The 51,975-nt window shown below is 64.1% G+C and carries 44 protein-coding genes, 1 tRNA gene, 1 pseudogene and 1 riboswitch (1 of these 47 cut by a window edge); of the genes and pseudogenes, 18 read left to right on the top strand and 28 right to left on the bottom strand.

Going from position 1 to position 51,975, the window contains the following annotated elements:
* Nucleotides 1–226: 226 nt before the first annotated feature.
* From lpdA to NOV72_RS32445, 5 genes and pseudogenes are all read right to left on the bottom strand, one after another.
* Nucleotides 227–1,966: a dihydrolipoyl dehydrogenase gene (gene lpdA, locus NOV72_RS24710; RefSeq protein ID WP_342753431.1), complete on the bottom strand. Its 1,740-nt coding sequence runs from the start codon at nucleotides 1,964–1,966 to the stop codon at nucleotides 227–229.
* 102 nt (nucleotides 1,967–2,068) lie between these two features.
* A pseudogene (locus tag NOV72_RS33090) lies at nucleotides 2,069–2,281 on the bottom strand (biotin/lipoyl-containing protein); the annotation flags it as partial.
* 75 nt (nucleotides 2,282–2,356) lie between these two features.
* Entirely contained in the window at nucleotides 2,357–3,997 is a 1,641-nt protein-coding gene (aceF, locus tag NOV72_RS24705; protein WP_106857177.1) for a dihydrolipoyllysine-residue acetyltransferase, read from the bottom strand.
* A gap of 80 nt (nucleotides 3,998–4,077) precedes the next feature.
* On the bottom strand, nucleotides 4,078–6,771 hold the full coding sequence (aceE, locus tag NOV72_RS24700; protein ID WP_106857176.1) for a pyruvate dehydrogenase (acetyl-transferring), homodimeric type: 2,694 nt from the start codon (nucleotides 6,769–6,771) through the stop codon (nucleotides 4,078–4,080).
* A 139-nt stretch (nucleotides 6,772–6,910) separates the two neighbouring features.
* On the bottom strand, nucleotides 6,911–7,054 hold the full coding sequence (locus NOV72_RS32445; RefSeq protein WP_181291154.1) for a hypothetical protein: 144 nt from the start codon (nucleotides 7,052–7,054) through the stop codon (nucleotides 6,911–6,913).
* Here NOV72_RS32445 and fixL point away from each other — a divergent pair.
* From fixL to NOV72_RS24670, 6 genes are all read left to right on the top strand, one after another.
* On the top strand, nucleotides 7,053–9,587 hold the full coding sequence (gene fixL, locus NOV72_RS24695; RefSeq protein ID WP_106857175.1) for an oxygen sensor histidine kinase FixL: 2,535 nt from the start codon (nucleotides 7,053–7,055) through the stop codon (nucleotides 9,585–9,587). The genes NOV72_RS32445 and fixL overlap by 2 nt on opposite strands.
* Complete coding sequence (gene fixJ, locus NOV72_RS24690; RefSeq protein ID WP_106857174.1) at nucleotides 9,584–10,219, top strand: oxygen response regulator transcription factor FixJ; 636 nt, start codon at nucleotides 9,584–9,586, stop codon at nucleotides 10,217–10,219. The genes fixL and fixJ overlap by 4 nt, the downstream gene beginning before the upstream one ends.
* Before the next feature lie 436 nt (nucleotides 10,220–10,655).
* Nucleotides 10,656–11,993 carry a DUF3300 domain-containing protein gene (locus NOV72_RS24685; protein ID WP_106857189.1) on the top strand — a complete coding sequence of 446 codons (1,338 nt, stop codon included), beginning with the start codon at nucleotides 10,656–10,658 and terminating at the stop codon, nucleotides 11,991–11,993.
* A gap of 59 nt (nucleotides 11,994–12,052) precedes the next feature.
* Nucleotides 12,053–12,964, top strand: coding sequence for a DUF2950 domain-containing protein (locus NOV72_RS24680; protein ID WP_245933139.1), 912 nt, complete (start codon nucleotides 12,053–12,055; stop codon nucleotides 12,962–12,964).
* Between the two features lie 203 nt (nucleotides 12,965–13,167).
* Complete coding sequence (gene folD / locus NOV72_RS24675) at nucleotides 13,168–14,022, top strand: bifunctional methylenetetrahydrofolate dehydrogenase/methenyltetrahydrofolate cyclohydrolase FolD (RefSeq protein ID WP_106857172.1); 855 nt, start codon at nucleotides 13,168–13,170, stop codon at nucleotides 14,020–14,022.
* Nucleotides 14,023–14,162: 140 nt separating this feature from the next.
* The gene (locus NOV72_RS24670; protein WP_106857188.1) at nucleotides 14,163–16,274 is read left to right on the top strand and encodes a M3 family metallopeptidase; all 2,112 of its coding nucleotides are present in this window, start codon (nucleotides 14,163–14,165) and stop codon (nucleotides 16,272–16,274) included.
* A 49-nt stretch (nucleotides 16,275–16,323) separates the two neighbouring features.
* Here the strand turns inward: NOV72_RS24670 and NOV72_RS24665 are convergent, their stop codons facing one another.
* Together NOV72_RS24665 and NOV72_RS24660 are read right to left on the bottom strand one after the other, a co-directional pair.
* On the bottom strand, nucleotides 16,324–17,601 hold the full coding sequence (locus NOV72_RS24665) for an amidohydrolase family protein (protein WP_106857171.1): 1,278 nt from the start codon (nucleotides 17,599–17,601) through the stop codon (nucleotides 16,324–16,326).
* 80 nt (nucleotides 17,602–17,681) lie between these two features.
* The gene (locus tag NOV72_RS24660; protein WP_106857170.1) at nucleotides 17,682–18,503 is read right to left on the bottom strand and encodes a nitrilase-related carbon-nitrogen hydrolase; all 822 of its coding nucleotides are present in this window, start codon (nucleotides 18,501–18,503) and stop codon (nucleotides 17,682–17,684) included.
* A 108-nt stretch (nucleotides 18,504–18,611) separates the two neighbouring features.
* Between NOV72_RS24660 and NOV72_RS24655 the strand changes: the two genes are divergently transcribed.
* Nucleotides 18,612–19,511, top strand: coding sequence for a LysR family transcriptional regulator (locus NOV72_RS24655; RefSeq protein WP_106857187.1), 900 nt, complete (start codon nucleotides 18,612–18,614; stop codon nucleotides 19,509–19,511).
* On the opposite strand, the gene NOV72_RS24650 is transcribed toward NOV72_RS24655, so the two are convergent.
* Entirely contained in the window at nucleotides 19,495–20,079 is a 585-nt protein-coding gene (locus tag NOV72_RS24650; protein ID WP_106857169.1) for a GNAT family N-acetyltransferase, read from the bottom strand. The genes NOV72_RS24655 and NOV72_RS24650 overlap by 17 nt on opposite strands.
* Before the next feature lie 866 nt (nucleotides 20,080–20,945).
* Between NOV72_RS24650 and xth the strand changes: the two genes are divergently transcribed.
* The gene (xth, locus tag NOV72_RS24645) at nucleotides 20,946–21,728 is read left to right on the top strand and encodes an exodeoxyribonuclease III (protein ID WP_106857168.1); all 783 of its coding nucleotides are present in this window, start codon (nucleotides 20,946–20,948) and stop codon (nucleotides 21,726–21,728) included.
* Between the two features lie 21 nt (nucleotides 21,729–21,749).
* Here the strand turns inward: xth and ntrC are convergent, their stop codons facing one another.
* The 3 genes from ntrC to glnA all read right to left on the bottom strand — a co-directional run bounded on the left by ntrC (nucleotide 21,750) and on the right by glnA (nucleotide 26,063).
* Nucleotides 21,750–23,234, bottom strand: coding sequence for a nitrogen regulation protein NR(I) (ntrC, locus tag NOV72_RS24640; protein WP_106857167.1), 1,485 nt, complete (start codon nucleotides 23,232–23,234; stop codon nucleotides 21,750–21,752).
* 108 nt (nucleotides 23,235–23,342) lie between these two features.
* Nucleotides 23,343–24,485, bottom strand: a complete 1,143-nt coding sequence (gene glnL / locus NOV72_RS24635) for a nitrogen regulation protein NR(II) (RefSeq protein ID WP_106857166.1) — start codon at nucleotides 24,483–24,485, stop codon at nucleotides 23,343–23,345.
* A 162-nt stretch (nucleotides 24,486–24,647) separates the two neighbouring features.
* A complete protein-coding gene (gene glnA / locus NOV72_RS24630; protein ID WP_061119874.1) occupies nucleotides 24,648–26,063 on the bottom strand; it encodes a type I glutamate--ammonia ligase in 1,416 nt (471 codons plus the stop codon).
* A 328-nt stretch (nucleotides 26,064–26,391) separates the two neighbouring features.
* Here glnA and NOV72_RS24625 point away from each other — a divergent pair, with 328 nt between their 5' ends.
* Nucleotides 26,392–26,856 carry a rhodanese-like domain-containing protein gene (locus NOV72_RS24625; protein ID WP_106857165.1) on the top strand — a complete coding sequence of 155 codons (465 nt, stop codon included), beginning with the start codon at nucleotides 26,392–26,394 and terminating at the stop codon, nucleotides 26,854–26,856.
* A gap of 9 nt (nucleotides 26,857–26,865) precedes the next feature.
* On the opposite strand, the gene NOV72_RS24620 is transcribed toward NOV72_RS24625, so the two are convergent.
* The 6 genes from NOV72_RS24620 to hrpA all read right to left on the bottom strand — a co-directional run bounded on the left by NOV72_RS24620 (nucleotide 26,866) and on the right by hrpA (nucleotide 36,096).
* Complete coding sequence (locus tag NOV72_RS24620) at nucleotides 26,866–27,561, bottom strand: copper homeostasis protein CutC (protein WP_106857164.1); 696 nt, start codon at nucleotides 27,559–27,561, stop codon at nucleotides 26,866–26,868.
* Entirely contained in the window at nucleotides 27,558–28,370 is an 813-nt protein-coding gene (locus tag NOV72_RS24615) for a competence/damage-inducible protein A (RefSeq protein WP_106857163.1), read from the bottom strand. Before NOV72_RS24615 ends, NOV72_RS24620 begins: the two co-directional genes overlap by 4 nt.
* A 15-nt stretch (nucleotides 28,371–28,385) precedes the next feature.
* Nucleotides 28,386–29,237, bottom strand: coding sequence for an EI24 domain-containing protein (locus tag NOV72_RS24610; RefSeq protein ID WP_106857162.1), 852 nt, complete (start codon nucleotides 29,235–29,237; stop codon nucleotides 28,386–28,388).
* Nucleotides 29,238–29,312: 75 nt separating this feature from the next.
* Entirely contained in the window at nucleotides 29,313–30,332 is a 1,020-nt protein-coding gene (locus tag NOV72_RS24605; RefSeq protein WP_106857161.1) for a sterol desaturase family protein, read from the bottom strand.
* Between the two features lie 83 nt (nucleotides 30,333–30,415).
* Entirely contained in the window at nucleotides 30,416–31,429 is a 1,014-nt protein-coding gene (locus NOV72_RS24600; protein WP_106857160.1) for a YVTN family beta-propeller repeat protein, read from the bottom strand.
* 137 nt (nucleotides 31,430–31,566) lie between these two features.
* On the bottom strand, nucleotides 31,567–36,096 hold the full coding sequence (hrpA, locus tag NOV72_RS24595) for an ATP-dependent RNA helicase HrpA (protein WP_245933138.1): 4,530 nt from the start codon (nucleotides 36,094–36,096) through the stop codon (nucleotides 31,567–31,569).
* A 22-nt stretch (nucleotides 36,097–36,118) separates the two neighbouring features.
* On the opposite strand from hrpA, the gene argA reads away from it, so the two are divergent.
* The 3 genes from argA to proP all read left to right on the top strand — a co-directional run bounded on the left by argA (nucleotide 36,119) and on the right by proP (nucleotide 39,956).
* Nucleotides 36,119–37,489: an amino-acid N-acetyltransferase gene (gene argA, locus NOV72_RS24590; RefSeq protein ID WP_106857158.1), complete on the top strand. Its 1,371-nt coding sequence runs from the start codon at nucleotides 36,119–36,121 to the stop codon at nucleotides 37,487–37,489.
* Nucleotides 37,490–37,546: 57 nt separating this feature from the next.
* Nucleotides 37,547–37,819 carry an oxidative damage protection protein gene (locus NOV72_RS24585; protein WP_106857157.1) on the top strand — a complete coding sequence of 91 codons (273 nt, stop codon included), beginning with the start codon at nucleotides 37,547–37,549 and terminating at the stop codon, nucleotides 37,817–37,819.
* A 661-nt stretch (nucleotides 37,820–38,480) separates the two neighbouring features.
* Nucleotides 38,481–39,956 carry a glycine betaine/L-proline transporter ProP gene (gene proP / locus NOV72_RS24580; RefSeq protein WP_106857156.1) on the top strand — a complete coding sequence of 492 codons (1,476 nt, stop codon included), beginning with the start codon at nucleotides 38,481–38,483 and terminating at the stop codon, nucleotides 39,954–39,956.
* A gap of 51 nt (nucleotides 39,957–40,007) precedes the next feature.
* Here the strand turns inward: proP and NOV72_RS24575 are convergent, their stop codons facing one another.
* Complete coding sequence (locus NOV72_RS24575; protein ID WP_106857155.1) at nucleotides 40,008–40,460, bottom strand: metallophosphoesterase family protein; 453 nt, start codon at nucleotides 40,458–40,460, stop codon at nucleotides 40,008–40,010.
* A 169-nt stretch (nucleotides 40,461–40,629) separates the two neighbouring features.
* Here NOV72_RS24575 and NOV72_RS24570 point away from each other — a divergent pair.
* Nucleotides 40,630–40,714, top strand: a tRNA-Leu gene (locus NOV72_RS24570).
* Nucleotides 40,715–41,198: 484 nt separating this feature from the next.
* On the opposite strand, the gene NOV72_RS32075 is transcribed toward NOV72_RS24570, so the two are convergent.
* The 3 genes from NOV72_RS32075 to NOV72_RS24555 all read right to left on the bottom strand — a co-directional run bounded on the left by NOV72_RS32075 (nucleotide 41,199) and on the right by NOV72_RS24555 (nucleotide 42,383).
* Nucleotides 41,199–41,702, bottom strand: a complete 504-nt coding sequence (locus tag NOV72_RS32075; RefSeq protein WP_146150041.1) for a hypothetical protein — start codon at nucleotides 41,700–41,702, stop codon at nucleotides 41,199–41,201.
* Between the two features lie 74 nt (nucleotides 41,703–41,776).
* Nucleotides 41,777–41,989, bottom strand: coding sequence for a hypothetical protein (locus NOV72_RS24560; protein WP_106857153.1), 213 nt, complete (start codon nucleotides 41,987–41,989; stop codon nucleotides 41,777–41,779).
* Between the two features lie 109 nt (nucleotides 41,990–42,098).
* Nucleotides 42,099–42,383, bottom strand: a complete 285-nt coding sequence (locus tag NOV72_RS24555) for a hypothetical protein (RefSeq protein ID WP_106857186.1) — start codon at nucleotides 42,381–42,383, stop codon at nucleotides 42,099–42,101.
* Nucleotides 42,384–42,562: 179 nt separating this feature from the next.
* On the opposite strand from NOV72_RS24555, the gene NOV72_RS24550 reads away from it, so the two are divergent.
* Both NOV72_RS24550 and NOV72_RS24545 read left to right on the top strand, forming a co-directional pair.
* Complete coding sequence (locus tag NOV72_RS24550) at nucleotides 42,563–42,916, top strand: hypothetical protein (protein WP_106857152.1); 354 nt, start codon at nucleotides 42,563–42,565, stop codon at nucleotides 42,914–42,916.
* A gap of 34 nt (nucleotides 42,917–42,950) precedes the next feature.
* Complete coding sequence (locus NOV72_RS24545) at nucleotides 42,951–43,769, top strand: phosphodiesterase (RefSeq protein ID WP_106857151.1); 819 nt, start codon at nucleotides 42,951–42,953, stop codon at nucleotides 43,767–43,769.
* On the opposite strand, the gene NOV72_RS24540 is transcribed toward NOV72_RS24545, so the two are convergent.
* The 5 genes from NOV72_RS24540 to NOV72_RS24520 form a co-directional block, all read right to left on the bottom strand.
* Nucleotides 43,724–44,188: a response regulator gene (locus NOV72_RS24540; protein WP_106857150.1), complete on the bottom strand. Its 465-nt coding sequence runs from the start codon at nucleotides 44,186–44,188 to the stop codon at nucleotides 43,724–43,726. The genes NOV72_RS24545 and NOV72_RS24540 overlap by 46 nt on opposite strands.
* Before the next feature lie 44 nt (nucleotides 44,189–44,232).
* Nucleotides 44,233–44,865 carry a response regulator gene (locus NOV72_RS24535; RefSeq protein WP_106857149.1) on the bottom strand — a complete coding sequence of 211 codons (633 nt, stop codon included), beginning with the start codon at nucleotides 44,863–44,865 and terminating at the stop codon, nucleotides 44,233–44,235.
* Between the two features lie 96 nt (nucleotides 44,866–44,961).
* Nucleotides 44,962–45,537 (bottom strand): ferritin-like domain-containing protein, encoded by a 576-nt coding sequence (locus NOV72_RS24530; protein WP_106857148.1) that lies wholly within the window; start codon nucleotides 45,535–45,537, stop codon nucleotides 44,962–44,964.
* Between the two features lie 197 nt (nucleotides 45,538–45,734).
* Entirely contained in the window at nucleotides 45,735–45,896 is a 162-nt protein-coding gene (locus tag NOV72_RS24525; protein ID WP_016344888.1) for a DUF1328 family protein, read from the bottom strand.
* A 54-nt stretch (nucleotides 45,897–45,950) separates the two neighbouring features.
* Nucleotides 45,951–46,127, bottom strand: a complete 177-nt coding sequence (locus NOV72_RS24520) for a DUF1328 domain-containing protein (RefSeq protein WP_008350561.1) — start codon at nucleotides 46,125–46,127, stop codon at nucleotides 45,951–45,953.
* A gap of 148 nt (nucleotides 46,128–46,275) precedes the next feature.
* Between NOV72_RS24520 and NOV72_RS24515 the strand changes: the two genes are divergently transcribed.
* Together NOV72_RS24515 and NOV72_RS24510 are read left to right on the top strand one after the other, a co-directional pair.
* A complete protein-coding gene (locus NOV72_RS24515; RefSeq protein WP_106857147.1) occupies nucleotides 46,276–47,781 on the top strand; it encodes a sensor histidine kinase in 1,506 nt (501 codons plus the stop codon).
* A gap of 182 nt (nucleotides 47,782–47,963) precedes the next feature.
* The gene (locus tag NOV72_RS24510) at nucleotides 47,964–48,098 is read left to right on the top strand and encodes an entericidin A/B family lipoprotein (RefSeq protein WP_016344885.1); all 135 of its coding nucleotides are present in this window, start codon (nucleotides 47,964–47,966) and stop codon (nucleotides 48,096–48,098) included.
* A 183-nt stretch (nucleotides 48,099–48,281) separates the two neighbouring features.
* Here NOV72_RS24510 and NOV72_RS24505 read toward each other — a convergent pair whose 3' ends face one another.
* A complete protein-coding gene (locus tag NOV72_RS24505; RefSeq protein WP_106857185.1) occupies nucleotides 48,282–49,064 on the bottom strand; it encodes a DUF4397 domain-containing protein in 783 nt (260 codons plus the stop codon).
* Between the two features lie 247 nt (nucleotides 49,065–49,311).
* A complete protein-coding gene (locus tag NOV72_RS24500; protein ID WP_106857146.1) occupies nucleotides 49,312–50,250 on the bottom strand; it encodes an EamA family transporter in 939 nt (312 codons plus the stop codon).
* 244 nt (nucleotides 50,251–50,494) lie between these two features.
* Nucleotides 50,495–50,636, top strand: a riboswitch (TPP riboswitch).
* Nucleotides 50,637–50,766: 130 nt separating this feature from the next.
* Here NOV72_RS24500 and thiC point away from each other — a divergent pair.
* Nucleotides 50,767–51,975, top strand: the 5' portion of a protein-coding gene (gene thiC / locus NOV72_RS24495) for a phosphomethylpyrimidine synthase ThiC (protein ID WP_106857145.1). Its footprint extends 723 nt past the window's final position; the window shows 1,209 of its 1,932 coding nt (coding positions 1–1,209); the start codon lies at nucleotides 50,767–50,769; the stop codon falls past the right edge of the window.

Raw genomic sequence — 51,975 nt, 5'->3', positions numbered from 1 at the left:
CGATCAGATAAGTGAGGTGGTCGGCAAGCATCGCACCAGAAAGTTAACAGCCCGGCGCTCCGTTTACAACCACTTCTCGCCCCCACAAACAAAAATGCCGTTCAGCGCTAACTGAACGGCATTAGCCTCCGCGCCGGGTTTTTTGTCGTCTGCCGCTCGAATCTGCAAATGAAAAAGGCGCGCTCCGGTGAAGGAGCGCGCCTTTGCACTTACGCCGCGCGAACGCTTACTTCTTGCGTTGCGGCGGCAAGTCCGTGCATACGCCTTCGTACAACTCGGCGGCCATGCCGACCGATTCGCCGAGCGTCGGATGCGGGTGGATCGTCTTGCCGATGTCGGTTGCGTCCGCGCCCATCTCGATCGCGAGACACACTTCGCTGATCAGATCGCCCGCATTCAGACCGACGATGCCGCCGCCGATCACACGATGCGTCTCTTCATCGAAGATCAGCTTGGTGAAGCCCTCGTCGCGGCCATTCGCGATCGCGCGGCCGGAAGCGGCCCACGGGAACACGGCCTTGCCGAACTTGATGCCTTCGGCCTTGCACTGGTCTTCGGTCTTGCCGGCCCACGCCACTTCCGGATCGGTGTAGGCCACCGACGGAATCTGCATCGCGTCGAAGTACGCCTTCTCGCCATGCGCCACTTCCGCCGCGACGTGGCCTTCGTGCACGGCCTTGTGCGCGAGCATCGGCTGGCCGACGAGATCGCCGATCGCGAAAATGTGCGGCACGTTGGTGCGCATCTGCTTGTCGACGTTAATAAAGCCGCGATCCGTCACCGCCACGCCGGCCTTGTCCGCGCCGATCTTGCCGCCGTTCGGGCTGCGGCCGACCGCGAGCAGCACGAGGTCGTAACGCTGCGGTTCGCTCGGCGCCTTCTCGCCTTCGAAGGTCACGTAGATGCCGTCTTCCTTCGCTTCGGCCTTGGTCGTCTTGGTCTTGAGCATCACGTTCGTGAAACGCTTGGAGTTGAACTTCTCCCAAACCTTCACGAGATCGCGGTCCGCGCCGAGCATCAGGCCGTCGAGCATTTCGACGACGTCGATGTCCGCGCCGAGCGTCGAATAAACGGTCGCCATTTCCAGTCCGATGATGCCGCCGCCCACCACGAGCATGCGCTTCGGAAGCTGACGCAGTTCGAGCGCGCCGGTCGAATCGACGACACGCGGATCGTCCGGGAAGAACGGCAGCTTCACCGCTTGCGAGCCCGCCGCGATGATCGCCTGCTTGAACTTCACGACCTTCTTGCCGTCCGCGCCCTGCACTTCCATGTGATTCGGATCGACGAAATTGCCCACGCCCGTCACGACCTGCACCTTGCGCGCCTTCGCCATGCCCGCGAGACCGCCTGTCAGCTTCTTGACGACGCCTTCCTTGAAGCCGCGCAGCTTGTCGAGATCGACCTTCGGCTCGCCGAAGCTGATGCCGTGCGCCGCGAGTTCCGCCGCTTCGTCGATGACGAGCGCCGTGTGCAGCAGCGCCTTCGACGGAATGCAGCCGACATTCAGACACACGCCGCCCAGCGTCGAATAACGCTCGACGAGCACCGTCTTCATGCCGAGGTCGGCGGAACGGAACGCCGCCGAATAGCCGCCGGGACCGGCGCCGAGCACGAGCATGTCGCATTCGACATCCGCCGAGCCGGAGTAGCTGCCCGCTTGCGGCGCGGGAGCCGGGGCGGCCGCGGGCGCCGCTTTCTGAGGCGCGGGAGCGGGCGCCGCAGCGGCGGACGCGCCGCCTTCCAGCGTCAGCACGAGCGTGCCTTCCGACACCGTGTCGCCGACCTTCAGCTTCACTTCCTTCACCGTGCCCGCTGCGGGCGAAGGCACGTCCATCGTGGCCTTGTCGGATTCGAGCGTGATGAGCGACTGCTCCTTCTCGACCGTATCGCCCGGCTTCACGTGCACTTCGATGACCGGAATGTCCTTGAAGTCGCCGATGTCCGGCACCTTCACGTCCTGCACGCCGCCACCGCCCGCGGCCTTCGCGGGTGCGGCGGCCGGCGCCGGCGCGGCGGCGGGCGCCGCGGCAGCGCCCGCGCCTGCGGTTTCGACCATCGCGATGACCGAGCCTTGCGAAACCTTGTCGCCCTGCTTGACCTTCACTTCCTTGATGGTGCCCGCAAAATCGGCGGGCACTTCCATCGTGGCCTTGTCGGTTTCGAGCGTGATGACGCCCTGTTCCTTTTCGATGCTGTCGCCGGGCTTGATATTGACTTCGATGACATCGACATCGGAGAAGTCGCCGATGTCGGGTACTTTTAGTTCGACGAGACTCATGTTGTCCCCTAAGAGATGTGCGGATGGAACCCCAGGGCAATGCCCCGAGGTTCCGCCGTCGGCCAGATCAAACGATCAGAGAATGACGCGACGGAAATCGCCCAGAATCGCCGACAGATAAGCGTTGAAGCGCGCGGCGGCCGCACCGTCGATGACGCGATGGTCGTATGACAGCGACATCGGCAGCGTGAGGCGCGGCACGAACTGCTTGCCGTCCCACACCGGCTTCTGATAGCCGCGCGACAGGCCGAGGATCGCGACTTCGGGCGCGTTGATGATCGGCGTGAAGTGCGTTCCGCCGATCCCGCCCAGCGACGAAATCGAGAAGCAGCCGCCCTGCATCTGATCGGGCTTCAGCTTGCCGTCGCGCGCGAGCTTCGACAATTCCGCCATTTCCTTGGCGATATCGACGAGGCCCTTCTTGTCCGCGTCGCGGATCACCGGAACGACGAGGCCGTTCGGCGTATCGGCCGCGAAACCGATGTGGAAGTACTTCTTAAACACGAGGTTGTCGCCGTCGAGGCTCGCGTTGAAGTCCGGGAACTTCTTGAGCGCCGAGACCACGGCCTTGATGACGAACGCGAGCATCGTGAACTTCACGCCCGCCTTTTCGTGTTCCTTGTTCAGCTTGACGCGCAGTTCTTCGAGCTCGGTGATGTCGGCTTCGTCGTTGTTCGTGACGTGCGGAATCATCACCCAGTTGCGATGCAGGTTCGCACCCGAGATCTTCTTGATGCGCGACAGCGGCTTCGGATCGACCGGGCCGAACTTCGTGAAGTCGATCTTCGGCCACGGCAACAGACCCAGCTCGCCGCCGCCACCGCCAGCCGGTGCAGCCGCCGCGGGCGCCGCGCCCTGACCCGACATCACGCCCTTGACGAACGCGGTGATGTCGCCTTGCGTGATGCGGCCCTTCGGACCGGAGCCCTTCACACGCGTCACGTCGACACCGAGTTCGCGCGCGAACTTGCGCACCGACGGCGACGCGTGGCTCGACGTGCGCGTGCCGTCGCCGGCCGGAATCGCGGGCGCCTGCGCGAGCGCGGACGGCGGTTCCTTCGGCGCGGGCGCCGGGGCAGCGGGCGCATCCGAGGGCACTTCCTTCTGCGCGGCCGGCGCGGGCGTCGGAGCGGGAGCGGCAGCCGCGCCGCCTGCACCGCCTTCCAGCACGAGGATCAGCGAGCCTTCGGAAACCGTGTCGCCGACCTTGACCTTCAGTTCCTTCACCGTGCCCGACGCCGGACTCGGGACGTCCATCGTCGCCTTGTCGGATTCGAGCGTGACGAGCGACTGCTCCTTCTCGACCTTGTCGCCGACCTTCACGCCGATCTCGATGATCGGAATGTCCTTGAAGTCGCCGATGTCCGGCACCTTCACTTCGGTCGTGCCGCCGCCCGAAGCGGCCGGAGCTGCAGCCGGCGCGGGCGCGGCGGCAGGAGCCGGAGCCGCCGCCGGAGCCGGTGCAGCAGCGGCGCCGCCGCCTTCCAGCACGACGATGAGCGTGCCTTCCGACACGTTGTCGCCGACCTTGACCTTCACTTCCTTCACGGTGCCGGCCGCCGAACTCGGGACGTCCATCGTCGCCTTGTCGGATTCGAGCGTGACGAGCGACTGCTCGGGTTCGACCGTATCACCCACCTTGACCAGCACCTCGATCACGGGGATGTCCTTGAAATCGCCGATGTCCGGCACTTTGACTTCGATCGCTTGACTCATTATTAGTGTCTCCTGGGTCGCACGCGGGCCTCCTTCCGCTTCGGAAAGAGGCCGCGTCACAACGCACGGGGGCGATGCCTTTAGACGGTCATCGGGTTGGGTTTGGACGGGTCGAGGTTGTACTTCTTGATCGCCTCAGCGACGACCTTGCGCTCGATCGTGCCTTCGTCGGCCAGCGCGTTCAGCGCGGCCAGCGTCACCCAGTAGCGGTCGACTTCGAAGAAGTGGCGCAGCGCCTCGCGCGTGTCCGAACGGCCGTAGCCGTCGGTGCCGAGCACCACGAACTTGTTCGGCACATAGCCGCGAATCTGGTCGACGAGCGCACGGATGTAGTCCGTCGATGCGATCACCGGGCCCTTCGCGCCCTTGAGCAGCGCGCTCACGTGCGGCACGCGCTTCTCTTCCGCCGGGTGCAGCAGGTTCCAGCGCTCGCACGCCTGACCGTCGCGGGCCAGTTCGGTGAAGCTCGGCACGCTCCAGAGATCGGCGCTGACGCCCCAGTCGTTCTTCAGGAGATCCGCGGCGGCGATCACTTCGTTGAAGATCGTGCCCGCGCCCAGCAGTTGCACGTGCCCCTTGGCCGGAGCATCGGACTTCTTGAACGCGTACATGCCCTTGATGATGTCGGAAGCCACGGCATCGCCTTGCGGGATCGCCGGATGCTCGTAGTTCTCGTTCATCACGGTGATGTAGTAGTACACATCCTCCTGCTCCGCGACCATGCGGCGCAGGCCGTCCTGCATGATGACCGCGAGTTCGTAACCGAACGTCGGGTCGTAGCTCACGCAGTTCGGGACGGACGCCGCCCACAGCAGCGAGTGGCCGTCTTCGTGCTGCAGGCCTTCGCCGTTGAGCGTCGTGCGGCCCGCCGTGCCGCCGAGCAGGAAGCCGCGCGAACGCATGTCGCCCGCGGCCCACGCCAGATCGCCGATGCGCTGGAAGCCGAACATCGAGTAGAAGATGTAGAACGGGATCATGATCTCGCCGTGCGTCGAGTACGACGTCGCGGCCGCGATCCAGTCGCACATGCCACCGGCTTCGTTGATGCCTTCCTGCAGGATCTGACCCGTCTCCGATTCCTTGTAGAACATCAACTGGTCGGAGTCTTCCGGAATGTACTTCTGGCCGTCCTGATTCCAGATGCCGATCTGGCGGAACAGGCCTTCCATGCCGAAGGTACGCGACTCGTCCGGCACGATCGGCACGACGCGCTTGCCGAGCGCCTTGTCCTTCAGCAGGATGTTCAGGATCCGCACGAAGGCCATCGTCGTGGAGATTTCGCGGCCTTCGCCCGTGCCCTTGAGCAGCGGTTCGAATGCGGACAGCGCCGGCACCGGCAGCGATTCCGCCTTCTCGCGGCGCGCCGGCAGATAGCCGCCCAGGTCCATGCGCTTCTGACGCATGTATTCCAGTTCCTTCGAGCCTTCCTCGAACGTGAGGTACGGCACGTCGGCGATTTGCTCGTCGGTCAGCGGCAGGCGGAACTGGTCGCGGAATTTCTTCAGCGTGTCGATCGGCAGCTTCTTCTGCTGGTGCGTGATGTTCATCGCCTGACCGTGCTCGCCCATGCCATAACCCTTGATGGTCTTGGCGAGGATGACGGTCGGCGCGCCCTTCGTCTTCGTGGCGGCGTCGAACGCGGCGTAGATCTTGTGCGGATCGTGGCCGCCGCGGTTCAGGTTCCAGATGTCTTCATCGGACCAGTCGGCGACCAGCGCCTTCAGTTCCGGCGTGTTGAAGAAGTGCTCGCGCACGAACGCGCCCGACTCCGACTTGTACGTCTGGTACTCGCCGTCGACGACTTCCATCATGCGGCGCATCAGCGCGCCGGTCTTGTCGCGCGCGAAGAGCGCGTCCCAGCGGCTGCCCCAGATGACCTTGATGACATTCCAGCCCGCGCCACGGAATTCGCTTTCCAGTTCCTGGATGATCTTGCCGTTGCCGCGCACCGGGCCGTCCAGACGCTGCAGATTGCAGTTGATGACGAACACGAGATTGTCCAGGCGCTCGCGGCCGGCCATGCCGATCGCGCCGAGCGATTCCGGCTCGTCCGTCTCGCCGTCGCCGAGGAACGCCCAGACCTTGCGGCCTTCCGTCTTCGCGATCCCGCGCGCCGCCATGTACTTCATGAAGCGCGCCTGATAGATCGCCATGATCGGGCCGAGACCCATCGACACGGTCGGGAATTGCCAGAAGTCCGGCATCAGCCACGGATGCGGATACGACGAGATGCCCTCGCCGCCCACTTCCTGGCGGAAATTGTTCAGTTGCTTCTCGGTCAGGCGGCCGAGCAGGAACGCGCGCGAGTACACGCCCGGCGACGAATGGCCCTGCACGAACACGAGATCGCCGCCATGTTCTTTCGACGGGGCGTGCCAGAAGTGGTTGAAGCCGACGTCATACAGCGTCGCGGCGGAGGCGAACGAAGCGATGTGGCCGCCGACGTTGGTGTCCTTGCCCGCGCGCAGCACCATCGCGATGGCGTTCCAGCGCGTGTACGAGCGGATGCGGTGTTCGAGGTCCTGATCGCCCGGATTCTTCGCCTGCGCGGCGACGGGGATCGTGTTGATGTACGGCGTGTTCGCCGAGAACGGCAGGTGCTCGCCATGTACGCGAGCGAATTCGATCTGTTTCTCGATCAGGTAGTGCGCGCGATCAGGACCGACCGCGGAAATCACGCCGTCGAGCGCGTCGAGCCACTCGGCGGTTTCCTGAGGATCGTCGTCCTTGGCGTTGGCGACATATTTGAGAACTTCGTCGGGTACAGCGGACATGCTCGTCTCCTGATGTGAGGAACACTCTGAGAACCGCCGGCGCGCGCCCGATCGAAGGCGGGCACTGGCCGCGTGCCGGCAATTCTAAAGAGGGTCCAGACCATGACGCAAGGAATTTTTCAAATCATGAGAGCTAATCTCACCATGCGAAAAATTGCTGCAACGCACCGTCCCATAACACTTTTTTGTTCAGATGTTTCTCCTCCTTTTCCGGCATTTGAGGCGTCTTTACCGTCTTTTTACGCCAATTAACAATCAGGCGCTGCGTTACAATCGCTTCCATGTTGACCGAACGGCTGATCAAACGCTCGGCGCGGGTCGGGCGCAAGCCGACCGACGCCTCGCCCTCCCGCTGGCACCACGGCCCGTGGTGGTCGAACTCCTATTTACTCACGCCGCTCATTTCGATCCTGGTATTTCTGGTCGTGATGAGTCTGATTCTCTGGAGTCTCAACCGGCGCGAGCAGCAGCAGCAGGAAGACACGCTCTACCGCAACGTCGCGTGGGCGCAGCAGCAAATCCGTCTTTCCATGACGGGCGCGCAGGAGCAGATTCAGGCGCTTTCGCGCGACATCGCGACGGGTCACGGCGACCCGCAAACCTTCCAGACTTCGTCCACGGACATCATGCAGGGGCATCCCGAGATCCTCTACATGAACTGGTACACGAGCGAGCATAAGCCGCGCTGGCCGAATACGCCGCTGCCCGTGCTCGGATCGCGGCTCGCGAAACCCAACGAAACGCAGATGGACGAGGCCGTGCAGGCCGCTTTCGACGAAGCGCGCACGACGCGCCGTCAAGTCTACTCGCCGCTGCTCTACGATGATCTCGGGAATGGATACATCACGTTGCAGACGCCAGTATTTCGCGATCGCGAATTTCTGGGCTCGATTGCCGCCGTGTTTTCGATCGAAGGCATCCTGAAGCACGACATTCCCAGCGAGCTGTCGGCGAAGTACAAGATCTCCATCACCGACCTGAACAACCGCGAGCTCGCTACCACGTCGAGCCGTCCGCGTCTGCCGCGCGACATGTTCTACGACCTGCCGCTCGATCCGCCGGGTCAGGGCCTGTCGGTGCGCGTGTACTCGTATCCGCAGCTCACGAACTTCACCAATAACACGCTCGTCTGGCTCGTCGCCGGCCTGTCGTGCTTCGTGCTGTGGAGTCTCTGGAGCCTGTGGAAGCACACGCGCCAGCGCTTCGAGGCACAACAGGCACTCTACGCCGAAGCGTTTTTTCGCCGCGCGATGGAAAACTCGGTGCTGATCGGCATGCGCGTGCTCGACATGCACGGCCGCATCACGCACGTGAACCCCGCGTTCTGCCGCATGACGGGCTGGGACGAGAGCGATCTCGTCGGCAAGAACGCGCCGTTCCCGTACTGGCCGCGCGACGCGTATCCCGAAATGCAGCGCCAGCTCGACATGACGCTGCGCGGCAAGGCGCCCTCGTCCGGCTTCGAACTGCGCGTGCGCCGCAAGGACGGTTCGTTCTTCCACGCGCGGCTGTACGTCTCGCCGCTGATCGACAGTTCGGGCCGGCAGACCGGCTGGATGTCGTCGATGACGGACATCACCGAGCCGAAGCGCGCGCGCGAAGAACTCGCCGCCGCGCACGAGCGCTTCACCACCGTGCTCGAAAGCCTCGACGCCGCCGTCTCCGTGCTCGCCGCCGACGAAGCCGAACTGCTCTTCGCCAACCGCTATTACCGGCATCTGTTCGGCATCCGTCCGGACGGCCATCTGGAACTCGCGGGCGCCGCGTTCGACGGCGGCGCGCAAAGCTCGTCCGACACCATCGACATGGTCGACACCTACGCGGGCCTGCCCGCCACCGCGCTCACCGAAAGCTCGGCGGACGCGCAGGAAGTCTATGTCGACGGCATCCAGAAATGGTTCGAGGTGCGCCGCCAGTACATTCAGTGGGTCGACGGCCATCTCGCGCAGATGCAGATCGCGACCGACATCACGCAGCGCAAGCAGGCGCAGGAACTCGCGCATCAGCAGGAAGAAAAGCTGCAGTTCACGAGCCGCCTGATGACGATGGGCGAAATGGCGTCGTCGCTCGCACACGAACTGAATCAGCCGCTCGCCGCGATCAACAACTATTGCTCGGGCTGCGTCGCGCTGGTGAAATCGGGCCGCATGACGCAGGAAACGCTGCTTCCCGTGCTCGAAAAGACCGCGCAGCAGGCCGTGCGCGCGGGCATGATCATCAAGCGCATCCGCGAGTTCGTGAAGCGCAGCGAGCCCAAGCGCCAGGCGGCGCGCGTCGCGGATATCGTCGCGGACGCGGTCGGTCTCGCCGAAATCGAGGCGCGCAAACGCAAGATCCGCATCGTCACCGAAATCCGCTCGCGCATGCCGGTGATCTACGTCGACCCGGTTTTGATCGAACAAGTGTTGGTCAACCTGTTGAAAAATGCGGCCGAGGCGATGCATGATGCGAAACCAAACGCCGTCGATCCGGTGATTCGCGTCGTCGTTCAGCGCATGGACGGCGGCTTCGTGTGCATCAGCGTGGTCGACCAGGGTCCGGGCGTGGACGAGGCAACCGCCGAGCGCCTCTTCGAGCCGTTCTACAGCACCAAGTCCGACGGCATGGGCATGGGGTTGAACATTTGCCGCTCGATCATCGAGTCGCATCGCGGACGCCTTTGGGTGGTCAACAACGTCGAAGCGGACGGCCACGTGACCGGCGCGACCTTCCACTGCAGTTTGCCGATCGGCGAAGTGGACGGCAGCTCGGGCACCGGCGGCACGGATGCGCAGGACGAACATACGAGACAACAAACAGTTACGGGAGAACTATGAGCACAGTCACCACCCAGGAAACCGTCTTCGTCGTCGACGATGACGAAGCCGTGCGTGATTCCTTGCGCTGGCTGCTCGAAGCAAACGGCTATCGCGTGCAGTGTTTCTCCAGCGCGGAATCGTTCCTCGACGTCTACCTGCCGATCTCGCATGCCGGCGCGATTTCCTGCCTGATCCTCGACGTGCGCATGGCGGGCATGACGGGGCTCGAGTTGCAGGAGAAGCTCATCGCCGAGAATTCGCTTTTGCCGATCATCTTCGTGACCGGTCACGGCGACGTGCCGATGGCCGTTTCGACGATGAAAAAAGGCGCGATGGATTTCATCGAAAAGCCGTTCGACGAAGCCGAACTGCGCAAGCTCGTGGAACGCATGCTGGAAAAGGCGCGCAGCGAAAGCACCAGCGTGCAGCAGCAGCGCGCCGCCGCCGAGCGCCTGGGCAAGCTGACCGCGCGCGAGCATCAGGTGCTCGAGCGCATTATCGCGGGGCGCCTCAACAAGCAGATCGCCGACGATCTCGGCATCAGCATCAAGACGGTGGAAGCGCATCGCGCGAACATCATGGAAAAGCTTTCCGTGAACACCGTCGCCGATCTGCTGCGTCTCGCGCTGTCGAACAAGCCCCAGCAGTAACGGCTGGCGCTCTCCCTTTCGCGGCCGGCATCGTCATGCCGGCCGCGTTTTCATGGCGCGCCCGGCCTCTCGCGCGCACGCTTTTCTTCCGTCAAATCCCCGTTGTCCGGCAGAGTAAAACGTGATATCTCCTGTATCACGTTGACATACATGGAGGCCGGCCCTTGAGTGGGCGAGGCCCTCGCTACCGGACATTGGTCATGCGCGACAAGACGTCTGCAACGTCCTTGCTCGACAGTCGAATGTTTGACGTCGATCGCTTCGAAGCCGGCGCCCTCTCCCGCATCGCTCCCTCTCTTTCATCAAGCACTGCGCATCAGTTCGCTGCCTACTGGCAAGCAACGGGCGCATCGCGCGTGCACAGGAGGACTTGATCTTGAAACAATCCCCTCACACTGTCGTCGCGCAACACGCGCGCGCGCTGCACATCATCGCGATGAGCGCTGCGCTGCTCGCGTTGCCGGTCGCGGCGCTGCATCCTGGCCCGGCTCACGCGCAGACGCAAAGCGCGGCGAGCACCGGACAGAAACTCACGAACCAGCAGCTCGACGCGCTGACCGCGCCGATCGCCCTCTATCCCGATGCGCTGCTCGCCCAAGTGCTGATGGCGTCGACGTATCCGTCGCAAATCACCGATGCGGCCGCGTGGTCGAAGGCGAATCCGAACGTCAAGGGCGACGATGCCGTAAAAGCCGTGCAGTCCGAGCCGTGGGATCCGAGCGTGCAATCGCTCGTCGCGTTCCCTCAGGCGCTCGCGACGATGGCCTCCAAGGTCGACTGGGTGACGCAACTCGGCAACGCGTTCATCGCGCAACCGAGCGACGTGATGGACTCCGTTCAGCGTCTGCGGCGCGCGGCGCAAAGCGCGGGCAATCTCAAGTCGAACGAGCAGCAGAAGATCACGAGCGGGCCCCCGCCGGCGGGCAGCACGATCACGAACACCACGGTGATTCAGATCGAGCCGACCAATCCGCAAGTGGTCTATGTGCCGACTTACAACCCGACGGTCGTGTACGGCACGTGGCCGTATCCGGCCTATCCGCCGGTGTACGTGCCGCCGCCTCCGGGATATGCGATGGCCTCGGCGTTCGTCGGCGGTCTCGCCTTCGGCGCGGGCGTCGCGGTCGCGAATTCGCTGTGGGGCAATTGCAACTGGGGCCACGGCGATGTCAACGTGAACGTGAACCGCTACAACAACATCAACACGAGCAACCGCATCAATGCGAACAGCAACAATGTGCGCTGGAATCGCAACGATCCGCAGTTCAACCGGACGAACGTCGCGAACCGGCAGAACGCGTTGAACAACGCGAACCTCGGCGGAAACGCCAACCAGTTTCGCGGCCGCGAGGACGCGCGCGCGCAAGCCGCGCAGACGCTGCAGCAGCGCACCGGGCAGAACCTCAACCAGCCGGCGAGCCAGCGCGTGCAGAACATCCGCCAGGGCGGCGGCCCGAACGCCCGCGACACGAGCGACCTGCGTCAGCGCTCGCAGAGCGTGAATCGCGATAACGCGCTGCGCGGCGCGGGCGACGGCGCCGGCGCGCGTCAGGACATGCAGCGCGGACAGGCGAGCCGGGACTCGTTCGCGAATCAGTCGCATAACCGCGTGGGCGGGGGCGGTGGCGGCGTGGAACGTCAGGCCGGCGGCGGCCTCGGCGCGGGCGGAGGCGGCGTGCAACGTGGCGGCGGCGGAGGCGGTGGCGGCGGCGGATTCCATGGCGGCGGAGGCGGCGGCGGGATGCATCGAGGCGGCGGAGGATTTCGCCGTTGATGATCGAGTTCATCGTCAAACGCCGCCCGTGCGGCGAACGCCAGATCCAGGAGCCCGAGATGACCCCTATTCAAGCATCTGCCTCATCGAAGAGACCGTTTCTTTGCGCACTCGCCGCCGCGTCGCTCTTGCTCGGCGCATCGTTCGCGCACGCGCAGGCCGTCTATCCCACCGCCGAAGCCGCCGCGCAGGCCTTCACCGACGCCATCGCGACCAACGACCAGGCCGCGCTCTCCAAGGTTCTCGGCAAGGACTACGGGCATTACGTGCCCGAAGGCAGCATCGGCCAGGAGGACATCTACGCGTACCTCGGCGCGTGGTCGCAGCAGCATCGCATCGTCGAGGATGCGCAGCCGCTCGATGGCCGTCCGGCCGCGCATATCGAAGCGGGCACGAGCGGCTGGACGCTGCCGATTCCACTCGTGAAAGTCGCGAAAGGCTGGCGCTTCGACATGCCCGCCGCGCGCGACGAAGTGCTCACGCGGCGCATCGGCCGCAACGAGCGTTCGGCGATGCAGGTCGCGCTCGCGTATGTCGCCGCGCAGAACGACTATCACAAGACGGCCGATCGCTACGCCGACCGTTTCGTCAGCACGTCCGGCAAACACGACGGCCTCTACTGGGACACCGCGCCCGGCGAGCCGGACAGCCCGCTCGGCCCGCTCGCCGCGACCATGCCGAACAAGCCGACCGACAAGGACGGCTACTACGGCTATCACTACCGCATCCTGACCGCGCAAGGCGCGAATGCGCAGGGCGGCGCGAAGAGCTATCTGAGCGACGGCATGCTGAAGCAGGGCTTCGGCCTGATCGCGACGCCCGCGCGTTACGGCCAGACCGGCGTGATGACGTTCATCGTCAATCAGGACGGCCAGATCTACGAGAAGGATCTCGGCCCGGCGACGACGCGCGCGGCCGCGGCGATCAAGTCGTTCAACCCGGATTCGTCGTGGCAGGTGGTGACGCCATAAGCCCTGGCGACACGGCGGAAATGGCGAGCGGGAACGCGCGATAGCGCCCGGCGGTATAATTTCGCCCTTCCCAGAGGCGCATTGACCAACAATGCGCCCGGCATCATGCGCGAGCGCCGCGCACCGCTGCCGCACGAAAGCGGCGGGCACGGCGTCGGCTTTACGCCCTCGCGCGCCCTCGCCCATTCTCGATCCGATTCGCCATGACCGCCCAACTCATCGACGGCAACGCCCTTTCCAAGACCCTTCGCGCCGACGTCGCCCAACGCGCCGCCGCCCTCGCCACCCGTGGACACAAGCCGGGCCTCGCCGTCGTGCTCGTCGGCGACAATCCCGCGAGCGAGGTCTATGTGCGCAACAAGGTGAAAGCCTGCCACGACAACGGCCTGCACTCGGTGATGGACCGCTTCCCCGCGACGCTCGCGGAAAACGAACTGCTCGCGCATATCGCGAAGCTCAACGCCGACGCTTCGATCCACGGCATTCTCGTGCAACTGCCGCTGCCCGCGCACATCGACAGCCACAAGGTGATCGAAGCCATTGCGCCGGAGAAGGACGTCGACGGCTTTCACGTCGCCAATGCGGGCGCGCTGATGACCGGCAAGCCGCTCTTTCGCCCGTGCACGCCGTACGGCGTGATGAAGATGTTCGAGGCGCACGACATCGACCTGAAAGGCGCGAACGCGGTGGTGATCGGCCGCTCGAACATCGTCGGCAAGCCGATGGCGCTTCTGCTGCTCGAAGCCGGCGCGACCGTCACCATTTGTCACAGCAAGACGCGCGACCTCGCGAAGCACACGCGTGACGCCGACGTGATCGTCGCCGCCGTCGGCCGCCGCAACATTCTGACCGCCGATATGGTGAAACCGGGCGCGACCGTGATCGACGTCGGCATGAATCGCAACGACGAAGGCAAGCTGTGCGGCGACGTCGATTTCGCGGGCGTGAAGGAAGTGGCCGGATTCATCACACCGGTTCCGGGCGGCGTCGGCCCGATGACCATCACGATGCTGCTCGTCAACACGATCGAAGCGGCCGAGCGCGCGGCGCAGGCGTGAACGCCGGTGCGGGGCGGCATCAATCGGCCCTTTAAAAACAATCGATTGGAATTTGCCCCGCCCGCCCCAATAATCTCCAGATGAGCCGGCGCGAGGCGCGTCCCGTTCCCGGCTTCGTCCAACATCAGAACGGGAGAATCATGAGCGATACCACGTCCACCCCGGCAGCGGCCAATCCGCTGCTCGATTTTTCCGATCTTCCGCGTTTCGGCGAGATTCAGCCTGCGCACGTGACGCCGGCGCTCGACGTGCTGCTCGCCGATGCGAAAGCCGCCGTCGATCGCGCGAGCGCGCCGGACACGCCGGCGACCTGGAAGGATGTCGTCGAGGCGGTCGAGCAGGAATCGGAGAAACTGTCGCGCGCGTGGGGCATCATCGGCCATCTGAACGCTGTCGCCGATACGCCCGAACTGCGCGCCGCGCACGCCGAAAACCTGCCGCGCGTCACCGAATTTTCCGCGAGTGTCGGTCAGAATCTCGCGCTCTACGAGAAGTACAAGGCGATCGCCGCCGGAGAGGAATTCGCCGGTTTGTCGGCCGAGCGCAAGAAGATCCTGGAGAACTCGCTGCGCGATTTCCGCCTGTCGGGCGCCGAATTGCCCGAGGACCGCAAGCCGCGTTTCGCGCAGTTGCAGGAGGAGCAGGCGGCACTTTCCAAGGCGTTCTCCGATCACGTGCTCGATTCGACCAACGCGTACGCGTATATCGTCACGAAGGAAAGCGATCTCGCCGGCCTGCCCGGCGACGTGACCGAAGCGGCCCACGAAGCCGCTCAACGCGATGGCAAGGAAGGCTGGAAGTTCACGCTGCATTTCCCGTCGTATTTTCCGGTGCTGCAATATGCCGAACATCGGCCGATGCGCGAGGCGATGTATCGCGCGTACGTCACGCGCGCGTCGGAACTGGGCGGCACTTATGGCGACGGCAAGACCGAATGGGACAACACGGCGAATGTCGTCGAGCACCTGAAGCTGCGCGAGGAAGAAGCGAAGACGCTCGGCTATCAGAATTTCGCGGAAGTGTCGCTCGCGCCGAAGATGGCGGAATCGCCCGCGCAAGTGATCGCCTTCCTGGAAGATCTCGCCACGCGCGCGCGCCCTTACGCCGAAAAAGACTGGATGGAACTGCGCGCGTTCGCCGCGACCGAACTCGGCATGCCCGAGTTGCAGCCTTGGGATATCGCGTATGCGGCCGAAAAGCTGCGTCAGAAGCGCTACTCGTTTTCCGAGAACGAAGTGAAGCAGTACTTCCCGCAGGAAGCCGTGCTGAAAGGCCTGTTCAAGGTCACCGAAACGCTTTTCAACGTGTCGATCCGCCGCGACGAAGCCGCCGTGTGGAATCCGGACGTGCGCTTCTTCCGCGTCGAGAACAAGGACGGCACGCTCGTCGCGCAGTTCTATCTGGATCTGTACGCGCGCGAAGGCAAGCGCGGCGGCGCATGGATGGACGACGCCCGCTCGCGTCACAAGCGCACGCAAGGCGGCGTGCAGACGCCGGTCGCGTATCTCACCTGCAATTTCTCGGCGCCGGTGGGCGGCAAGCCCGCGTGCTTCACGCACGATGAAGTCATCACGTTGTTCCACGAGTTCGGACACGGCCTGCATCACATGCTGACGCGCATCGACGAGCTGGGCGTGTCGGGCATCAACGGCGTCGAGTGGGATGCGGTCGAACTGCCGTCGCAGTTTATGGAGAACTTCTGCTGGGAGTGGGACGTGCTGACCGACATGTCCGCGCACGTCGAGACCGGCGCGCCGCTGCCGCGCGAGCTGTTCGACAAGATGCTCGCCGCGAAGAACTTCCAGAGCGGTCTCGGCACGCTGCGCCAGATCGTCTTCTCGATGTTCGACATGGTGCTGCACACGTCCTACGATCCCGCGAACGCGACGCAAAACGTGAACGATCTCGCGCGCTCGATCAACGAGAAGTTCCATGTGATTCCGCAGGCGCCGTTCTCGCGCTGGCCGAACACGTTCAGCCACATCTTCGCGGGCGGCTACGCGGCAGGCTATTACAGCTACAAGTGGGCCGAAGTGCTGTCGGCCGATGCGTACGCCGCGTTCGAAGAAGCCGCGAAGGCCGGCAACGGCTCGGTGCTCGACGCGACCACGGGCACGCGCTATCGCCGCGAGATTCTCGAAGTCGGCGGCAGCCGCCCGGCGATGGATTCGTTCAAGGCGTTCCGCGGACGCGAACCGGACATCGACGCCTTGCTGCGGCATAACGGCATGTCGGGTCAGGCGGCGCACTGAACGAGTTGGCGAGAGAACCCCGGCCCGAACCTCAAAAGGGCCGGGTTTTTTATCGCCTGTCGATCCTGAAATCGACTTCCGATGGCCGCCCTTCCAGCGCCAGCGTCGCGCGAACGGCAGGGCTTCGGCTGATCACCTTGCCTCTTCGCACGACAGCCGTGCGCGCCGCCCGCAGCCGGATCGCTTCGATCGGATCGCGCGCATCGAGCACGACGCAATCCGCGTTGCATCCCACCTCGATCCCATAGCCTTCCAGCCCGAGAATGCGCGCGGGATTTTTCGTGACCGCATCGAAGCACGCGCGCATGGCATCGACGCCGGTCATCTGCGCGACGTGCAGACCCATGTGCGCGACTTCGAGCATGTCGCCGGAACCGAGGCTGTACCACGGGTCCATCACGCAATCGTGGCCGAACGCGACCGTGACGCCGGCCGCCATCAGTTCGGGCACGCGCGTCATGCCGCGCCGCTTCGGATACGTGTCCGAGCGCCCTTGCAGCGTGATGTTGATGAGCGGATTGGCAATGGCATTCACGCCCGCTTCGCGCATCAGCGGAATGAGCTTGCTGACGTAATAGTTGTCCATCGAATGCATCGACGTGAGATGCGAGCCGGTCACGCGCCCGTGCAGTCCGAGCCGGTGCGTTTGTGCTGCCAGCGTTTCGATGTGGCGCGACATCGGATCGTCGGATTCGTCGCAATGCATGTCGACGCGCAAGCCCTGCTCCGCCGCGTATTCGCACAAGAGCTTCACCGACGCCGCGCCGTCCGCCATCGTGCGCTCGAAGTGCGGAATGCCGCCGACGACATCGACGCCCATCGCGATCGCACGCTTCAGGTTCTCGAACGCGCCCGCGCTGCGCAATACGCCGTCTTGCGGAAACGCGACGAGTTGCAGATCGAGATACGGCTTCACGCGGCGCTTCACTTCGACGAGCGCTTCCACGGCCAGGAGACGCGGATCGCAGACATCGACGTGAGACCGGATCGCGAGCAGCCCGCGCGCGACGGCCCAGTCGCAGTACTGCAACGCGCGCTCGACGAGCGCCTCCTGCGTGAGTTCGGGCTTCAGCTCGCCCCACAGCGCAATGCCTTCGAGCAGCGTGCCCGACGCGTTCACGCGCGGCAAGCCATAGGACAGCGTCGCGTCCATGTGAAAGTGCGCATCGACGAACGGCGCGGTGACGAGCGAGCCGTCTGCATCGATTTCCTCGCGCGCGGTGGCCGACAGATGCGGCTCGATCGCGGCGATCCGCCCCGCTTCCATGCCGATATCGACGAGCTCGCGCGAATCCGCGAGCGCCGCGCGGCGAATGATCAAATCCATGTGCGAAACCTCCGTGCCAGGCTGTTCGTCCGATGTATGCGTTCGATTGTATCGGGACAGAAAAGCCGTGCGCGCTGGTTTCAGCGCATCACGCGATGGCGTCCGACCACCGCGAAACTGAGCGGCAGCGAGCCGCGCGGCATGGCGCGTTCGGGTTCGATTCTGAGCGGATAGGCGTCGCCCTGTCGCGCGAGCGGTGCGTAGAGATCGGGACGGCGCGCGGACAACGCGCGGCGCCCGGCGCTCGTCTCGGCCAGCGAGGGCTTCACGTCCGCGACGATCAGGCCGCCATTGGCCGCCGCACGCCGCGTGAGCACGCTGCCGTCCGGACCGGCGATCAGCGCGTCGTCGCCCGATGTGTGGCTGCAGGCGATGAACATGCCGTTTTCGGCGGCGCGCGCGGCCAGCATCGCGCGATGCGTCCGCTCGCGGCGCATCGGTGCGATGAGGAGCGTCGCGCCCATGAGCGCCGTCATCCGCACGTTCTCGACGACGTCGTTGTCATCGCCGATCAAAATGCCGATGCGTGCGCCGAACGGTGCGTCGAACACGGTGAAGCGCGCCCCGCTGTGCAGGCCGCGTTGCGACGCTTGCAGCTTGCGATGGCGCACGCGCGCGCCGCCCGGGAAGAGAATCGCGTAACTGTCGTACAAGCGCCCGTCTTCGGTGCGCTCGATCCAGCCGACGCCCGCCGCGACGCCGGTATCGTCGACGGCGGCGGCGATCGCGCGGATCGACGGGCCATCGAACGATTCGGCGCGCGACGCATCGATGCTCGCTTGCGGGAACGCGACCAGTTGCACGCCCTGAGATGCGGCGTCGGCGATCAGCGCACAATGGCGCGCAACATCGGCATGTGACTCAAGCGCGGTCACGGCGATGCGGAACGAAATGGCGTCCAAGCGAGGCTCCGGATTAACGAGTAGACGACCTCATTGAACCGCTCGCGCATCGATAAGTAAAATGAATGTTTTGATCGATTCGATCGCCAAATGGAATCGAATATTCCGATGGAACTTAAACGCCTGCGCGCCTTCCTCACCATCGCGGACTTGCGCCATTTCGGCCGCGCAGCCGAAGCGCTGCATCTCAGCCAGCCCGCGCTCAGCAAGCAGATCGCCGCGCTCGAAGCGAGCCTCGGCGCGCGTCTCTTCGAACGCGGCCGGCACGGCGCGGATCTGACGGCGTTCGGCGCGGGCTTTATCGCCGATGCGCAATCGCTCGTGCGAGACGCCGACGCCGTGCTCGCCCGCGCACGCGAAGCGGCGAACGGCACGCGCGGGTTTCTGCGCGTCGGCCTGTGCCTGTCGACGCTCACGCATGTGCCCAGGCTGATCGCGGAATTCGGCGCGCTCAATCCGGGCGTGAGCATCACGCTGCACGATCTGTCGTCGCACGAGCAGACACGCCGCATCCTCGCGAACAAGCTCGATGTCGGGTTCATGCGAATGCCCGCGAGCGCCGGGCTGTCGGGCTTCACGGTGCTCGACGAAACGCTCGCGCTTGCCGTCCCGGAGCACACGCGCTACAGGCGTCTGCCGGCGGACCTGAACGAATTGAACGAGCCGGGATTCATCGCGCTGTCGCGAACGCGGGGACCGGGGCTCGCCGCGCAGATCGATCGCTGGTGCGCCGAGCACGGCTTCGTGCCGCGCGTGATTCAGGAGGCGGACGATATCCAGTCCGTGCTTGCATCCGTGGCGGGCGGCGTGGGCGCCGCGTTCCTGCCGTCGCGAGCGCAGTATCTGCTGCGCGATGCGCGCGTGCTGACCTTGCGCGATCAGCCCGCGCGATGGCGCGTCGGCCTCGCATGGCAAGCCGAACGCGACGACACCGTCACGCGCGGCTTCGTCGCGTTCATGAAAGCGCGCGTGAAAGCGTTGAAGGCGTCGGCTATGCTGGACGGTTGAGCCTGGCGAGCAGCATCGCTTTGACGCCGGGCCATTCGTCGTCGATGATCGAAAAGCGCACCGAGTTGCGCTTGCGGCCATCGGGCATGATGCGCTCGTGCCGCACGATGCCTTCCTGTTTCGCGCCGATGCCGAGTATCGCCGCGCGCGATTTTTCGTTGAGCTCGTCGGTGGTGAACTGCACGCGGACGCAGTGCATTGTTTCGAACGCGTGCGTGAGCAGCAGATATTTCGCTTCCGTGTTGATGCCGGTGCGCTGCGTCGATGCCGCGAGCCACGTATGGCCGATTTCGAGCTTGCGATTCGCGCGATCGATCTTCCAGAAACGCGTGCTGCCGACGACGCGTGCGTCATCGGCTCGCACGATGGCGAATGGCATGACCGTGCCGGCATCGCGGCCTGCTAGCGCGGTGTCGAGATAGCGGTCGATCGTGGCTTCGTTCGGCACCACGGTCACGCTGAGATTCCAGAGTTCGCCGTCGGCGGCGGCGTCGAGCAAGGCACCGCGGTCTGCTTGTTGCAGCGGGCGCAGTTGGGTGCGGTGCCCGGTCAGGGTCGGTTGAGTCATCGGGCGTTTGCAGATTTTCTTGGTGAGACGACATCATAGTTTGCTGCGATGTTCTCCATCGTTGGTTCTTCGTTTTTGGTTTTACTTTCGCTTTCGCCGGATCCCGTATTCGCGTCGGTTTATTAGCGTTGCCCCTGTGCGGGGCGGCAGTCACTTTCTTTGCTGCTGCAAAGAAAGTAACCAAAGAAACAGCTATCCCCATCCAAAGTGCTTCATGCCGGCCGCGGCACAGGCGATTGGCTGAATGGAACCCAGGGTAGCGAGTGCCCTCACAAGCAGAATCGGGCTTGGATCGCGCACGATCTGACGCATCGCGCCACACAACAGATTGGTTCAGCACCAAATCGCTCCGGCCCGCTGCGCGGCCGATGGGTCAATCGGGTTTGCGTGCGCTTTTTTTGCTGATACCGCCATCGAGACGCACCGCCCATGCACACCGCCCATGCACACCATCGGTTTCCCTTGCAGACCCGGCGGCAGCGCGTAGCGCTGTGCCGAAGCTATTTCGTGCTGAACCAGCGCCCTAAAACATGTGGTGCGGCAGACCGTGCGCGAGCCAAGCCCGGTGATTTTGATGAGGGCACTCTTTAGGCGAGTGCCAACTTAAGGGAGAAAATTGGCCAAGTTGCGTGTGACCGCGGGCCTGAAAAGCTGCTTTCTTTGGTTACTTTCTTTGCAGCAGCAAAGAAAGTGACTGCCGCCCCGCACAGGGGCAACGCTAATAGACCACAAAGAAAACGGGATCCGGCGAAAACGAAAGCGAAAGCGAAAGCAAAAGCAAAAACCGAGCAATAAACCCACCCCCTTCGCTCCGCTAAAATCGTGACATCAAGCGCGCCCCCGCGCCCCCAAACCGACAGGGATTCATGAAAATCGCCACCTGGAACGTCAACTCCCTCAAAGTCCGCCAGCAACACGTCATCGACTGGCTGACCGCGTCGAAAGTCGACGTGCTGTGCCTTCAGGAACTGAAGCTTCCCGACGAGAAATTCCCCCGCGCCGAGCTCGAAGCCGCCGGCTACAAAAGCTGGTTCGCAGGGCAAAAAACATACAACGGCGTCGGCATTCTGGTGCGGGCAGACGCCGGCTTCGACGTCGATGAAATCAGCGTCGTGCGCAACATCCCCGGTTTCGAAGACTTGCAGCAGCGCGTGATCGCCGCGACGATCGACGGTGTGCGCATCATCTGCGCCTACTTCCCGAACGGCCAGGCGCCCGGCTCCGATAAATTCGCCTACAAGATGCGCTGGCTGGACGCGCTGCGCGAATGGCTGCGCGAAGACATCGCGCGTCACCCGCAGCTTGCGCTATTGGGCGACTACAACATCGCGCCCGAAGACCGCGACGTGCACGATCCGAAAGCATGGGAAGGACAGAATCTCGTCTCGCCCGAAGAGCGCGCGCACTTCGCGCAACTCGTCGAACTCGGACTCACCGATGCCTTCCGCAAGTTCGAGCAGCCCGAAAAACTCTTCACATGGTGGGATTACCGGATGTTGGCGTTCCGGCGAAACGCGGGACTGCGCATCGATCACATTTTGCTGTCAGAACAGCTTTCCGCGCGCTGCACGTCGTGCGAAGTCGACAAGGTACCGCGCAAGTGGGATCAACCGTCGGACCACGCGCCCGTGATCGCGACGATCGACTGATCATTTCCCTTCAACCGGCGCTCACGCGTCGAGATGCAGTTCCTGAATCTTGCGCGTGATCGTATTGCGGCCGATACCCAGCCGCTCCGCCGCCTCGACCTTGCGCCCGCGCGTGAAATCGAGCGCCTCGCGGATCACCGCGGCTTCGAAACGGCGCGCGAGCTCGTCCATCACGTCCGCGGAGTTTTCGCGCAGAAGGCGCGCGACTTCGGTGCGCAGACCGTTTTCCCATACGCTCGTCGCGACGCCCGCCATCGCCGGCACCGACGCCGCCGCGCCGTTCTGCACCGCGGGCGCAGGCGCCACGGCGCCATCGGACGAAACGGCGATCGCCTCCGGCGTAGCGTCGTGGCGCGGCGTGAGATCGGGCGGCAGATCCTTCTGCTCGATCACCTGCGCGGGCGCCATCACCGTGAGCCAGTTGCACAGATTCTCGAGTTGACGCACGTTGCCCGGAAACGGCAGCGACGCGAGATAAGCAAGCGCTTCATCCGACACGCGCTTGGGCTCGACGCCCAGATCACGCGCGCTCTTCTGCAGAAAATGGCGCGTGAGCAGCGGAATATCCTCGCTGCGCTCGCGCAGCGCCGGCAGACGCAGGCGAATCACGTTCAGCCGGTGATACAAGTCCTCGCGGAACAAGCCCTGCCGCACGCGCGCATCGAGATTCTGATGCGTCGCCGCGATCACGCGCACGTTCGCCTTCAGCGGATTGTGTCCGCCCACGCGGTAGAACTGCCCATCCGACAGCACGCGCAACAGGCGCGTCTGAAGATCGAACGGCATGTCGCCGATTTCATCGAGAAAGAGCGTGCCGTTTTCGGCCTGCTCGAAGCGGCCCTGACGCATCGCCTGCGCGCCGGTGAACGCGCCGCGCTCGTGGCCGAACAGTTCGGACTCCAGCAGATCCTTCGGAATCGCCGCCGTGTTCAGCGCGATGAACGGTCCGTTCGCGCGTGGGCTATGTCGGTGCAGGGCGCGCGCGACAAGCTCCTTTCCGGTGCCTGATTCGCCCGTGATGAGCACGGTCGCCGCCGAATGCGACAGACGGCCGATCGCGCGGAACATGTCCTGCATCGCCGGCGCCTGGCCGAGCATTTCGGGCGTCTCGGTCACGCGCTCGTCGACGGCCGCCTCGCCGCGCATGCTTTCGTCGACGGCGCGGCGGATCAGCTCGACCGCCTTGTCGACATCGAAAGGCTTGGCGAGGTATTCGAACGCGCCGCCCTGGAACGCGGCCACGGCGCTGTCCAGATCCGAGAACGCCGTCATGATGATGACGGGCAATCCGGGAAGGCGGTCGCGCACGGTCTGCAGCAGTTCCAGCCCGGAGCCGCCCGGCATGCGGATATCGGAGACGAGCACTTGCGGGCTTTCTCCTTCGAGCGCGGCGAGCGCGTCGCGCACGCCGGAGAAACTGCGCGTCGTGAAGTTCTCTCGTGCGAGCGCCTTTTCCAGCACCCAGCGGATGGATTGGTCGTCGTCTACTATCCAGATCGGCTTCATATCGTTCGGCGAGAAATTCTCGTGTGGTTCGGTGTGAGCCCGTCGAAACGGTCAGGCTTCTATGCCTGGTGTGTCACTGCTTCGCGTGACGTCGCTGGTCGATCGTGATCAATTCTCAAACGGCAACAGGATGGCGAACTCGGTGCAACCCGGCCGGCTCTCGACTTCGATCAAACCATCGTGCTGATGCACGAACGATTGCGCGAGCGTGAGACCGAGGCCGCTGCCGTCTTCCCTGCCCGATACGAGCGGGAAGAAGATCCGGTCGCGGATTTCGCTGGGGATGCCCGGACCGTTGTCAGTGATATGCAAGTCCAGTGCCAGTTTGTGCAGCTTCTTGCCGATCGTGACCTTGCGCGCGATGCGCGTGCGCAGTTCGATCCTCGCATCGCCTTGTGAAATGCGCTCCCTCAGCGCTTCGGCCGCGTTGCGCACGATGTTGAGCAGCGCCTGAATCAGTTGCTCCTTGTCGCCGCGCAGGTCGGGCACGCTCACGTCGTAGTCGCGCTCGATCGTGAGGCCGCGCGGAAACTCCGCGAGAATCACGGCGCGCACGCGCTCGCACACTTCGTGGATGTTCACGTCGCCGACGATATGCGGATGCCGGTGCGGCTCCAGCAACCGGTCGACGAGCGTCTGCAGGCGATCCGATTCCTTGATGATGACCTGCGTGTACTCGCGCAGCTCGTCGCGTTCGCGCGCGCCAAGCTCGAATTCGAGCAACTGCGCCGCGCCGCGGATGCCGCCGAGCGGATTCTTGATCTCGTGCGCGAGATTGCGGATCAGTTGCTTGTTGACGGCGGTGAGATCGTGAATGCGCTCTTCGCGGTCCGTGCGCATGTGGCGCTCGTTCTCGAACAGTTCGAGCAGCACGAACTCCGGCGCCGCCTCGAGATAGCCGACGATCGCATGCACATGCACCGGCTCGCGGCTCTGGCGTTCGAGCACCGCGTCGAGCCGCGTCGCGTTGAAGCGGTTCTCCGCGATCGACGCGATCGTGGTCGCCAGTTCGTCCGCGTTCGCGAAGAGCTCGGGCCAGTTCATCTGCGTCAACTGCTTGCGCGACATTTCCAGCATCGCTTCCGCCGATGGGTTCGCATACGCGATCCTGAGATTGCGCATGTCCAGCACGAGCACGTTCGTGGGCAGCGCTTCGAAACCCGGAAGCAGTCCGCTTGCCGCCAGTTGCGCGTTGTCGGTCAGCGCATCGGCGTGACCCTTGCGCGCCTTGATGAGGTTCTTTAGCACCATCGTGCAATGGTTGAGGTCGTTCGTGACACCGATCTTCTTCTCGATCTATGACATTGCGGCGATTAAAAAAGGGACGGCGCGCCGTCCCTTTTTTTCACTGCATCGCATGCGTCGCGCGCCTCATCGAACTGCTCACGACAAAACGCGCTTCGATCATGTTGCTTACAGCGAGTAGTACATTTCGAATTCGATCGGATGCACCGCCTGACGATAACGCTGCAGCTCGTTCGTCTTCAGTTCGATGTAGGCGTCGAGCATCGAATCCGTGAACACGCCGCCGCGCGTCAGGAACTCGCGATCCGCGTCGAGCGCGTCGAGTGCCTGGTCGAGGCCCGCGCACACGGTCGGGATCTTCTTGTCTTCTTCCGGCGGCAGGTCGTACAGATTCTTGTCCGCGGCTTCGCCCGGATGAATCTTGTTCTGCACGCCGTCGAGACCCGCCATCATCAGCGCGGAGAAGCACAGGTACGGATTCGCCAGCGGATCCGGGAAGCGCGTTTCGATACGGCGGCCCTTCGGGTTGGAGACGTGCGGAATACGGATCGATGCCGAGCGGTTGCGAGCCGAGTAAGCCAGCTTCACGGGCGCTTCGAAGTGCGGCACGAGACGCTTGTACGAGTTGGTGCCCGGGTTCGTGATCGCGTTCAGCGCGCGCGCGTGCTTGATGATGCCGCCGATGTAGAACAGCGCGAATTCCGACAGGCCCGCGTAGCCATTGCCCGCGAACAGGTTTTGGCCGTCCTTCCAGATCGACTGGTGGACGTGCATGCCCGAACCGTTGTCGCCGACGATCGGCTTCGGCATGAAGGTCGCCGTCTTGCCATACGTGTGCGCCACGTTATGGATGATGTACTTCATCTGCTGCAGCCAGTCCGCGCGCTGCACCAGCGTCGAGAACTTGGTGCCGATTTCGTTCTGGCCCTGGCCCGCCACTTCGTGGTGATGCACTTCGACCGGGATGCCGATCTGTTCGAGCAGCAGACACATTTCCGAGCGGATGTCCTGGAACGTGTCGACCGGCGCGACCGGGAAGTAACCGCCCTTCGTGCCCGGACGGTGGCCGGTGTTGCCGCCTTCGAATTCCTTCGCCGACGACCACGGCGCTTCTTCCGAGCCTATCTTCACGAACGTGCCCGACTGGTCCGTGTTCCACTGCACCGAATCGAAAATGAAGAATTCCGGCTCCGGACCGAAGAACGCGGTGTCGCCCAGGCCCGAGCTCTTGAGATAGGCTTCCGCGCGGCGCGCGAGCGAACGCGGGTCGCGCTCGTAGCCCTTGCCGTCGGCGGGCTCGACCACGTCGCAGGTCAGAACCAGCGTGGACTCTTCATAGAACGGGTCGATGAAGGCCGTGTCCGCATCCGGCACGAGCAGCATGTCCGACGCTTCGATGCCCTTCCAGCCTGCGATGGACGAACCGTCGAAAGCGTGGCCGCTTTCAAATTTGTCTTCGTCGAATGCCGAGACCGGCACGGAAACGTGTTGTTCTTTGCCGCGCGTGTCGGTGAAGCGGAAGTCGACGAACTTGACGTCCTCGTCCTTGACGAGTTGCATGACGTCGGCCACGGATTTACTCATTACCTATCTCCTGATTAACAAAAGTCGGCGAATCGCTTCGCCGCCCCGACCAATCCTGTACATCGATTCAATCGAGGATGGAAAAGCAGCTTCCGTGCCAAGCGCACCATCTTTGCGCTAAGCGCTTGAAGCAGCGCGCGTTTTGAAGCGGCCTTTGCTGCGCCGCAAATTGGAGACGCACTCTTTCGGTGCGCGCTCGTTTGTTCAGTTTTGTGCAATCACCTTTTCGGTGCATTGATCATACGATGCACCAGTTTCGCGCATGACCCGGACGACTCCTACCGCACGCTAGAATGAATCTTTGCGCTTTAACGGAGACTGATGCGCCATGAGCACGCTCGAACAACTCTATAGCCAGGCCGGAAAACGCGCGGCCGAGAACAACCTGACCTACGCGGGCGCGTTCTCGCCAGCCGAAGCCTTCGAACTCCTGCAACTCGATCCGCGCGTGCGTCTCGTCGATGTTCGCACACGCGCCGAACTGGACTGGGTCGGCCGTCCGGCCATCGATGGCGCGCAGTACGCGCACATCGAGTGGATCCGCTACCCCGGCTCAGTACCGAATGCCGAGTTTATCGAACAATTGCGACAGGTCGCCACTCCGGATACGCCTGTCGTGTTTTTGTGCCGCAGCGCCGCGCGCTCGAAGCTCGCGGCCGTCGCGGCGCAGAAAGAGGGATACGCGCAGGCGTACGACCTGCTCGAAGGCTTCGAAGGCGACAAGGATGGGCAAGGGCATCGAAAAACGGTGTCGGGATGGTGTTTTCGCAAGCTGCCGTGGATCGGGGCGTGAGCGGTTCGCTCAACGCGGTGCGTCGAGCAATGTCCGCACGCGCCTGACCCGCTCTTCATCGACGGGCGCGAGCCCCTTTCCATCGACGCGCACGCCCGAGCCGAAGTGCACCGCGCGCACGCCCGTCGATGCCGCGAACGGCGCAACCGCCTCGACAGTCAGTCCGGCGCCGGCGAGGACCGTGCAGTGCGTGCCCTTCGCTCTTTCGACGAGTTTCGCAATCGTCGTCTGCGCTTCCAGCACCGACGGCTTGCCGCCCGACGTCAACACGTTCGTCACGGCATCGCATGTCAAGAGCGTGTCGAACACGGCGAAGAGATCGCGCGCTTCGTCGAATGCGCGGTGAAACGTGAGCGGCAGGCCGTCCGCCGCGTCGATCACGCGCGCGAGGCCGTCCGTATCGATATCGCCATTCGCGTTCAGCATGCCGACGACGATCGCGTTGGCCCGCGTCTTCGCAATGGCGCGCACGTCGCGGATGATGACCGCGTAGTCGTCGGCATCGTAGACGAACGAGCGGCTGTGCGGCCGCACGATCACGTTCACCGGAATGCCGACCGCATCGATCACTTCTTCGATCAGCCCGATGCTCGGCGTCAGGCCGCCCTCGCCCATCGCGGTGATGAGCTCCAGCCGGTTCGCGCCGCCGCGTTCCGCCGCGCGCGCGTCCGCGACCGTGGTCGCGATGATTTCCAGCAACGTCATTTCGCTTCCTCCGGCGGCACTTCGACGATTTCGCCGCCCAGCGCGATCACCCCCTCGCGCAGCACCTCGAACGCCGCGTTCGCCTTGTCCGGATCGCCCTTCACGCCCAGGTCGATGTGCGAGCGCGCGTAAAGCGTCCCGCGCGCCGCATCGCCGACGCTCGGCAGGCTGAACGCGCGCACGCCGTCGAAATCGCGCTCGATCGTCACCATCAGCGGCGTGATGCGCGATTCCGGCAGCCCGAACACGAGCAGCGAGCGCTCGACATGCGGCGTCGCGTGATGCAGATGCGCGTACTTCGTGTCGAGCACCCATTCGATCATCGGCCAGGCCATCACCGGAAAGCCCGGCACGAAGTGATGCTCGCCGACAGAGAAACCGGGAATCTTGTTGTAGCTGTTCGGAATGATCTGCGCGCCCTGCGGAAACGTGCCCATGTTCAGGCGATGCAGATTCTCCGGCGATTCGAGATCGGCCGGCTTGTCGCCCGCCGTGTCGCGGATGCGCGCGCGGATCAGTTCGGCCGCTTCCGGATGCAGCGCGAGCGGCACGCCGAGCGCCTTCGCGGCGCACTGGCGCGTGTGATCGTCCGGCGTCGCGCCGATGCCGCCCGTCGAAAAAACGATGTCGCCGGACGCGAACGTTCGCGCGAGCGTCGCGGTGATGCGCGCGGGGTCGTCGCCGACGTATTCGGCCCAGTCGAGCGACAGGCCGCGCGCACTCAGCAGTTCGATGATTTTCGGCAGATGCTTGTCGGTGCGGCGGCCGGACAGGATCTCGTCGCCGATGATGATGACGCCAATGCCCATGAATGCCCCTTGTTCTTACAGTGAAACGTCGCGGGATTCGACCGTGATCGCCGGATAGTGCGGCTCGCTCGCGCGCAGCCGCTCGAGCGCGTGCAGGCAGTAATGCGCGAACCACAGCGCCGAAAACACGAGGATGAACGCATACGCCCAGATCGTCACGGCGGCGACGACCGGAAAGAGCGGCAGAAGCCAGACGGACCACGCCCAGAGCATCGTCGGCACGGAGCTGAGAAGCCCGCTCACGATGCCGATCGCGAGCAAGGGCCATCGCGCGTCGCGCACGATTGCGCGGCGCTCTTCCGCGCTGGCATGCAGCGCGAGCGCGTCGTACGTCATCACTCGATAGGTCAGCCAGCCCCACAGCAGCGGCGGAATCAGCGCGAAGAACGGCGGAATCAGCCACAAGGGCAGCGTGACCACCAAGAGCACGAGACACACGACGGTGGTCACCACCGAATGCCCGAGACTGCCGTACCACGAGCCGCCGCGCCGTTCTTCGAGCGACGCGTAGTGCCCCCTCGGCCGCCGCGTGAGCAGCTTGACGACGCCGGGCATCGAGAGCGTCGCGATCAGAAGCAGCACCGTGACGACGATCAGCGGCACCGTCATGATGACGACGAGAAACGGCGCGATCACCGCGTGCAGCGACGAGAAGCCGACCGTGTCGAAGAGGCGGTACATCGCGGACGTGAGGCCCCAGCCGTCGAGCCAGCTATTCGCGGCGCCCGTGAGCGTCTGCCAGAAGAACCAGAGCACCGCGCCCCACACCAGCGTGGCGACGCCGAAGGGCATCAGCGTCAGCCAGAGCATGCGCGGATGAAAGACGTTCGCAAGCGCGCGCACGAACGAACGCAGCAAGTCACTCATGCGTGTTACGTAGAAGAAAGAGGAACCGACAGGATAAACCAGCGCCGCACGCGGGCGCCGGTCTGCACGAAACCGTCAGACGGCCGCCGAGCTATCCGAAGGGGACGCGCCCGCGCGCCGCGTGGAAACGCGCGCGGCGATGCGCTTGAACGCGAGCCAGTGCTGCTCGACGAAACCGTCGCCGTAATGCACCGGCTTCACGCCCGGCGCGCCGAGCTGGTCGCGGATGCCGGTCGGCTCGACGGTGCGGTCGAACGAAGCCGAGCGGAACAGGATGTCCCAGAACGAGAACAGCACGCCGAAGTTGCAGCCGTACGTCGTGCCTTCGTGACCGAAGCCGATCGCATGGTGGCGTCGATGGAACGCCGGACTCACGACAATGCGGTCGAACAGCCAGCCGAAGTGCAGCCGGATGTTCGCGTGCTGCACGCTCTGCATGAAATTCGTGATGGCGACGAGCACGACGAACTGCGAAGGCTCCACGCCGATCACGAGCGCAACACAGGCGAAAAAGCTCGCCTGAAGAATGTCGTCGAGCAGATGGTTGCGATCGTCCGTCCAGAGCGACATCTTCTGCTGGCTGTGATGCACGGCGTGCAGTTCCCACCAGATCCCGACGCGATGCTCCAGGCGGTGATACCAGTAGCCGGCGAAATCGAGGATCAGCAGATAAATGACGAACGTGACGAGCGGCTGCGTCGTGACGCCGGGCCACAGGTTGTCGATTTCGAGATTCGGCACGTTATGGATGCGCAGCCAGCTCTGCATCGAATCGAAGAGCGGCTGGAACGTGAAGAAGAAGAACAGGTTGAGGATGCCGAGCTTGACGATCCACGTGTAGAGCACGTCCACCCGCACGCCTTTGCGGTCCTTCCATTCCTCCGCGGGACGGAACGCTTCGAGCGGGCGCAGGATCGCGTACATCGCGAGCACTTCCAGCACGCCGACGATCACCCAATAGAGTGCGTCGTACGTGTCCTCGTCGTAGTCCATCATGCCGATCTTGTACAGCACCGGCTGCACGGCATCGACGTAAAGAAGCGTCTGCAGCCAGGAAACGAGACCGTCCAGCGACGAAAGAATGGAATGAAACATGGTGCTCCGTGGTGCTTGCGGCCGTCCGGTGCGCCGGCCTTCCTCAATTGAGTATAGGGCGCGCGAGGCGCCCTCTGCTCGGCTTACGCCCCGTTCGGCGCCGTCACCGGTGCGCGGTTGTAGAAGTAGATGCCGTGGGGCGAGCGGCCGACCTTGATGGTTTCGATCAGCTTACGATTCGCGAGGTCGATCACGCCGACGTGCTTCGCGAAGCGGAACGTAACCCACAGATACTTTTTGTCGGCGGAAAGTTCCATGTCGTCCGGGCCGGGCAGCAGACCGGTGATGTTGCCGACGTTCGTGAGCGAGTCCTCGTCGATGATGCTGATCGTGTTGGCGACACGATTCGACACCAGAACGTGCTTGCCGTCGACCATCGAGCGGAAGTTGTGCGCGCCCTCGCCCGTCGTGATGGTCTTGACGACCTTCTGGTTGCGCCAGTCGACCACGGCCACGTAGTCCGAACCCGTCATGCCGACGAGCAGATACTTGTCCTGCGGCGTGAGCCAGACGCCGGCGGGCACCTTGCCGACCTTCATCTTCCATTTGACGGTCTGCGTCGCCAGGTCGATCGCGGCGATTTCACCGGACACCTGCAGCGAAATGAACGCGGTCGAACTGTCGTTCGTGAACGCGATGTGGCTCGGCATCGTCGCGAGCGGCAGGCGCTTCGCGATGCTCAGGTTCTTGCCGTCGAAATGATAGATGTCGAGGCGATCGAGACGCAGGCCCGTCGACACGAACCATTTTCTGTCCGGCGAGAAGCCGAGTTGATACGGGTCTTCGATGTTCTGCACCCAGCGCTGGAAAGCGCCGGTTTTCGGATCGACGAACATCAGATTGTTCGACACCGAATTCGCGACGATCAGCGACGAATTGTCGGGCAGCGGCATCAGGTGGTGCGGCTCCTTGCCGGTCGGCACGGTGCCGACGACCTGATGCGTGTTTTCGTCGATCAGGCTCAGCGTGGCTTCCGCCGAATTGAGCACGATGACATTGTTGGCGAATGCCGCGGTTGCGACGAGAGCGGCGCCGGCGGCGAGCGCCGTGCGTGCGGCGGCCGCGCGGAAGCGGCCGGAAAGGAAAATATTGCGCATGGAAAATAGGCTTCGGAAGGCAGGCGTCATTGTAGAACGTTTGCTTCGCGCGGCGCGTTGACCGGCTGCGGCTTTTTGCGCAATACGCTGAATCGGCGCAAGAAATAGCCGGCTTCGGCGCGCCTTCCGGCCGACGCTCAGCGCTGCATCGATTCCCAGACCTTGTGGAGCCGTTTCACCGAAACCGGCATCGGCGTGCGCAATTCCTGCGCGAACAGCGATACGCGCAGTTCTTCCAGCAGCCAGCGATACTCGGAAAGCCGCGCATCCGCGACGCCGCCACGCTGCGAAATCGCGCGCTGATAATGCTGCGCGAGCGGTTGCAGATCGGCGGAAAGACGCGCGTCGCGGGCCGGATCGGCCTTGAGCTTGTCGATGCGCAGGCCGATTCCCTTCAGATAGCGCGGAAAGTGCGCGAGCTGCGCATACGGCGTGTCGATGACAAAACGCTTGCCGATGAGCGCGGAGACCTGCGCCTGCATGTCCGCATACGCCGACGCGAACGTCTTCGCCTGCGCCAGCTTTTTCGCGAGCGCCGCGTATTCGGCCAGGATCGTGCCGACGAGACGGGCGATTTCGTTCGCGAGCAGCGTGAGACGCCCTTTCGCGGCGTCGCGGCGGGCGTGGAAGCTGGCGTCGTCGTCGGGCGGCGGGTCTTGCAGGCACGCGCGATCGAGCGCCGTCTCGACGATCTGGTCGCGCAATTCGTCCGCCGTGCCGAGCGCCATGTATTGCATCGACATTTCGCGCAAACCCGGCAGATTCTTCTCCAGATAGCGAATCGGCTCGCGCAATTGCAGCGCGAAGAGCCGCCGCAATCCCGCGCGGTGAATACGCGCCGCTTCCTCGGGCGAATCGAATACTTCGACGTCGCAATGCGTGCCGCGATCGACGAGCGCCGGATAACCGAAGAGCGTCTGCCCGCGACGGCGGATTTCCAGCAATTCGGGCAGCTTGCCGAAATTCCAGGTGGTGAGGTTTTCGTAAAGCGCGGTGCCGACGCCCGCCGGTTGCGTCTGCGGCGGGCTGGTTTCGCCGGTGAGCGCATCGAGCGCGGCGACCGACGTCAGCTTCTGGAACTGCTGCTGCGCCTGACCGCCGAGTTCCGTGCGCAACTGCGCGAGATTGCGGCCCATCGCGAGCTGGCGGCCGTGCTCGTCGATCACCTTGAAGTTCATGAACAGATGCGCGGGCAGCGTTTCGAGCTTGAAATCCGCGCTTTTCACGGCGATCTGCGTCTGCTCCCGAATATCGGCGATGAGCGAATCGACGAGCGCGCCCGCGCCGAACTTCGGCCCCGCGTGACGCCCGGCGAAGCCCGCCGCGTATTCCGGCAACGGCACGACGTGACGGCGCAGTTTCTGCGGCAGCGACTTCAACAGCAGTTGCGCCTTCTCCTTGATCATGCCGGGCACGAGCCACTCGACGCGGCGCGCATCGACCTGATTGAGCCCGTAGAGCGGCACCGCGAGCGTGACGCCGTCGCGCGGCGAGCCCGGCTCGAAGTGATACGTGAGCGACATCTCGATGCCCGACATCGTCATGCGCTTCGGGAACAGGTCGGTCGTGACGCCGGCGGCTTCGTGGCGCATCAGGTCGTCGCGCGAGAGGAACAGCAGCTTCTCGTTGCCCTCCTTTTTCTGCTCGTCGCGATACCAGCGCTCGAACGCCGCGCCCGTCCACATGCCGTCGGGAATCAGCGAATCGTAGAAGCCGTAGATGAGTTCATCGTCGACGAGCACGTCCTGGCGGCGCGACTTGTGCTCCAGTTGCTCGATGTCCGCGACCAGCTTGCGGTTGTGCGCGAAAAACGGCAGACGCGTCTCGAATTCGCCTTCGACGAGCGCGCCGCGGATAAACAGCTCGCGCGCGTATTTCGGATCCTGCTTGCCGAAACTCACGCGGCGGCGCGCGTAGACGGTCAGCCCGTAGAGCGTCGCGCGCTCGTACGCGACGACCTGCGCGGCCTTTTTCTCCCAATGCGAATCGGACAGCGACGTCTTCAGCAGATGCGCGCCGACGGTTTCAAGCCATTCCGGCTCGATCTTCGCGATCGTGCGCGCATACAGCCGGCTCGTTTCGACGAGTTCGCCCGCCATCACCCAGCGCCCCGCTTTCTTCAGGAGCGCCGAGCCCGGCCACAGATGAAACTTGATGCCGCGTGCGCCGAGATAATGCGGCTCGTCGTCGGCTTTCAATCCGACGTTGCCGAGCAGACCCGTCAACAGCGAAAGATGCACCTGCTCGAAGGTCGCATCGGATTCGTTCAGGCGCCAGCCGTGCTCGCGCACGACCGTCAGCAATTGCGAATGCACGTCGCGCCATTCGCGCAGCCGCAGATGCGACAGAAAATTCGCGCGGCACGCGTCGGCGAGCTGCTTGTTCGACTTCTTGTGCGCGACGGCGTCTTCGAACCACTTCCAGATGCGCGTCCATTGCAGAAACTCGGAGCGCTCGTCGACGAACTGCCGGTGCGCCTGATCCGCCTGCTCCTGCGCCTCGATCGGCCGGTCGCGCGGATCCTGCACCGACACCGCCGACGCGATGACCAGCACTTCCTTCAGCGCGTGATGATCGCGCGCGGCGAGAATCATGCGGCCGACGCGCGGATCGAGCGGCAGGCGCGCGAGCTCGCGGCCGAGCGGCGTGAGCGCGTTGTCGTCATCGACGGCGCCGAGTTCGTTCAGCAACTGATAGCCGTCCGCGACCGCGCGGCCCGGCGGCGGCTCGATGAACGGAAAGGTTTCGATCGCCGTCAGATGCAGCGACTTCATGCGCAGAATCACGGCTGCGAGCGACGAGCGCAGGATTTCCGGATCGGTGAAGCGCGGCCGCGACTGGAAATCGGCTTCGTCGAACAGTCGCACGCACACGCCGTCCGCGACACGCCCGCAGCGGCCCGCGCGCTGATTCGCCGCCGCCTGCGACACCGGCTCGATCTGCAACTGCTCGACCTTGTTGCGATACGAATAGCGCTTCACGCGCGCCATGCCGGTATCGACGACGTAGCGAATGCCCGGCACCGTCAGCGACGTCTCCGCCACGTTGGTCGCGAGCACGATGCGCCGCGCGTTCGACGGCTTGAACACGCGCTCCTGCTCCTGCGCGCTCAAACGCGCGAAGAGCGGCAGGATTTCCGTGTGCGGCGGATGGTGCTTGCGCAGCGCTTCCGCCGCGTCGCGGATTTCGCGCTCGCCGGGCAGAAACACGAGCACGTCGCCGGGACCGACGCGGCAGAGTTCATCGACGGCATCGACGATGGCTTCCATCAGATCGCGGTCGGCCTTGCGATCGTTGCGCTTGCCGAGCGTGCCTTGCGCATTCTTGATCGCCTCGCTTTCTTCCTGGATCGGCCGATAGCGCACTTCCACCGGATACAGCCTCCCGCTCACCTCGATCACCGGCGCGGGCTTTTCGTCGCTGCCGAAATGGCGCGCGAAACGCTCGGCGTCGATGGTCGCCGACGTGACGATCAGCTTCAGGTCGGGGCGCTTGGGCAGAACTTCCTTCAGATAGCCGAGCAGAAAGTCGATGTTGAGGCTGCGCTCGTGCGCCTCGTCGATGATGATCGTGTCGTACGCGTTCAGCAGCGGATCGGTCTGCGTTTCCGCGAGCAGAATGCCGTCGGTCATCAGCTTGACGGACGCGCCCGGCGCGAGATTGTCCGTGAAGCGCACCTTGTAGCCGACGACTTCCCCGAACGGCGTGCCGAGTTCTTCCGCGATGCGCCTTCCCGTCGCCGACGCGGCGATCCGGCGCGGCTGCGTGTGACCGATGAGACCGCTGCCGCCCGCGCCGAGACCGCGCCCGAGCGCGAGACAGATTTTCGGAAGCTGCGTGGTTTTGCCCGAGCCGGTTTCGCCGCTCACGATCACGACCTGATTCGCCGCGATCGCGCGTGCGATTTCCTCGCGCCGGCCGGAAACGGGCAGCGCTTCGGGGAAGGTGATCGGTGGGATCGGATTCGGCGTGACGATGCGTGGCGCGCGTGGCTGTCTCGCTTCGCGCGGCTCGCGTGTTTCGGACGGACGTGCTGATTTCGGCGCTTCGTCCCGCCGTTCGGCGACACGCGGGGCGCGCGCTTCGGCCGGTCGGTTTTGAACGGGCCGTTGCGGACGATCGCCCTGACCTTCACGTTTGGCTTGGGGTTGCGGTTGCGGCTGCGGTTGCGGCTGCGGTTGCGGTTGCGGTTGCGGTTGCGGTTGCGGTTTCTGTTGCGGCTGCGGCTGCGGCTGCGACTGCGACTGCGGCTGCGGCTGCGGCTGCGGCTGCGGCTGCGAAGTAGGCTGCGCCGATGCGCGCGCGTCATCGCGCGATTTACGCGGACGCTGATCGGATTGTTGTGGCGACGTCTTCTTCGCCGACTGCGGACGCGGATCGGCTTGCGGCGGCGAAACCTTCGCAGGCTCCGGACGCTGCCGCTCTTTCGGCTGAGCAGCTTGCTCGGAAGCCGCAGCGGCACCCGCTTTCACGCCCGCAAACCGCCGCGCGGCCAGTTCCTTCTTGCTCAACGCGCCGGAATCGCCGGACGCGCCCCCGCCCTCCCGCGCGTCGCGCAGCAGATTTTCACGCAGTTGTCGCAACTGCTCCTGAGTATCGAGGGATTTATCGGCGGACTGAGACTGGCCCGCCTGATCGGGACGTGATGGACGAGAAACATTCGGCATAGCGTCGCATTATAATCCCGGGATGAATTCCCAAACCGACCTCACGATGACCGCGTCGCAGCCGGCACCCGAGCCCGAAGCGCCCGATCCCCACGCCCAGTTCGTCGACTGGATGCGCTCCGTCGCGCCGTATATTCACGCGTTCCGGAACAAGACTTTCGTCGTGGCGTTCGGCGGCGAGCTGGTGCAGGAAGGGCGCCTGAACGCGCTCGTGCAGGACGTCGGCCTGCTGCACGCCATGGGCATCCACGTCGTGCTGGTGCACGGCTCGCGCCCGCAGCTCGACGAGCAGTTGAGCCTTCACGGCGTGGAATCGTCGTTTTCGCATGGCCTGCGCATCACCGATCTGCGCGCGCTCGAATCCGCGAAGGAAGCGGCCGGCGAAGTGCGTCTGGATATCGAGGCCGCAATCAGCCAGGGCTTGCCGAACACGCCGATGGCGCACGCGCACATCAGCGTGGTGTCGGGCAACTTCGTGACGGCGCGGCCGGTCGGCATTCTGGATGGCGTCGATTTCCAGCACACGGGCGTCGTGCGCAAAATCGACGGCGACTCCATCCGCCAGTCGCTCGCGTCGAACAAGCTGGTGCTGCTGTCGTCGCTCGGCTTCTCGCCGACGGGCGAAGCGTTCAATCTGTCGATGGAAGATGTCGCGTCCGCCGCCGCCATCGCGCTGCGCGCCGACAAGATCATCTTCGTGACCGAAATTCCGGGCCTCGTCGATTCGGAAAACGAACTCATCCGCGAAATGTCGCTCGACGACGCCTATCGCCTGCAGGAAAGCGGCGAGTTGCAAGGCGACACGGCGTTCTATCTGAAGCATACAGTGCGCGCGTGCCGCGGCGGCGTGGCGCGCGGCCACATCATTCCGTACAGCCTCGACGGCAGCGTGCTGCTCGAACTGTTCCTGCACGACGGCGTCGGCACGATGATCTCGTACGAGAACCTCGAAAGCCTGCGCGAAGCGACGCCGGACGACGTCGGCGGCATTCTCACGCTGATCGAGCCGCTCGAAACCGATGGCACGCTCGTGCGGCGCGGGCGTCACCAGATCGAGCGCGATATCGACCACTTCTCCGTCATCGAGCACGATGGCGTGCTGTTCGGCTGCGCGGCGCTCTATCCGTACACGCAGGAACGCATCGGCGAGATGGCGTGCCTGACCGTCGCGCCGGAAGCGCAAGGTTCGGGCGACGGCGAGCGCTTGCTCAAGCGCATCGAACAGCGCGCGCGGGCGCGCGGCCTCACGCGTATCTTCGTGCTGACGACGCGCACCGAGCACTGGTTCCTGAAGCGCGGCTTCGTGAAGGTGACCGTGGACGATCTGCCCGAGGATCGCCGGCGCCTCTACAACTGGCAGCGCAAGTCGCTCGTCCTGATGAAACAGCTTTGAATACGATCTGAGAAGCGCGAACCGCGCTTCGCCCCCGATACAGAGGAGAAACTCACAATGGCCCGAATGGTTCAATGCGCGAAGCTCGGCAAGGAAGCCGAAGGACTCGACTTTCCGCCGCTGCCGGGCGAGCTCGGCAAGCGCATCTACGAAACGATCTCGAAGGAAGCCTGGCAAGGCTGGCTCAAGCAGCAGACGATGCTCATCAACGAGAATCGCCTGAACATGGCCGATCCGCGCGCGCGCCAGTACCTCATCAAGCAGACCGAGAAATATTTCTTTGGCGAAGGCGCCGACACGGCTTCGGGCTTCGTGCCGCCGCAAAGCTGAAATCGCGGCTCGTCGTCTCGCAAGAACCGGCCCGCGTGGCCGGTTTTTTGTTGCCTGCGCACGGGCAAAATGTTCCGATTGGAACATCAGACGAATCTCATTAAATTGGGCGGAATCGTAGACCAGGCAAGGGATTGCGCCGCCCGCCGAGGCTTGCCGCGACGGGCCGGTTTGCACATCTTCTGGCATCGTGTTATCATCTTGTTCGTTATCAACAGCAATTCACCATCATTCACGCGCATGAGTCCGGCGCATCGCTTTTCGGACACAGCGTGGTAGTGACAGTTTTCATACAAAGAGGCGCGTCGGTTCTTTAGCAACAACGCCGGCCTTTTTCGTCTCAGGTTGTTTTTTCGCCGACGTCGCGGCCCATCCGCGGCAGCTCAGATTCTTCACTGGGTTCGCCGTCCGCACGTCAAATTCGTTTGTTTATCCGAGTGCAATTTCGCGACCCACTGCGAAGCACCGGCACCGCGCTTGCTTTTCGATCTTCAGCATCTGCTTCATTCTGATGCTGCGCGGAGCCATTGGCGTCCGTTTCCCGCGATGCAAAGCGGCGCCGTCGCGAAACTGCACTGTCCCGGCAATACGCGCCCTCTTTCGACGGCGCGCCCGAAGCTCCACGCGAGTTCTCGGGATCGAATACGGAGTTTTTCGAACTATGTCTTCTCTACACGAGGGCCTTTGGCGCAAACACGATTCATCGAGTCAGAAGTCCGATCTCACGCTCGACGACATCACCATCGTCGATCAGTCCCTGCTCAAGCGCGCGGTCGGCGCCATGGCCATCGGCAATGCGATGGAATGGTTCGATTTCGGCGTGTACAGCTATATCGCCGTGACGCTCGGCAAGGTGTTTTTCCCGTCGAGCAGCCCGGCGGCGCAGTTGCTCGCGACCTTCGGCACGTTCGCGGCCGCGTTCCTCGTGCGCCCGATCGGCGGCATGGTGTTCGGCCCGCTGGGTGACCGCATCGGCCGCAAGCGCGTGCTCGCGATGACGATGATCATGATGGCCGTCGGCACGTTCTGTATCGGCATCATTCCGAGCTACGAGTCGATCGGCGTGATGGCGCCGGTGCTGCTGCTCGTCGCGCGTCTCGTGCAGGGCTTCTCGACGGGCGGCGAGTACGGCGGCGCGGCGACCTTCATCGCCGAATTCTCGCCGGACAAGAAGCGCGGCTTCATGTCGAGCTTCCTCGAGTTCGGCACGCTCGTCGGCTATGTGCTCGGCGCGGGCGTGGTCGCGGTGCTGACGGCGGTGATGTCGGAAAAAGAACTGCTGTCGTGGGGCTGGCGCATTCCGTTCATGATCGCGGGTCCGCTCGGCCTGATCGGTCTGTATATCCGGATGAAGCTCGAAGAAACGCCCGCGTTCCAGCGCGAAGCCGAAAAGGCGGAAGCGGTGTCGCACGAAACGACCAAAGAGCAGTTCCGCGAAACGCTGCTTCAGCAATGGAAGCCGCTGCTGCAATGCGTGGGCCTCGTGCTGATCTTCAACGTGACCGACTACATGGCGCTTTCGTATTTGCCGAGCTATTTGTCGGCGACGCTCAAGTTCAACGAGACGCACGGCCTCTTCATCGTGCTCGTCGTGATGGTGCTGATGATGCCGCTGACGCTCTTCGCCGGCCGTCTGTCGGATACGATCGGCCGCAAGCCGGTGATGCTCGCGGGTTGTATCGGCCTGCTGGTGCTGTCGATTCCGGCGCTTTCGCTGATTCGCATGGGCACGGTTCCGTCGATTTTCGCGGGCATGATGATTCTCGGCGCGCTTCTGTCGACGTTCACGGGCGTGATGCCTTCGTCGCTGCCGGCCCTCTTCCCGACGAAGATCCGCTACGGCGCGCTCGCGATCGGCTTCAACGTGTCGGTGTCGCTCTTCGGCGGCACGACGCCGCTCGTCACGGCGTGGCTCGTCGACAAGACCGGCAACCTGATGATGCCCGCGTACTATTTGATGGGCGCATCGCTGATCGGTATCGTGTCGGTTCTCGCGCTGCATGAAACGGCGAAGAAGCCGCTGAAGGGTTCGCCGCCGTCGGTGGCGACGAAGTCGGAAGCGCACGCGATCCTGCGTGGGCATCGTGAAGCCGCCGAAATGGACGATGCGTTCCCGGAAGGCACCGTGCGCGCCTGATAGCGGTGTGATGTGATCGTGAGAAAGCCGGCGCCCGATGCGCCGGCTTTTTTACGTCGCGAGTTGCACGATGCGCGCTTGCGGCTTGCCGCCGTCGATCTCGAGCAATGCGAGCGTGATCGGCAACTTGAAACGGCGCGGCCCCGCGCTGCCGGGATTCACGAAGAGCACGCCGTCGCGCGTCTCGATCAGCGGCTTGTGCGAGTGCCCCGTCACGACGACGTCGATGCCGTCGAGTTGCTTCGGCACGTCGGCGATATCGTGAACGACGTGGATCGTCGCGCCTCCCAGTTCGATGCGCACGTGCTCGGGCAATCGGGCGACGTCATCGCCGATATCGTTGTTGCCGCGCACGACGGTAAGCGGCGCGACCGACGCGAGCGCATCGAGCACGTCGTGCCTGCAGATATCGCCCGCGTGAATGACGTGCGCGCAGCCGCGCAATGCGTCGAGCGCTTCGGGGCGCACGAGGTTGTGCGTATCGGAGATGACGCCGACTCGCATCACGTTTGCTCGAATGCGTCGAGCCGGTTCTTGCTCATCGTGTGTCCTCGCGCCGGAATCGGTGCCGCCGATTATGCGGGAGGCCCGGAACGTTGTCGAACGGTGTGCGTGCCGGCGGCGGGCGCGGCTTTGGCGCGATGTCGGGCAATGGTAGAATCGCGTCCGCCCTGCCGGGGTGATGAAATTGGTAAACATAGCGGACTTAAAATCCGCCGCCTCACGGCTTGCCGGTTCGAGTCCGGTCCCCGGCACCAAGTGGTATTTCAGTAGCACCCGAGTTTGACAGAAACCCCGACAGCGTAAGGCTTTCGGGTTTTTTGTTTTGGATCGAGGGCCCGGTCGCGCTGGGGACAAATTGAGGATGCCTTTCCCTGAGGTCGCAGCACGCGCGACGAGCGATGATGCAAACTCGGGCGAACCATCCGGACTCCCTCAACGCGCGCCAAACATTGCGCTGAGTCGGGCCGCGCATGAAATCGCGGGTTCGAACAGTGCTCCGCTGACGTTTCCTTAAGCTAATCGACTCCAACGGTAACGTGCTCGAAATCGCCCGATCTGGCGAACTTGCGTCTGCTTAGTCATGCTACGAATTCAGTGCTCGCAACAGATGGTTTCCCGAATGGGTATCTGACTTGCTCACCGACAACGCTGATCGAAATGCCGAGCACTGAACGGAAAGGCCGATCTTCGCGTCGGCTTCTATTGCCCGTTGTTCCAGACAGTGCCCTAACCCGCCTCTCAATCCTTCAACGGCATCCTCCCCACCATCGCCACGCCGTTGGCAACCTGCTTCCCCACGGCATCCGCGACATCCTGAATGCTCCGATACCCCGTCGGCATCCAGTACAGCCACGTGTCCTCCTGAACGTCGAAGCTGGCGTCGCCGACCGTCACCGTTCCCGACAGCCACTCGGCGCCATCGAGAAAATTGAAACCGATACGCGCCGCGTCCGACTTCGATCGGACGCTCGTAATGCGGATCCGGACCGGCACGCCGTTCGGATCGATTCGAAGTCCGAGATGCGCGGCGCGCATCGCAAATGCGGACATCATCGCGCTGCGAACCCATGGCGTAAGGAGAACGCCGTTACTGTCGATCGTCGGGGACTGGATGCCGTTGGCGACCTGCTGCGTCGTCTGGACGCTGCCCGCATGGGGCGATTCGATGTCCGGTACGGTCGAGAGGCATCCGGAGAGAAACAGGGACAACGCGACTGCGCTTGCAAGAGATTTCAGTGCCATTCGTGGTTCTTGTTGTCGGAAAAGGTTTGGGTCGTCGTATTAACGACCCGCCTTCCGAAATCTTGAGCACACCCTCACACCGCATTCAACAACCGCTCCGCGTCCCGCACCGCATCGAACAGCGCCTCGATCGCCGTATCGCGATCCAGCAGGCACACGTGCTCGATATCGAACGGCAGCGCGTCCACGCCGATGAATCGCACCGTCCCGCCGAAGCAGTCGCGCGACTTGCCGCTGCGCACCGACGCGATGTAGTTCGGGGTGATGTAGAGGGCAACGGGCGTCATGGCAATCTCGGCGATGTTCCGGTCGATGAACCAGAGTCTAGCGATGCCCGCCCCCGCGCTGCACCCGCCTCACGCGGGGAGCGTTTCCCCTCTTTCGTGGCCCTCGCCGCTACACCGCATGGCCGAGAACCCGCGCGACGTAATGCCGTCCCCACGCCTCGCCGTGCGCGATCGCCTCGGCGACGGTCTCGAACGGTCCGTGATCGCCCGTCATTTCGCCGGAGTCGTCGGCGAGCGTCGAACCGTGCACCGGCTTGCGGTCGAGCCGCGTCACGCGCACGCGGATCGCGTAGCCTTCGGACGGGGCCGCGTCCGCTTCGCCGTCGGCCTCGATCGGCTTCGGTAAGGCCTGCATGGCGAGCAGGTAATCGCCTACTTCGATGTCCTTCTGCATGGCGGTCGTCTCCATCGGTGCAAAACGCGCGGATCGAATGACAGAGCCGATTGTGCTACCGCATCGCGCGATAAAACAAGCGCCGGCCCGGCCCTCCCGCGGCGCGCATGATATAAAGTTTCGCCCGTCCTCTTTCCGCTCCGATCCCTCGCGGCATCGGGCACCGACCGAATTCATCGATGAACCCTCGCACCCGTCACCTGCTGCTCGCCCTGCTCACGATTCCGCTCGCATATCTCGCCGGCTGCACGTCCTATTACAAGAACGCCGAAGCCTGCAAGGACAAGGTGCGCGCGGATTATCCCGACGCCGCCAGCGCGCCCCTCAAAATCACCGGTTCCGGCACGAGTTATCATGGCTTGCGGGTGGTCGTGCACGGCACGATCCAGAATCCGCCGAAGCCGCCCGCCACCAAACCGGCGATGGTGCCCGCCGCCGCCGAATGCACCTTCAGCGAAACGTCGATGACCGGCTTCCAGTGGCTCGTCCCCGCGAAGCTCGCGCCGAAGCCGCCGGTCGCATCCGACGAATAAACGTCGAACCGCCCGCGACGAGGAGACCACGCGCATGCTGCTCGCCCAGATCAGCGATCTGCACATCACCGCGCCGGGCACGCTCGCCTACGGCCGCGTCGATACGGCCGCCTTTCTCGCCCGCGCGATCGACGCACTCAACGCGTTCGATCCCCGCCCCGACGCCGTGCTCGTCACGGGCGATCTCGTCGATGCGGGCGGTATCGACGAATACCGGCATCTGCGCACGCTGCTCGATACGCTCGCGATTCCGTGGCATGTGATCGTCGGCAATCACGACGACCGCGCGAACCTGCGCGCGGTATTCGCCGATCGCCCCGAGCTCGCGGGCCACGACGGTTTCGTGCAATACGCATTCGATGTCGGCGAAGTCCGCGTGATCGCGCTCGACACGCTCGATCCCGGCTCGGGCGCGGGGCGTCTGTGCGCCGCGCGCCTCGCCTGGCTCGAAGCGCAGCTCGACGCGTGCCGCGACCGGCCTGTTGTCATCGGCATGCATCATCCGCCGATCGCGTGCGGCATCGGCTTCATGGACGACATCCGCCTCGCGCCCGACGACACCCGCGCGCTCGACGCGCTCGTGCGCCGTCATGCGAACGTCGAGCGCATCGTGTGCGGTCATGTGCATCGGGCCATCGGTGTGCGGTTCGGCGGCACGCTCGTTTGGTGCGCGCCATCGACCGCGCATCAGGTCGCGCTGCAACTGAAGCCCGACGGCCCCGACGCGTTCGTCATGGAGCCGCCGGCGTTCGGGCTGCATCTGTGGCGCGCCGACCTCGGACTCGTCACGCATTGCTTGAGCGTGGATCAGGGCGGCGGTCCGCAGCTTTTCCAGCGGCGCTCGCGCGCGTAGTCGCATAGCGCGTCGAGCACGCGATCGAATTCGAGCGACTTGTCGAAAAAATGACGCACGCCGTATTGCAGGCACCGCTCGCGATAAGTCGGCAGCGCATGATTGGTCAGCACCGCGACGAACGCGCCCGGCGAGCGCGCCGCGCCGCATTCCTCGAGCCACGCGAGCACCTCGATGCCCGAGCCGCGCTTCAGTTGCAGATCGACGATCACCGCGTCGAACGCCTGCGACGACAAGAGCGCGATCGCGTCGTCCGGCGCATCGGCGAACGCGGTCACGCGCCACGGCCCGAGCGCTTCGATCGCCTCGGTCAGGCTGCGGCGGATCAGCGGCGAATCCTCGATCAGCAGCACCGCGAGCGGCGCCCGCCGCGCGTCCGGCTGCCCGCTTCGGTCGTCAGGGGTGATGTGATTGCCCACGTCGGGCGCCCTCCGGCAGTGCTCGCGGCCTCGAAACTGCGCCGCTATTCGATCAGCCCGTTTTTGATCGCGTAATACGTGAGATCGGCGTTGTTGGAGAGCCGCATTTTTTCGAGCACGCGCGCGCGATACGTGCTCACCGTCTTCACCGAAAGATGCAGTTCCTGCGCGATTTCCGTCGGAATCTGGCCGCCCGCGAGCTTGCAGAATATCTGGAACTCGCGCTCCGACAGCAGTTCGTGCGGCCGCTCGGCGGCGGGCTTGTCGAGCTTGTCGGCGAGCGCATCCGCGATGAACTCCGACAAATAACGATGCCCCCGCGCGACGGTGCGGATCGCGCGCACGATCTCGTCGGGCGCGGCGTCCTTGTTCAGATAGCCGTTCGCGCCCGCCTTCAGCAGGTTGATCGCGTACTGGCTCTCCGGAAAACCCGAAAGCATCAGCACGCCCTGCTCCGGCCGGATCTGCTTGATGACGCGCAAGGTGTCGACGCCGTTCTTGTCCGGCATCGCGATGTCGAGCAGCACGACGTCGAACGCCTGCGCGCGCACGAGCGCGATGGCTTCGTCGCCGGTAGCGGCTTCGCCCGCGACTTCCATGTCGGGCTCGTCCGCGACGAATTGCCTGAACCCGCTGCGCACGATCGCGTGGTCGTCGGCTATCAAGACTCGAATCATTCGCGTCGTCCGCGCTGCCGGACGCTCTTGTAGTAGTTGATCGGTCATTGCATGCATGCGCCGGATGCGCTCGCCGCGCACCCGGCGACGTCGCCCTTACCCGTTACGGCCTTCCAGGAGATCGGCCATGTCGTCGGCGTGTTCTTCCTCGACCGCCAGAATGTCCTCGAAGATGCGGCGCGTCGTGACGTCCTTGTCGCCGAGATAGCGGATGATCTCGCGATACGTATCGATCGCGATGCGCTCCGCGATCAAATTCTCGCGGATCATGTCGATCAGATCCTTGCCCTCGTTGTACTCGGAATGCGAGCGCGACGAGAGGCCGTCCGGCGCGAAATTCGGCGCGCCGCCCAGTTGCACGATGCGCTCCGCGAGCGTATCGGCGTGCTCCTGTTCCTCGTTCGCGTGCTCCAGAAACTCCTGCGCGACGGCTTCCGAGTGAATGCCCTTCGCCATGAAGTAATGGCGCTTGTAGCGCAGCGTGCAGACGATTTCCGTGGCGAGCGAGTCGTTGAGCAGCTTCAGCACCGTCTCGCGGTCGGCGCCGTAGCCGGTCGTCACCGCGCCTTCGTCCATGTGCTGCCGGGCATCGGCGCGAATTTTTTCGACATCCAGGACGAAAGCGCCCGAAGACTGGCTCGACTCGGCTTTTACAGCAGACGATTTGGACATTTGGTTCGCTCCTCAGTGATGGGGTGAGATGACGTTTCGCTGGAGCAGGTCCTTGCAAATCCGGTGTGCATAGACCCCTGCTATCCAATCAGAGGCTCCGATGCATGCGCCATGCCTGATCCCGCGAAAAAGCCGCGCGAGGATCGTGACGCCCGCGCGCGGCCTGATGGTTCATGGCTTTCGCCCTGAAACGCGCGTCATGTCCGGAACACGCCGAGCAGCAAGGTGACCACGAACACGACGAGAAAAATGAAGAAAAGAATCTTCGCGATTTCCGCCGCGCCGGCCGCGATGCCCGTAAAGCCGAACACGGCGGCAATGATGGCGATGACGAAGAAGACGGCAGCGTAATGAAGCATGTGAGCTCCTTCATGAAGGGTTGAGAACGGTCCGGCGTCGCTGACGAAGCGCCGCTAATCGATGGCTTTTTTCGTGACGACGAAGCCCAGCACCAGGAACACGACGCACAGGATCAGGAAGAGCACGAACAGGAATTTGGCGATGGCGGCGGCGCCGGCGGCGACGCCCGTAAAGCCCAGCACGCCGGCGATCACGGCCACGATCGCGAAAAACAAGGCCCACTTCAGCATGATCGTTCCCCGTAAGAATGGATGACGGAACCATGCTAGCGACGCCCGCCGCGTGGCGCATCCGGGCAGGCTCCTTTTTTGCTGTGGGAATCCACCGACACTTGCTTTCAATCGGCTGCCCGCCGTGAAACGCCGAACCGACGACACCATGAGCCACGTACCGCCCGCCGCGATACCGACGATCCTGCCCGACGACGTGCCGCCCTTCGCGGCCGGCGAACCCGCGCCGCCGCCCGCGCCGGCCGGCATCGCGCGCCGCGCGGCGCGCTTGAACGAATGGATGCGCCGCTATAGCTGGGCGGTCGCGATGACCGTCGCGATCGTCATCACCGTGGGCGGGCTGATCATTCTGGAATCGGGGCGCATGCGGATCGCGTCGGAATACGAAACCGCGCTCGAAGCGAAAGGCGCGACGGCGCAACTTTCGATGCTCGCCGCCGACATCGCCACCCTCACCGCCGACGAGCGCGGTTTCGCGCTGAAGGCCGACGGCGCGTTTCCGGCGCATTTCAAGGCGACGGCGGAGCGCGTGCGCCGCACGCTGGCGTGGCTCGATGCGTACTACCGGCGCATCGGCGACGACACCGCGCTCGCGAGCTTCGCGCAGATCCGCGCCGCCGCCACCGATGAAATCGCGCAAGGCGCCGTGCGCCTCGCCGACTCGCCGACGGACGCCGCCGCGCACGAGCGCGCGCTCGCGCTGCCGCCGCCCGACACGAGCGCGACGTTCGACGCGGCGCTGTCGCTCTTGCGTCTGAACGAGGAACGGCGCGCCCAGCGCGCCCTCGACGCGAGCCGCGCCGATCAGCGCATCTCGACGCTGTGCGTCGGCGCGTTGTGCGCGCTCAACATCGTGTTGTTCATCCTGCTTTTTCGCAATCTGGGCATTCAGCTCGACAAGCAGGCGCGCGTGCAGAAGGCGCTCATCACGCAGCAGGAAGAGCTCGATCAACTCGTGTTCGCGCGCACGCGCCAGCTCGAAGCGCTCGCGTGGCACCTGCAATCGGTCAGCGAGAACGAGAAGACCGAGCTCGCCCGCGAACTGCACGACGAACTCGGCTCGATTCTCACCGCGAGCAAGATGGATGTCGCGTGGGTGCGCGGCAAGCTGAAGGACACGGAACCCGCGATGGCCGAAAAACTCGCCCGCGCGCTCGGCAATCTGGATCAGGGCATCGCGCTCAAGCGGCGCATCATCGAGGACATGCGGCCGACCGTGCTCGCCAATTTCGGTCTCGTGACGGCGTTGCGCTCGCTCGCCGATGAAGCCGCGCAACGCAACGGCTGGAGCGTCGAGTTCGATCTGCCGGGCGAGGACGTGAAGCTCGGCGAGGCGATCGAGATCGCGCTCTTCCGGGTCGCGCAGGAGACGCTGACGAACGCGGCGAAATACGCGCGCGCGAGCCGCATCCGCGTGACGCTCGATGTCCATGACGAGCACGTTTCGCTCTCGATCATCGACGACGGCATCGGCATCCGGCCGCAGGATCTCAAGCGCACGCAGACGCATGGGCTCACCGGCATGCGTCAGCGGGTGTCGGCGCGCGGCGGGCGCTTCGAGATCGAGCGCGCGTCGCCGCACGGCACGGCGATCAGCGTGTCGATGCCGCGCGAGCGCAGCGCGGATGCGCCGCTCGTCGCGCCATCCGCGTAGGACGATGCCGACATCGAATGCAGACGCCGCCGACAGCAAAATCGCATGCGTGCCTACAGCCTGAGACCGACCGATTTTTTTATGATTGTTCACACCGGTATGCGAGACGAAAGGCGTCCGCCACCAGACACGATGCGCGAACCCGATTCCAGTCACGCATTTCAACTCCAAGGGGAATAAACATGACTCGACTCATCGCTCTACTGCTGATTGCAGGCACGGCGGCTCTCGCGGGCTGCAACACCGTCTCGGGAGCCGGCCAGGACATCTCGAAGGGCGGTCAGGCCATTTCGAATTCCGCCGAAGAGCACAAGTAACGGGCGACTCGCGCCGCATCGTTGCGGCGCACGCGTTCAGGCGTTCCATAGCGTTGATGTAGTTCCCTGTCTTCCCGCCACGTTCGCGTGGCGGGATTTTTTTATGCGCCGCCGCCACGCGCGAAATGCAAAAAGCCCGGCCGATGCTGCGTGGCCGGGCTTCGTCGCATCGTGCGCGGAACGTCATTGCGTGTCGGGCAACTCCAGCGCCGGCTGCTGCGTGTTGCCGCCCTGCGCGACCAGCACGCGGATTTTCTCCGGCACGAGTTGCGAGGCCGCGTTCCCCGAAGGCAGCGTCGTCACGAGCCAGTCCGCGTTGTTGACGAGATCGAACGATGCCGACGTATAGACCGGCGTCTTCGAGCCCGGCAGCGTCGCGATCAGTTGATACGTGCCGCCGGAGACGTAGAGGGAATCCTGCGTCGTCGCGGGCACGGCGTTCTTGTAGGCGACGCCCGCCATCGTCGGGCTGACGCTCGCGATGTTCGTCCCCGGCGCGACGAGATAGACGTCGAGATTCGGCGCGTTCGTCGACGCGTTGAACGCGCGCACCCGCGCGCTGCTCGACAGCAGGCCCTTGTCGAAAGGATCGTCGATCACCGCGATCGACGGCACGAAGCCCGCGTCCGGCAGCGCGATCACCGTGTACTCGTGCCCTTTCGCCGCGTTCGAGATGCTCGTGTCGGTGGCGAGCTGCGTCGTCGTGTTCACGGCCGCGTAGGAGAAGTTGTGCTGGCCCGTGTCGATGTTCGCGAAGTTGGTCACCGCCTTGTAGGCGAGGTTCGGCTGCAGGATCTTGCCGTTGTCGTAGAAGTCGACGTTCGGGCCGCTCGGAATCGCGTGGACGAAATGAACCTGCGGCTGAGTGACGCCGATTTCCTTGCCGACATCGTCGGAGCTTCCGCCGCAAGCGGAGAGCATGGCGGCGACGGCGGCGAGCGCGGCAGCGGTGCGGATGAGCTTCATGGTTCCACCTTCCTTTGTTTTGATTTGATTGACCACTTCGTTATCCACATCGACGCCGGCGTGCCGCCGATGCGGGTGCCAGCGTTGAGCAATGCCCATGCCCCGATGCGGTGCGAAGACTTCGCCCGCTCCCCGGCGAGCCTTGTGCCACAAGGGTTTGACATTAGTTAGAGGAATTGCTCGGCAGGCGTGGAATGCACGCCGCGACGCTGCATCCGCCGATGTGTCTTTTACAAGGAAGATGCGATCAAACCAGCCCGCGCCGCCGGTAATCGAACCAGAAGGAAAGCCCGACGGAAAGCAGAATGACGACCGTCGCGATGACGGTCCACTGCGTGATGAGCTCGCCGAGCAGCAACGCACCCAGCATCACGGCGACGATCGGATTCACGTAAAGGCAACTCGTCGCGACGATCGTGCTCGTATTGCGGATCAGGAAGTTGTACGCGACATACGCCGCCATCGATCCGATCACCACGAGATACACGAACGAAAATCCCGCGCCGGCGCTCACGTGCGTCAGGCGCTCGCCCGAGGCCAGCGCGATCGCCGTCGCGATCAGGCCGCCGAGCCCGATCTGCAAAGCCGTCGACATCAGCAGATCCGAAGGCTGCGGCAGACGCGTCGCGAGATGCGCGCCGCCCGCCCAGAAAATCGCGGCGCAAAGAATCGCCAGCGTGCCGGCCGTCGAGCTCGGCGAAGGATCGCCGTGATTCAGCAGCACGATGCCGATCAGGCCCAGCGCCACGGCGAACCATTCGCCCTTCGCGACGCCGCGCCCGGCGAGCGCGGTGAAGATCGTCGCGAAGAGCGGCACCGTGGCCACCATGACCGCGGCCGTGCCGGTGCCGACCGTGCGCATGCCGTAGGCCATCATCCCGCTCGACAAGCCCTCCAGCAAAGTCCCGACGATCGCCGCATTGCGCACTTCCCGCGCGCTGGGCCACAGCGCCTTGCGATGCACGGCGATCGCGAAAAGCCCGACGCCCGCGCACAGATTGCGCAGGCCGCCGAGCATGAGCGGCGGAAACGACTCGAGCGACAGATGAATCCCGAGATACGTCGAGCCCCATACGAGATAGACGACGGCCAGCGCAAGCGCGACCTGCCCCTTGAACGAACGCGGCGCGCGAAACGGAAAACGGTCGGGGAAACTGAACGGCAGACGCGGCGGCAAAGCGGACATGCATTACTCCGCGACGGCTGCGCGCCGGACGACTGCAAAAGAGACGGGAGAAGACGCTGCGGCAACGACCAGACTGAACGGCATGACGGAACGGAAGAAGTGCGGTTGCGCGAGGAGAGACCGCGCGATCCCCGGGAAAACCCCGAGAGCCCGCGGCGCCCGACATTATGCAGTAAGCACGCAACGCGGTTGCACAACTTTACGACTGGTTGCCAAGACGCCACGCCGCGGTGTAACGTGTCGGCTGCTAACGCGGGGGTCCTGCGTTGCACATCGCGATCTCGATCGGCTTTTTCGACTGAATCGCTTCGTGCGGCGTGGGTGAGAAATACCCTTTGAACCTGATCTGGATAATGCCAGCGCAGGGAAGCGTTCGGGTTCCATGGTTCGCAGCATCCAGCCACTTCTTCCGGACCCGTACCTTTCCATCTCGTTCCTCCCTGTTTAGCTCCTGAGTCAGCCGAGCTCGAATCCGCTCGCGCTGTCAACCAATGTTGTTCCCACAGGAGACTAGCCATGAATGCCAATCCGAAATTCCTGTCCGAGAACGCAGTCGTCGATGCCGCCGCCATCGCGCCGCTGCCGAACTCGCGCAAGGTCTACGTCGCTGGTTCGACGCCCGACATCCGCGTGCCGATGCGCGAGATCACGCAATCCGATACCCCCGACGGCTTCGGCGGCGAGAAGAATCCGCCGGTCTACGTGTACGACACGTCCGGCCCGTACACCGATCCGGATGCGAACATCGACATCCGCTCCGGTCTTCCCGCGCTGCGCGGCGCGTGGATCGAAAAACGCGGCGACACGGAAGAGCTCGCGGGGCTGTCGAGCGACTTCGGCCGCGAGCGCGCCGCCGATCCGAAGACCGCCGAATTGCGCTTCCCGGGCCTGCATCGGCATCCGCGCCGCGCGCTGGCCGGCAAGAACGTCTCGCAGATGCACTATGCGCGGCAAGGCATCGTCACGCCGGAGATGGAGTACATCGCGATTCGCGAGAATCAGCGGCGCGCCGAATACCTCGAAAGCCTGAAGAAGAGCGGCCCGAACGGCGAAAAGCTCGCCGCGATGATGGGCCGCCAGCATCCCGGCCAGGCGTTCGGCGCGGCGGCGTTCGGCAAGGACGCGGCGAAAGAAATCACGCCCGAGTTCGTGCGCGAGGAAGTGGCGCGCGGCCGCGCGATCATTCCGGCGAACATCAATCACCCGGAAAGCGAGCCGATGATCATCGGCCGCAATTTCCTCGTGAAGATCAACGCGAATATCGGCAATTCGGCGGTGACGTCGTCGATCGGCGAGGAAGTCGACAAGATGACGTGGGCGATCCGCTGGGGCGGCGACACCGTGATGGATCTCTCGACGGGCAAGCACATCCACGAAACGCGCGAGTGGATTATCCGCAATTCGCCGGTGCCGATCGGCACGGTGCCGATCTATCAGGCGCTCGAAAAGGTCAACGGCAAAGCCGAAGACCTGACGTGGGAAATCTTCCGCGACACGCTGATCGAGCAAGCGGAACAAGGCGTCGACTACTTCACGATCCACGCGGGCGTGCGGCTGCAATACGTTCCGCTGACCGCGAATCGCATGACGGGCATCGTCTCGCGCGGCGGCTCGATCATGGCGAAGTGGTGCCTCGCGCATCACAAGGAGAGCTTCATCTACGAGCACTTCGAAGACATCTGCGAAATCATGAAGCAATACGATGTCTCGTTCTCGCTCGGCGAC

The sequence above is a fragment of the Caballeronia novacaledonica genome (genome assembly GCF_900258035.1).
Classification (GTDB): Bacteria; Pseudomonadota; Gammaproteobacteria; order Burkholderiales; family Burkholderiaceae; genus Caballeronia; species Caballeronia novacaledonica.
The sequence above is the reverse complement of the archived record's forward strand: the minus strand, read 5'-3'. Positions and strand labels throughout refer to the sequence as shown.

Coding starts and splice junctions, on each gene's coding strand:
- aceF (WP_106857177.1), bottom strand. CDS start 3,997: ATGAGTCAAGCGATCGAAGTCAAAGTGCCGGACATCGGCGATTTCAAG.
- aceE (WP_106857176.1), bottom strand. CDS start 6,771: ATGTCCGCTGTACCCGACGAAGTTCTCAAATATGTCGCCAACGCCAAG.
- fixL (WP_106857175.1), top strand. CDS start 7,053: ATGTTGACCGAACGGCTGATCAAACGCTCGGCGCGGGTCGGGCGCAAG.
- NOV72_RS32445 (WP_181291154.1), bottom strand. CDS start 7,054: ATGGAAGCGATTGTAACGCAGCGCCTGATTGTTAATTGGCGTAAAAAG.
- fixJ (WP_106857174.1), top strand. CDS start 9,584: ATGAGCACAGTCACCACCCAGGAAACCGTCTTCGTCGTCGACGATGAC.
- NOV72_RS24685 (WP_106857189.1), top strand. CDS start 10,656: ATGAGCGCTGCGCTGCTCGCGTTGCCGGTCGCGGCGCTGCATCCTGGC.
- NOV72_RS24680 (WP_245933139.1), top strand. CDS start 12,053: ATGACCCCTATTCAAGCATCTGCCTCATCGAAGAGACCGTTTCTTTGC.
- folD (WP_106857172.1), top strand. CDS start 13,168: ATGACCGCCCAACTCATCGACGGCAACGCCCTTTCCAAGACCCTTCGC.
- NOV72_RS24670 (WP_106857188.1), top strand. CDS start 14,163: ATGAGCGATACCACGTCCACCCCGGCAGCGGCCAATCCGCTGCTCGAT.
- NOV72_RS24665 (WP_106857171.1), bottom strand. CDS start 17,601: ATGGATTTGATCATTCGCCGCGCGGCGCTCGCGGATTCGCGCGAGCTC.
- NOV72_RS24655 (WP_106857187.1), top strand. CDS start 18,612: ATGGAACTTAAACGCCTGCGCGCCTTCCTCACCATCGCGGACTTGCGC.
- NOV72_RS24650 (WP_106857169.1), bottom strand. CDS start 20,079: ATGACTCAACCGACCCTGACCGGGCACCGCACCCAACTGCGCCCGCTG.
- xth (WP_106857168.1), top strand. CDS start 20,946: ATGAAAATCGCCACCTGGAACGTCAACTCCCTCAAAGTCCGCCAGCAA.
- ntrC (WP_106857167.1), bottom strand. CDS start 23,234: ATGAAGCCGATCTGGATAGTAGACGACGACCAATCCATCCGCTGGGTG.
- glnL (WP_106857166.1), bottom strand. CDS start 24,485: ATGGTGCTAAAGAACCTCATCAAGGCGCGCAAGGGTCACGCCGATGCG.
- glnA (WP_061119874.1), bottom strand. CDS start 26,063: ATGAGTAAATCCGTGGCCGACGTCATGCAACTCGTCAAGGACGAGGAC.
- NOV72_RS24625 (WP_106857165.1), top strand. CDS start 26,392: ATGAGCACGCTCGAACAACTCTATAGCCAGGCCGGAAAACGCGCGGCC.
- NOV72_RS24620 (WP_106857164.1), bottom strand. CDS start 27,561: ATGACGTTGCTGGAAATCATCGCGACCACGGTCGCGGACGCGCGCGCG.
- NOV72_RS24615 (WP_106857163.1), bottom strand. CDS start 28,370: ATGGGCATTGGCGTCATCATCATCGGCGACGAGATCCTGTCCGGCCGC.
- NOV72_RS24610 (WP_106857162.1), bottom strand. CDS start 29,237: ATGAGTGACTTGCTGCGTTCGTTCGTGCGCGCGCTTGCGAACGTCTTT.
- NOV72_RS24605 (WP_106857161.1), bottom strand. CDS start 30,332: ATGTTTCATTCCATTCTTTCGTCGCTGGACGGTCTCGTTTCCTGGCTG.
- NOV72_RS24600 (WP_106857160.1), bottom strand. CDS start 31,429: ATGCGCAATATTTTCCTTTCCGGCCGCTTCCGCGCGGCCGCCGCACGC.
- hrpA (WP_245933138.1), bottom strand. CDS start 36,096: ATGCCGAATGTTTCTCGTCCATCACGTCCCGATCAGGCGGGCCAGTCT.
- argA (WP_106857158.1), top strand. CDS start 36,119: ATGAATTCCCAAACCGACCTCACGATGACCGCGTCGCAGCCGGCACCC.
- NOV72_RS24585 (WP_106857157.1), top strand. CDS start 37,547: ATGGCCCGAATGGTTCAATGCGCGAAGCTCGGCAAGGAAGCCGAAGGA.
- proP (WP_106857156.1), top strand. CDS start 38,481: ATGTCTTCTCTACACGAGGGCCTTTGGCGCAAACACGATTCATCGAGT.
- NOV72_RS24575 (WP_106857155.1), bottom strand. CDS start 40,460: ATGCGAGTCGGCGTCATCTCCGATACGCACAACCTCGTGCGCCCCGAA.
- NOV72_RS32075 (WP_146150041.1), bottom strand. CDS start 41,702: ATGGCACTGAAATCTCTTGCAAGCGCAGTCGCGTTGTCCCTGTTTCTC.
- NOV72_RS24560 (WP_106857153.1), bottom strand. CDS start 41,989: ATGACGCCCGTTGCCCTCTACATCACCCCGAACTACATCGCGTCGGTG.
- NOV72_RS24555 (WP_106857186.1), bottom strand. CDS start 42,383: ATGCAGAAGGACATCGAAGTAGGCGATTACCTGCTCGCCATGCAGGCC.
- NOV72_RS24550 (WP_106857152.1), top strand. CDS start 42,563: ATGAACCCTCGCACCCGTCACCTGCTGCTCGCCCTGCTCACGATTCCG.
- NOV72_RS24545 (WP_106857151.1), top strand. CDS start 42,951: ATGCTGCTCGCCCAGATCAGCGATCTGCACATCACCGCGCCGGGCACG.
- NOV72_RS24535 (WP_106857149.1), bottom strand. CDS start 44,865: ATGATTCGAGTCTTGATAGCCGACGACCACGCGATCGTGCGCAGCGGG.
- NOV72_RS24530 (WP_106857148.1), bottom strand. CDS start 45,537: ATGTCCAAATCGTCTGCTGTAAAAGCCGAGTCGAGCCAGTCTTCGGGC.
- NOV72_RS24525 (WP_016344888.1), bottom strand. CDS start 45,896: ATGCTTCATTACGCTGCCGTCTTCTTCGTCATCGCCATCATTGCCGCC.
- NOV72_RS24520 (WP_008350561.1), bottom strand. CDS start 46,127: ATGCTGAAGTGGGCCTTGTTTTTCGCGATCGTGGCCGTGATCGCCGGC.
- NOV72_RS24515 (WP_106857147.1), top strand. CDS start 46,276: ATGAGCCACGTACCGCCCGCCGCGATACCGACGATCCTGCCCGACGAC.
- NOV72_RS24510 (WP_016344885.1), top strand. CDS start 47,964: ATGACTCGACTCATCGCTCTACTGCTGATTGCAGGCACGGCGGCTCTC.
- NOV72_RS24505 (WP_106857185.1), bottom strand. CDS start 49,064: ATGAAGCTCATCCGCACCGCTGCCGCGCTCGCCGCCGTCGCCGCCATG.
- NOV72_RS24500 (WP_106857146.1), bottom strand. CDS start 50,250: ATGTCCGCTTTGCCGCCGCGTCTGCCGTTCAGTTTCCCCGACCGTTTT.